Source organism: Candidatus Epulonipiscium viviparus, assembly GCF_000171335.1.
In the GTDB taxonomy this organism is placed as follows: domain Bacteria; phylum Bacillota; class Clostridia; order Lachnospirales; family Cellulosilyticaceae; genus Epulonipiscioides; species Epulonipiscioides viviparus.
This window is the reverse complement of sequence record NZ_ABEQ01000005.3, coordinates 1-57,671: the sequence shown is the minus strand read 5'-3', so window position 1 is coordinate 57,671 and position 57,671 is coordinate 1. Positions and strand designations below refer to the sequence as shown.

Sequence of the window (57,671 nt, the reverse complement as noted above, 5' to 3'; positions counted from 1 at the left end):
ACAACAACCCCATTTTATTCATTAACGAAAATTATCTATCCTTTCCCCCTAGAGATTTCATGGTACAATCAAGCCCCACCTATCCTCCTAGCATATATGGAACTACATTGATCGCCGCGTTGCAACTACCCAACTGCTTAATTCTATTGCAGCAAGGAGATGGCAGATGTATCATATTTTATGAAGATGGAACTGCAGATCAGCCGATTCCTTCGGACGTTCGATGCACCAAAAACATTACGACATCTATCTGCGACCCCGATGCTGCCGCTAGCATGCAATTCACAGTGATTAATCTAAAAGAAAAAAATATTGCCGCTTGTTTTTTGGGAACCGACGGTGTTGAAGATACATATCCTAACACATTTTACACAGAAAGTTTTAATTATATGAAAGGAGTTCACACGTTTTATAAACATGTTTGTGTTCAAATAATCGAAAAAACATATAATTTTAACAAATATTTCAAAAAACAACTAACTATTTTTAGCAAAAACGGATTATTTAGTTCCACAGGAAGCGGCGATGATATTTCTGTATCTGGAATAGTAGATTTACAAAAAATTTCTGCCTTGGCCGATCAATTCAAAACTGATGTTGCTATTTATAAATTAGAAGAAGAGTTACTCCACAAAGAAAACCAATTATATAATAAAGATAAAGAATATGATATTTTAAAGAAAAAGKTTGAAACGGCACAATCCGAACGGTTAAATTTTTTGCAAGATCTGTCCATTTTTATACCCTCTGTCGAACAACTTAATCATCTATCTTTATTAACTCAAAACCTCGCTACTGCCGAACAAAATTTTTCAGAATACAAATATAAATATAACGAATTATTAATAGAATACAGAAATTTAGAACAACAACTTATCAAATTGTTCTAATTTTCTATACCTTTTGCAAGTTTATAAAATATAAATTTCATTTTATATATTTTTTTATTTTTTTAAAATATAAATTCACTATTGACAATTATTCTTTAGCATGATATTATATTTTCAAATAACAGCAAAGGCGCTGCGAGCTATTTTGAGCTCACAGCGTCTTTTTTTTGTTTCCGAATGCATAGTTTGCGTATTTTTAATCATATTAAGTATAGACACATTACAATGTCGTAATGCAATTTGCAAACTATTTAATATCAATCATTTATTTTGATAATAAGGAGAGAAAACAATGAAAAATATTCCCGAGCTTTTTGGTTCAAAAGTGTTTAACGATAAAATAATGCAGGCTAGATTACCAAAAACAATCTATAAAGCGATCAACGAAACTGTTCAAAACGGCAAACCTCTCGAACTTAGTGTTGCTAATGTTGTTGCAAACGCAATGAAAGATTGGGCCACAGAACTTGGAGCAACTCACTTTACTCACTGGTTTCAGCCTATGACAGGTATTACTGCGGAAAAACACGATAGTTTTATTTCTCCAGATGGCAAAGGACAAATTATAATGGAATTTTCTGGCAAAGAACTAGTAAAAGGYGAGCCTGATGCATCCAGTTTTCCATCTGGTGGGCTTCGTGCCACTTTTGAAGCGCGCGGCTATACTATTTGGGACGTTTCTAGCTATGCATTTATCAAGGATGACACTCTTTGTATTCCAACTGCTTTTTGCTCATACAGCGGCGAAGCTCTAGACAAAAAGACTCCACTACTCCGTTCAATGGAGGCAGTTGATAAAGCTGCGACAAAATTTTTAAATATAATTGGCAAATCGGATGTTACCAAGGTTACCACCACTGTTGGTCCCGAGCAAGAATATTTCCTCATCGACAAAGAGATGTTCCTAAAAAGACCCGACTTAATATATACTGGTCGAACACTTTATGGCGCACGCCCTTCAAAAGGCCAGGAGCTTGATGATCACTATTTTGGTACTCTCAAATCTCGTGTTAGTGACTTTATGAAAGACTTCGATTCCGAGTTATGGATGCTYGGCATTCTCTCAAAAACTAAACACAATGAAGTTGCACCTGCTCAACACGAGCTCGCTCCTATATTTTCAACTACTAATATCGCAACGGATCACAATCAGCTGACTATGGAAATCGCCAAGAAAGTTGCAAACCGACACGGACTAACTTGCCTATTACACGAAAAACCATTCGCAGGAGTCAACGGCTCTGGTAAACACAACAACTGGTCTATGTCTACAAACACAGGCGAAAATCTTCTAGAACCTGGCAAAAATCCTTCTGAAAATACTCAATTTTTACTATTCTTAGCSGCAGTTGTTCAGGCYGTCGATGAGTATCAGGATCTYCTTAGAGTTAGTGTTGCTAGCGCGGCAAACGACCACAGATTGGGTGCTCACGAAGCTCCTCCTGCAATAGTTAGTATGTTTCTCGGCGATGAACTAAGCTCTATTATAGATAGTATCGTCACTGATACTGCATATACCAACCATGGCAGCTCAAAAATGGTCACTGCAGTAAGTGTTCTCCCTGATTTYAACAAAGAYACTACTGAYAGAAATCGTACTTCTCCGTTTGCGTTCACTGGAAACAAGTTTGAATTTAGAATGCTTGGCTCTGCGTTTTCTATTTCTGGACCAAACATTATTCTTAACACCATCGTTGCGGAAGTGCTAAATGAATTYTCCRAAAAACTCGAAGGTGCCAAAGATCTTGCAGCTGCCGAAGCCGCACTCATCAAAGATACTTTCACCAAACATCAACGCATTATCTTTAATGGCAACAACTACTCCGAAGAATGGGTCGAAGAAGCCAAAAAACGCGGTCTACTCAACTTAAAAACCACTGTTGATGCTCTTCCAACATTTATTTCACCTAAGAGCGTTGAGTTATTCACCAAAAATCATGTGTTCTCAGAAGCAGAATTGCATTCAAGATATGAAATTTTRTTAGAAGAGTATAGCAAGGTTATAAACATCGAAGCCCTCACCGCATCTGACATTGCTAAACAGTTGATACTTCCTGCATGTATGGCGTACCAAAAACAAGTGGTTGATCTCTTAAACGCTAAGCAATCTGCTGGAATACGCGCTATCACCGAGCAAACCATTGCAACTGATCTGGACGAATTATCCTATGATCTATTCGAGGAAATCAAAAAGCTCGACATAACTATCTTAGAAGCACACACCATAGCCGATACTCTTGCAAATGCGCAGTTCTATCGCGACAAAGTGCTTGCTGCTATGACTTCGGTGCGCACCATTGTTGATACGTTAGAGCTTAAAGTTGCGTCATCATACTGGCCGCTTCCGACTTATGGTGAATTATTATATAGCGTAAATTAATTTAAATTTTTTGTAACATTTAACTCACAACTTCATATATATATAAATGTAAACACTCACAAAGGCGTGTAGTTTTTCCTATTCGGAATGACTATACGCCTCTTTTTTTGCTAGAAAGGAGAATTGGTTATGGATGCTTTTGGAATTTGGTTTTTAATTGGAGCTGCATTAGTATTCTTCATGCAAGCGGGCTTCGCAATGGTAGAGACAGGCTTTACCCGAGCCAAAAACACCGGAAATATCATCATGAAAAATTTAATGGACTTCTGTCTCGGAACTATGGCTTTTGCATTTTTAGGATATGGACTTATGATGAGCGAAAACTATTTATTTGGAGTTATCGGTATTCCAGATTTGGACATTTTCTTCGATTATGCCAATTTTGAATGGTCCAGCTTTGTTTTTAATGTAGTCTTTTGCGCAACCACTGCAACCATCGTCTCCGGCGCTATGGCAGAGCGTACAAAGTTTAGTTCATATTTAATTTATAGCCTCATTTTAAGCTTGCTAGTATATCCAATCGAAGCTGGCTGGGTTTGGAATTCTCAAGGATGGCTATATCAAATRGGCTTTGTCGACTTCGCAGGTTCTGCTGTTATACATACCGTTGGYGGAATTTCTTCTTTAATAGGAATCAAATTTTTAGGAGCTCGAATCGGAAAATATGTAAAGGATCCTGCAACAGGCAATATCGTCGCAAAAGCTATTCCTGGMCACAACCTAACCATCGGAGCTTTGGGCTGCTTTATTTTATGGTTTGGCTGGTATGGATTTAATGGCGCAGCAGCTACTTCTATCGATGGAATCGGCGGCTTGGGCTCTATCTTTTTAACCACCACTATTGCTCCTGCCGCTGCGTCTTTATCAACTATGGCATACACTTGGATTAAGAACGGTAAACCCGATGTTTCGATGACGCTTAATGGTTCGTTGGCAGGATTAGTTGCAGTTACAGCTGGATGCGCTAGTTTCGATGCATTTGGCGCATTGATCGTTGGCCTAGTTGCTGGTATATTGGTTGTTGTAAGTATCGAGTTTATTGATATCAAACTTAAATTGGACGATCCAGTTGGTGCGGTTTCTGTTCATGGCGTAAACGGCATCTGGGGAACTTTAGCAGTAGGATTATTTGCCGTTGATGGCGGGCTTGTATATGGCGGAGGCACAGACTTATTACTCACTCAATTTGTTGGTATCGGATCAATCATTTTGTATACAGCAATTGTGATGACTATATTCTTCGCATTAATCGATCGATTCCATGGGCTTCGTGTATCTGCAGAAGAAGAAACTATCGGCTTAGACCTAAGCGAACACGCACTTGCTAGCAGCTACGCCGGATTTGCTATGACTTCGCTAGATATCGTTCCTACATTAATTTCAACCAAAGTAGAAACCGAGATTGTGCCTATTAATAAGGCGATACCTGTTGTTGACAACTCAAATCCTGGTGCACCAATCACCAAAGTTACCGTGATCACCAATCAGGCAAAATTTTATCAACTCAAGACTTCTCTCGAAGCAATTGGCATTACCGGAATGACTGTAATTCAGGTTTTAGGCTTTGGTATCCAAAAGGGTCAACCAGAGTATTATAGAGGTAACCCTATCGAGGCAACTCTTCTACCTAAGGTTAAAATCGAAATCGTCGTTTGCAAAATCCCTACCGAAACTGTTGTTGCTACTATTAAAACAGCATTATATACCGGACATATCGGTGATGGTAAGATTTTTGTACACGCAGTAGAGAATGTTCACAGAATTAGCACTGGTGAAGAAGGCTACGATGCGTTGCAAGATTAATATGTATGCCCCTCCTATTTATTAAGAGGGGATTTTTTTATTTTATGCTTACTTTGCTCTAAAAAAATATGGCATTTCGCGTTTATGCTGAGTTCTTGTATTCGCCGCTTCGATAATTTCTTGAGCCCTAGCGTTGGTTTTGCCAGTTTTGATATATTCTTCTATCTCATTATATGTTACACCCATTTCTTTCTCGTCTGTTTGGCCTTCCCATAACCCTGCAGATGGCGCTTTTGTTAATATGACGTTTGGCACTCCCAACTCTTTCCCAAATTCTAGCACCTCTTTAACTGTTAGGTCCGATAATGGATTAATGTCGTATGCCCCATCGCCCCATTTTGTAAAATATCCCATAACCATTTCGCTTAAATTGTCTGTCCCCACCACAAGGTAGTTCTTAGTTTGTGCTAGTGTATACAATGTGATCATTCGAAGTCGAGGCTTTATATTTGCTAACGCTATATCTCTTAACTCAAAGTCCACTTGGCTCGAAATAGATTTTTTCATCTGCTCGTAGCTATCTTTAAGCTCTACCACAAACAGTTCAACGCCAAATGCCTCTGCCACCATTTTTGCATGTTCTACATCTGCTGGATTTGAACTACACGGCATACTAACTCCCAATACTTTATCCGCACCTAACGCTTTTACACACAAAGCCGTTGTGACTGCAGAATCTTTTCCTCCGCTTATTCCTATCACAACTCCTGCTGCACCTGCCATTTTTACATAATCTCTAATAAACTCTAATCTTTGCTCTAAATGAAAATCCATCGTCTCATTCCTTTCAATATTTTATAACGCATGCTTTTCTATCTCACTCATTATTTCTTCTGGAGAGCATACAAAGTTTCCATACGCTTTCATTTCGTCTGTAGCGTGATCCATTACATAGCTTGTTTCTGCTAACTGCAACATTTCTATGTCATTATTATAATCACCAAATGCCATGACTTCGCTTGATTTTATGTTTAGCTTTTTCATAAGCATCTTCAAGCCTGCCCCCTTGTTTACTCCCATYGGTATAGCRTCAATCCAAAATTTTCCTGTAGCCACGAACATTGCTCTATCATTAAATCTTTTGTTTAATTCGTTACACACTTCGATCACTCTTCCATCTGTTACCCAAATAGATACCGAAACTATATCCTTTTCAATATCTTCAAATCGGTCTATATCTTTCATTGCAGTACAATAGTGTGCAACCTTTTCTCTGACTGTTACTATTTGCGGCAATAAATATGATTCGTATCTGCTATTGATAATCGGAAATACATTGTCTTGATCCAAAAATTCCATAACTTCTATCAACGTATCTTTTTGCAAAGTTTTAGTAAAAAGTTCTTTCCCTTTATAATTTACTACACCGCCATTCTCGGCTATAATCGCAATGTCGTTAATGAACGGAACAAACAAATGCTCTATTGCACTATAAGAACGGCCACTTGCCGGGACAAATAATATACCCTTTTTGATTAATTTAGTAATAATTTCATCTGCCCTTTCTGGCATTGTTTTGSTTAAYCCCAACAAAGTCCCATCAATATCAGTTGCTATTAATTTTATCATAAATCCTCCCTCRGCATMAAAAATGGCGTACTCATTAAACAYACACTGCTTTTCTTCAGCATTGCAATTTATTCAAGTACACCTCATTGTGTAAAATAATTATCTCTTAAGATCTTTAAACGCTTCTACCATGGCCAAAATATTTTCAGGAGGTACATCAAAAGCTAGTGCGTGAGTCGGTGCCATAATYAGTCCACCACCTGGCATCAGCACTTTTGCTATTTTGTCCACTTCTCCTCTAACTTCGTCCGGGCTCACGTAAGGCAATACTTGCTGAGTCGATATTCCTCCCCAAAATGCCAGTTTATTTCCATATTTTTCTTTAACTTCTTTGATATCATACACTTCTGGCTGAAATGTTTGGTAGCAATCTAACCCGATTTCTATCAGATCATCAAACAATTCATGGCAGTCGCCACACGAATGCTGAAGTACAAATAACCCCTTATCTTTTACTCTTTTATAGAGCTTTGCCATTTGTGGTTTTATATAAGTTCTCCAGTGCGCAAGACCCATTATCAATCCTCTTTGCTGCCCCCAATCATCACCAAAATATATTCCATCAAAATCATACTCGAGGGCAATATCAACTAAATGACAGTAGTAGTCGCCAATTTYATTAAAGAACTTCAATGTCTCTTCTGGAGACGAAACCATTCCACAAAGAACTTCTTCCATTCCCGCAATAGACCACGCACGCTCAAACATCAAAAAYCCAAAGCCATACATCAAAAATCTGTCGTCCTTCACTTTGTCTTTTGTCATTTCTTCGCACTCTTTACGAAGTCTCGCTTCATCACATTTAGGAAACACATAGTCATTATCTCCCATATCTTTTATCTGATACACATCTGGCAACCCGATATCTTTGTCTGCACCATTTCTATTCCATTCTACACCAAATTCATCCTTAAAATATCCTGGCTTTTCTGGCATTTCTGTTGGCCAGCCCCAATATTGCTTATAGTATAAAAACTCTCCCATTTTATGTTCTATCTCAGGATCTTTTGTATACTCAATCAGCTGCTCTAGCGCCTGTTCTGTAAAATCTAAATGATACGGAATAACTTCTGTTTCTATATGATTCAATGCATTAATCACAACTTCTCTTCTTGTCATAGTAGATATCCTTCCTGCACATATGATAATTACATCCATATTTTATCAAATTGCTTTACGTTCTTCAAGCAGTTTTCCAAATTTATTTAAAAATATCAAACAAACTTGCAATTCTCCTTTGCATATCGATTTGCCGTTCCGCATATAATAATATCACTCTACAACCAAATAGGACAGTTCGTGACCATCCTGTCTCTAAACAAAACTAGGACGAAGCACCCAACGTGCTTTAATTTTGATGCGTACAATTAGGTGCGCTTTTTTTATTATTTGGAGGTAATACATGAAACTAGAAAACGAAATTATGGAGCGCTACTCTGTTATAGAAAGTAAAAACAAACGCGAAATTGTACTCCTTCGCGGCCGCGGATGCAGCTGGAGGAAATGCCGATTCTGCGACTATCATCTCGACAGCTCCCCTAACCAAGAAGATAACGACTACTGCAACAAAGCTCAGCTCAGCAAAGTTACTGGCATCTACTCAAAATTAGAGGTCATCAACTCTGGCAGCTTTGTAGATTTATCCGATAMCACTCTCGGTCTCATACAAAAAATTTGCGTCGACCGAAATATAAAAGAAGTCCATTTTGAATGCCACTGGAATCATCGCAACAGCGTCCAAGCTCTCAAAGAACGTTTCCGCAATCTCGGCATCAATGTCAAGGTTAAGATTGGCATCGAAACATTCGATCTGCTTTTTCGCGAGAGCTATTTAGCCAAAGGCATAGACGAAGCCGACCCCAAARCAATTGCGCAATACTTCGACGAATGCTGTCTACTTCAAGGCATCCCTGCTCAAACCGCACCATCTATGATCGCAGATATAGAAACTGGCCTTAAATATTTTGAAAGAGTATGCATCAACATTATGCAAGCCAACGCTACACCCATTAAGCCCGACCCTCGAGTTGTTAAAATATTCCAAAACGAAGTTCTGCCACTATATATCGATAACGATCGCGTTGATATTTTAATGGAGAACACCGCATTTGGTGTAGGCGGAGTTACCACCAATCCCGTATCCTAATCTCTTGCCATTATTTTTAATACGAAAGGAGTTGCAATAATGCAAAACGAAATTGTTTTAGTTATAACACTTATATTAATTTATTCTGGAATCGTTATATTTTATAGGTTTTTAGGAAAAACGGGATTATATATGTGGACCGTTATCGCTACAATTGCCGCCAATATTGAGGTTCTAATCTTGGTCAATGCCTTTGGAATGGAGCAAACTTTAGGCAACGTACTTTTTGCATCTACATTTTTGGTAACCGATATTCTTTCCGAGCTTGAAGATAGACAAAGTGCGAATAGAGCGGTGCATTTCGGAATCATTGCAAGCATATCTTTTATATTGATCTCTCAATCTTGGTTTTTGTACATACCAAATTCTAGCGACTGGGCAATGCCATATCTACATGCGATATTTTCTAATACTCCACGACTTATGCTTGTTGGAATTGCGGTCTACGCGATTGCTCAACTTTTCGATGTGTGGCTATACCATCTTATTTGGAACAAAACAAGCAAAATCTTTGGCAACTCCAAAAAGGGGCTTTGGATTCGTAACAATTGCTCCACATTACTTTCTCAGCTTTTAAACACAGCTTTATTTACATTCGGCGCATTTGCTGGTGTATACGATTTTTCTACTTTGCTTAACATTCTTGTTTCATCATATGTAATATTTATAGCAACCAGCTTGTTAGATACTCCTGCTATATACATAGCGCGAAAGCTTAAAACCAAATAGGCAATAGTTTCTGCTGCAGCTTTTACGATAATTGCTTCTGCTGCAGCAAATAGCATTTTTTAGAGTGTACTATACTGTTCATCTATATACTCAATTGATTCTGATATAACTTTAGCTTCTAATATATCTTCTTCTATTATATGGTTTGTCTTTTTTGATATATCAGTGTAATCAGTATTTTCTGCGTCACGCCTTGCCATTTCGGATATTAGTCTCGCTTTCATTAATTCTGTATATTCTTCAATTTCTTTTAATTTACTTACTTCTAATATATCTGCGTCTTTTGTATTATCCCTCCATACTTTTTCGTCACAGTCAGTTTCTGTATATTCTATTTCTTTTGAAAAGATCTGCCGTATTATAGCTTTTATCTCTTTCCACTTACATGCAATCTTACCTCCGTTTGTTACTTCTTTATATGTTTTAACATTCATATTTTTAAATTCCTATATCTATATAAATTGCTTGTTTATCTCTTCTATTATTGGCACAACTTCTTCTTCCAATGCATCAAACTCTGCTATTAAAGCTATATAAATAGGTTTCTCCTCCCCTATGTTAATAGTACTCATCGCCACAACATATCCAGAGTTCTTTGTTTTCATTATTTCTGTATAGCACGAAAAACCTTTTCCGTTTGTTTCTATTGTYGACACTTCTTCTTCAAATTCCTCGTATATTCCGTGTAAGCCAGCTCCTCCAAACTGTTTAGATGCTCGCAGTGTATATTCCTTATTGTCCAAGTCAAAGTTAATTTGAGCTGTGACTTGTGCTATAATCGAATATTTAACATTTGACGCATCTTCCGGCGCTTTTATTGCTATTCCTAGCATTTCAAATTCGTTTGCACTTTCTACGTTTACAATTGGATTTATCATGTCTATTTGTTTTTCTATAACAGAGCTTTGCGCACATCCCGTTAATGCAATCATTACCATTGCCATTGCTGCAATAATTTTTTTCATTCTTTGCCTCCTTCACACATTTGTATATCTTTTATTATTGCCTTATATATCTATATCGAAACATTTTTAAAATATTTTTTAAGATATTTGTTATTATAATATTCTGGGYTGCGCAAATTGTTACACCTTAAATTCTACAATTTTTGTATTTTCAATAATAMTTTTCCGCGGTGTCAGCTTTTGTTACAAACTTCCACAAATCCATACACATATCATTTATATCTTTTGTTGCTTCCCATCCCAATATTTYTTTTGCTTTTGCAACATCAGCGAACGACGTCGCTACATCTCCTTCTCGTCGCGGACAGATTTTATAYTCAATCTTTTTACCAGATGCCTTTTCGAATGCGGCAATCACCTCTAATACGCTCGTACCATTTCCAGTACCCAAGTTTATTGCTTCTACRCCTCTGTTAGCCAGTACATACTCTAGCGCCTTGATATGCCCTCTTGCCAAATCCATAATATGCACATAGTCTCTTACTCCCGTTCCATCTGCAGTATCATAATCTCCGCCAAACACACTCAGGTGGTCCAACTTCTCTGTCGCCACTAACGCTATATACGGCAATAAATTACTAGGAGCACCATTTGGATTTTCGCCCAAGATTGCAGACTCGTGCGCACCTATCGGATTAAAATATCTCAGCGATACTACACTCCACGCATCGTCTGAAGCATATAAATCTTGTAGTATGTTTTCGATTATTATTTTTGTTGTTCCATATGGATTTGTCGCACATAACGGCATTGCCTCAACCAACGGCGAAGTGTTATTGATTCCATAGACTGTTGCAGAAGAAGAAAAAATTATATTCTTTACATTATTTTTTTTCATAATTTGCAACAAGTTTATCGTCCCYGTAATATTATTGTTATAATATAATAGYGGCATTCTAACAGATTCTCCTACTGCTTTTAAATTTGCAAAATGAACGACGCCCTCTATTACATGTTTATCAAATATTTTGTTTACATCTTCATAATTTAGTAAATCTAAATTATAAAACTCTGGTCTAACCCCCGTAATCTTCTCTATGCCATCTAACACCTCCACTTTAGAATTGCATAGGTTATCTAAAATTACAACTTCGTATCCTTCTTGGATAAGCAACACAGTTGTATGACTCCCTACATATCCCGTTCCACCTGTTACTAAAATTTTCATATTTATGTCCTCCCAAAACAAAATATTAATTGTTAACTTTTTATTATTTTAGCACAATATATAGCAATTATATTATTTTTCCATTGACTAATTTTTCAAATTATTATATAATGATCACATATTTGTAACTTGTATTTTTAAATCGTATGCCATATTTTCTAAATAAACATCTTAAAAGGAGCGATAATTTATGGGATTTTTTGACTTTTTAAAGTTTAATGAAAATAAATTTTTAACAAAAATAAACTCATATTCAGCTATCCAGAATAAAACATGGGCAGAATCCGAGTATGCTGATATTTCTTATGCCACTGATGCCTTTGATGAAATAGACTTTATATTAAAACATGCACCAAAGACATTTACACCAACACAATTAAATGATCTTATTGCGAAATATAAAATCGACAAGTATCAATCTCTTTATAAGGAAGACAAAGAAAAGCTCAAAGACTATAGAAGTAAAAATAAACTTCTATTTGAAAGCATCACTGTTGCTGATTATAAAGATGCGGAAACAACACTCAATAATATGGATAATGCATTGATATGTAGACTTCTCAAATTTGTAAACCGCAATAACAAAATTTTCGACATAGACAGTCCTCAAGTTGATTCCAGCGATTTAATTATTGTTGCATATCTAGATGAAATCCAAGAAACGGTTGGCGTTTTGCTTGCTTCTAATCCAAAATCAGAAATTCACAAAATTAAGGCACTATACATCACCGAAGATAACAGAGGCTACGGCTTTGGCAGATACGTCCTCGATAGTTTTCTCACTTCTACCAAAATTYCCCAATACCATTGCGATATGCCTCGGCTTTTAGATAGCTATTTACGCAACAGAGCGATTCCAAGTAAAGATGGTTTTATATACACCAACGACCCAGAATCTGTGAATACCTTTTATGAAAATCTCAAAGTTGAGTGTTCTGAAAACAACAAAACTATCCCATCATTAAAAGATTTTTTTGAATAGCACGATTTTTCTACTGCACTGGCTTTCGCTGGAGCAGTATTTTTTTTACGGTAAAAATATATCACCGAAGACAACAAAAGCTATCCCGTCATTAAAAGATTTTTTTGAATAGCACGATTTTTCTACTGCACTGGCTTTCGCTGGAGCAGTATTTTTTTTACGGTAAAAATATATCACCGAAGACAACAAAAGCTATCCCGTCATTAAAAGATTTTTTTGAATAGCACGATTTTTCTACTGCACTGGCTTTCGCTGGAGCAGTATTTTTTTTATRGTAAAATGTCACTAATGCATTTGTATAATTTTGGTTACTTTTCTTGTTGGCAAAATCTATCAATTAGTATATTATTAACGTAGTAATGAGCATACATTTTTTTACATTTCATATTGTTGAAGGGAGATGTTTTATGAAATTTGCAATGCAATTAGCTATTCTCGCAGTCGCAGCTTTTACTGCCGTTCCCGTTCTAGCTGTTTCTCAAAGTGATATYGACAACCACTCATTCGGAAAAGTTTCGTTCGAAGATGACGATAAGCAAACTCTTAAAATTACCACCARCTCTCCTCCTTGGGGATTTAGCGAATATTCTATAGAAGAGTTTATGCCAACCGATGGYAAAAATGCTCTTAAARCTCGATACGAAGCCGRCAGCTCCTCCATAATTCGAATCGCACCAGCAGATGGCGGCACCTGGGATTTTAGCGACAGCCGAATGGTTCTTGCATTCGATTTTACCAACACCAATGATCATGCCCAGAGAATCACCACTATATTTAGACATTCCGGCGGCACTACTGCATATATGAATGAAGTACCCGCAAACACCACCAACACCATGTATTGCATATTGGATCAAGATAAAATCCAACTCGGTGCCGACGTATTGCCAAGCCCGGTAGCCGGTGTAAACGGAATAGTTCTTAGCAACGGCTGGGGCAATATGAATTTTGATAAATCTACMGTTACTGCRATCGATTTGTCCTGGAGCCTTGGTGGCGATGTTGGATACTACACATTCGACAACTTTAGAATAGTAGAAAATCCTCTCCTCGATGTCTCAACAGCATACGCAGGAATCATCGATAAGTACGGGCAATACGCTCCCAAAACTTGGCCTAACAAAATTTTTAGCGATGAACAATTAAAAGAAGCACAGGCAGCCGAAGAAGCTCAAGTTGCTATCTGGAAAGCCGAACAGGAAGCGCGAACAGACCGCACCATTTATGGCGGCTACAAAAATGAAGCTTTGCGACAAGAAGCCACCGGCCATTTCTATACTACAAAAATCAATGATATTTGGACTCTAATAGAYCCAGAAGGATATCCATTTTTTTCCACAGGCTTTGGCATCGTTCGCAAAAACGGCAAAGACACTTGGGTAGATGGTCGCGAATATATGTTTCAAGAACTTCCAGCCAAGAACGGCGAATTTGCTGATCACTACGGCAGAGCCAGCGGACTTCAACCTCCTTTTGGCAAAAAAWCTGGCACCAGCTTCTCCTTTTACTCTATGAATCTTGAAAAAAAATATGGCGATGACTGGCTTCAAGACTGGGGCAAGATGGCCACCGATCGCTTCGAAGCTTGGGGTATCACTTCCCTCGGCGCTTGGGCAGAACCAGATTTATTTTTTGGTAAGGGCAGCATACATAAAACTCCATATACAGCATTTACCTGGACCACTGTTGCAAGCGGCAAGCATGTTCGACTATATGATTCGGTTCCCGATGCCTTCGACCCAGAATTCGAAAAATCCACCATTGCCGCAATCAARGATCARGCYGTTCGCTATGGCATACACGAGGACCCATAYTGCTTYGGCGTTTATGTTGACAACGAATATAAGTGGGGCAACAACATGTCAAACAACGCTTTAGTCAAAGCAATATTCGATGACGATGTTGCATCTGAAAAAAGCTATGCCAAGCGCCATTTTGTTGCAGTACTCGAAGACAAATACGGCTCCATCTCTGCACTAAATTCGGCATGGGGCAGCAACCTCTCATCTTTTGCAGAGCTTGGAAAACCATATACTGGAAAAATCTCAGCCGAGGATGCATCTATGGTTGTTAGCCAATTAGCAGATCAGTATTACAAAACTGTTGATAGCGTTATAGCGGAGCTGCTCCCAGGCACAATGTACCTCGGCTCCAGAAATACCGAGTGGGGCACTCCTATAGAAGTAATTCACTCTGCAATTAAGTATGTSGATGTTCTAAGTTTCAATAACTACAACGTAGATGTACATCGTGAAAACTTTAAATTCGAAGAATATGATATGCCAATGATCATCGGCGAATTTGGATTTGGCGCCAGCGACGCAGGACACTTTAGCGCAACCGGGACATCATTACCTTCGCAACAAGCAAGGGGCGATGCATATATAAATTACGTCGAGTCTGCACTCAAGAGCGGAAAATTTGTTGGTACACACTGGTTTCAATACTACGACGAACCGATTCTTGGCCGTTCTTGGGATGGYGAAAATTTCAATGCAGGATTTATAGATGTAACCGACCAGCCTTATCCCGAGCTAGTTGATGCGGCGCGATATATATACGACACAATGTACGAAACAATGTTTAACCATATTCCTATGACCAATATTCACAACACACAATCTAGCATCGCGTTGGCAGCTGGCGAAACTGCAACCATCGAAACCCTCACAACTCCCGCAAATCTAAACGAAGACGTAAGCTATTATAGCASCAACTTATACGTCGCAACCGTTGATGAAAACGGAGTTGTTACCGCAGTCGGCGATGGAGATGCCACGATAGTTACCAAGAATGCCAACGATTTATTTGTCGTTACCTCTACAAACGTAGTTGTCGGTGACGGCGCCGCACCTGCTTCTGTGAGATTCACTGCAAARGAGCTAACGATGATTCCCGGAACAACACTCAACCTTAAGGATCAGCTCAAATTGGATAATGCTACCAATCTCAAGTGGAAAACTTCCAAAAAGGCCATTGCCACAGTTGACGAAAACGGCATTCTAACAGCACATGCTCCTGGGCGCATTAACGTTGTTGTAGAAGATAAAAACAGCTTTGCMACCGATTCRATCAGCATCGTAGTTCAATCTAAATAAAAATACACATTATTGACATTATTGAAGGGAGATAATTTTATGAAATTAGCAATGCAACTAGCTATTCTAGCAGTTACMGCTTTTACTGCCATTCCCACTTTGGCTGTTTCGCAACGAGATATCGATAACCACTCATTCGGAGCCGTTTCATTTGAAAATGATGATAAGCAAACGTTTAAATTTTCCACCAGCTCTCCTCCTTGGGGATTTAGCGAATATTCTATAGAAGAATTTATGCCAACCGATGGAGATAACGCACTTAAAGTTCGATACGAAGCCGGCAGTTCATCGCTGATCCGAATCGCGCCATCCAACGGTGGCACTTGGGACTTTAGCGACAACCGAATGGTCCTTGCATTTGACGTCACAAATACCAACGAATACACACAAAGACTCAATACCGTTTTTAGATATCAAGGCGGGACCACTGCATATGTAAATGTCATTCCTCCAAATACTACCAAAACTATGTATTGCGTATTGGACCAAGACAAGATTCAGCTCGGTGCCGATGCGCTACCAAGTCCGATAGCAGAAGACGGCATAATCCCGGGTCCTGGCTGGGGCAACGTCAATTTTGATAAATCTAAAATTACCGGAATTGACTTATCTTGGAGTGTTGGTGGCGATGTCGGATACTACACATTCGACAACTTTAGAATAGTAGAAAATCCTCTTCTCGATGTCTCAACAGCATACGCGGGAATAGTTGATAAGTACGGGCAATACGCTCTTAAAACTTGGCCTAACAAAATTTTTAGCGATGCACAACTCAAAGAAGCGCAGGCAGCCGAAGAAGCTCAAGTTGCTATTTGGAAAGCTGAGCAAGAAGCGCGAACAGACCGCACTATTTATGGCGGCTACAAAAACGAAGCTTTGCGACAAGAAGCCACCGGCCATTTCTACACCACAAAAATCAACGACATTTGGACTCTAATAGATCCAGAGGGCTACCCATTTTTCTCAACCGGGTTTGGCATTGTTCGCAAAAACGGAATGGACACTTGGATCGATGGTCGCAACTATATGTTCCAGGAACTTCCAGCCAAGAACGGCGAATTTGCTGATCACTACGGCAAAGCCAGCGGAATGCAAGCTCCTTTTGGTCAAAAATATGGCACCAGCTTCTCTTTCTACTCTATGAATCTTGAAAAAAAATATGGCAGCGACTGGCTTCAAGACTGGGGCGACATGGCCATCGATCGATTCGAAGCTTGGGGCCTTACTTCTTTGGGAGCTTGGGCAGAACCCGATTTATTTTTCGGCAAGGGTGATACACATAAAACTCCATACGCAGCATTCACCTGGACCACCGTTTCGAGCGGCAAACACGTGAGGCTTCATGATACAATTCCCGATGCCTTCGATCCAGAATTCGAAAAATCCACCGTTGCCGCAATCAAGGATCAGGCCGTTCGCTACGGTATACACGAAGATCCATACTGCTTTGGCGTTTATGTTGACAACGAATATCCGTGGGGCACAAATATGACCAATAATAATCTAGTCAAAGCAATATTCGATGACGATGTTGCATCTGAAAAAAGCTATGCCAAGCGCCATTTCGTTGCCGTACTCGAAGATAAATATGGCTCCATCTCTGCACTAAACTCAGCCTGGGGTAGCAATCTCTCATCTTTTGCAGAGCTTGGAAAACCATATACTGGAAAAATCGCAGCCGAGGACGCATCTATGGTGGTTAGCCAGCTGTCAGACCAATATTACAAAGTCGTTGACAGCGTTGTCACAGAGCTCCTTCCAGGCACAATGTACCTCGGCTCCCGAAATACCGAGTGGGGCACTCCTATAGAAGTAATTCACTCTGCCATCAAGTATGTGGATATCCTGAGTTTCAACAACTACAATCCAGATGTGCAGCGCGAAAGTTTTAAATTCGAAGAATACGATATGCCAATGATCATCGGTGAGTTTTGCTTTAGTGCAACAGACGCTGGACACTTTAGCCCAACAACTATGGCCGTATCGTCGCAACAAGACAGAGCAGATGCCTATATAAATTACGTTGAGTCCGCACTCAAAAGCGGAAAATTTGTTGGAGTTCATTGGTTTCAATACTACGACGAGCCTATTCTTGGACGCTCTTGGGACGGGGAAAATTTCAATTTGGGATTTGTTGATGTAACAGATCAGCCTTATATGGAGCTAGTCGATGCGTCTAGATATGTCTACGACACGATGTACGACACGATGTTCACCCAAATTCCGATGACCAACATCCAAAACGAGCAAACCAGCATCGATTTGAGAGTCGGCCAAACTGCAACAATCGAAACCGCCACAACTCCTGCAAACCTAAACGAAGACGTAAGCTATTATAGTACCAACTTATACGTCGCAACCGTTGATGAAAACGGAGTTGTTACCGCAGTCGGCGATGGAGATGCCACAATAGTTACCAAGAATGCCAACGATTTATTCGTCGTTACCTCTACAAACGTAGTCGTTGGTGACGGCACCGAGCCCGCTTCCATACGCTTTGCCGATAACGCAAAAGAACTAACGCTAGCAGCTGGGTCAACGCTGGACCTTAAGAATCAGCTCAAATTGGACGGCGTCAATGCAGCCAACATCACATGGAAAACTTCCAAAAAGGCAATTGCCACCATTGAGAACGGCGTCGTTACTGCACATGCTCCTGGACGCATCAACATCGTTGCCGAGGAGAAAAACGGCTTTGCAACAGATTCGATCAGCATAGTAGTTCAATAATTTCAATATTTATCAAATTAGGAGGATATCATGAAACTAGCACAAAAATTAGCAATTATAGCATTGGGAGCATTTACTTTAATGCCCGTTTTAGCCGAGGGCGTTGCCAACAAGGATGCCAACGTAACTGCCGAAGAAATAGCAAACCACTCTTTTCAGCCTATATCTTTTGAGAACCTCACTGCTGAAAATGTAAAAATTTCGGCCGGCAACAAAGTTGATTATACTATAGAGCCATTCCATGCGACAGACGGTGAAAACGCACTAAAGGTACGGTTTACTGACGGTGGCAATGCGTCGATTACTATCGCTCCAGCAAATGGCAAATCCTGGGATTTTAGTGATAACAGAATGGTGTTGGCATTCGATATTACCAACCCAAACGACAGAACGCATCGACTCACCACAACCATCAAATATGCTGGTGGCTCCAAAGCATATATGAACTCAATTTCGCCACAATCTACTCACACCGTGTATTGCGTATTGGACGAAAGCCTGAGACAACAAGGGGCAGACGCATTGCCTAGCCCTATCGGATTTGACGGAATTATTCCCGGAGAAGGTTGGGGGGCTATGAACAACCCTTCAGAGATCACAGGAATAACTCTTGCCTGGAGCGTTAACGGGCCGGTTGGCTACTATTCATTTGACAACTTTAGAGTTGTAGAAAATCCTCTCTATAATATAGAAGAAACTTATGCAAATATCGTCGACAAATATGGCCAATACGCGCCAAAAGACTGGGCTAACAAGATTTTTAGCGATGAGCAATTAAAAGACGCACAAGCTGAAGAAGAAGCGCAAGTTGCAATTTGGAAAGCCGAGCAAGAAGCGCGAACAGACAGAACCGTTTATGGCGGCTACAAAAACGAAGCATTGCGCCAGGAAGCTACCGGTCATTTTTACCCTACCAAAATTGATGGAGCGTGGACTTTAATAGACCCAGAAGGCTATCCTTACTTTGCCACAGGATTTGGAATCGTTCGCAAAAACGGAATGGACACTTGGGTTCAGGGTCGCGAATACATGTTCGAAGAACTTCCAGAGCGCAACGGCGAGTTTAAGGAACACTTTGGCAGAGCCAGCGGAATGCAACCTCCTCATGGTCAAAAGAGCGGCACTTCTTTTTCGTTTTACTCTATGAATCTCGAAAAGAAATATGGCAACGACTGGCTTACGGATTGGGGCAAAATGGCAACCGATCGATTTAAAGCTTGGGGGATCACTTCTATCGGCGCCTGGGCAGAGCCATCACTATTTTTTGGCAAGGGCGATCAGCACAAAACCCCTTATACTGCATTCACTTGGACTACGGTAAATAGTGGAAAACATGTTCGATTATACGATACCGTTCCAGATGCATTCGATCCAGAATTTGAAAAATCCACCATTGCTGCAATCAAGGACCAAGCCGTTCGCTTTGGCATACACAAGGACCCTTATTGCTTCGGCGTCTATGTTGATAACGAATATAAGTGGGGCAACAATATGGCAAACAATCCTCTAGTCGATGCGATTTTTGATGATGACATCGCCAATGAAAAGGCCTATGCTAAGCGCCACTTTATGACTGTTTTCGAAGACAAATACGAAACCATCGAAGCGCTCAACAAATCATGGGGCACAAACTTCGCATCGTTTGAGGAGTTCGGCAAACCGTATAAGGGTGACATTCCTGCCGCCGACGCATCAATGGTTGTTAGCGTACTTTCTGATCGATATTACGCCGTTGTAGATAAGGTCGTTACCGAGCTCCTTCCCGGAACTATGTACCTAGGATCTCGAAACACCGAGTGGGGCACTCCTATAGAGGTAATAAAGTCGGCAATCAATTACGTCGATATTCTTAGCTTTAATAACTACAACATAGATATTCAGCGCGAAAATTTTAAATTCGAAGAGTACGACATGCCAATGATCATCGGAGAGTTCTGTTTTTCTGCAACTGATATGGGTCCATTTAGCCCAACAACAATGGCAGTGGTCGACCAACAAGCCAGAGCAGATGCGTATACAAACTATGTGGAGTCTGCGTTAAAAAGTGGCAAATTCGTTGGAGTACATTGGTTTCAATATTATGATGAGCCAATTTTGGGACGTTCTTGGGATGGTGAAAACTTCAATTTAGGTTTTGTAGACGTAACCGATCAACCTTATATGGAGCTTGTGAACGCATCTCGCGAATTGTACGATACTATGTATGAAACCAAATTTAGCCATGTGCCTATGACCAACATCAAAAACGTTCAAACTCAGGTAACGCTCGACGTTGGCTCTTCTATTGCGCTCGATACTATTACATCTCCTCGCAACTTGAACGCAGACGTGAGCTACTTTAGCACAAATAAATACGTCGCCACAGTGGATGACGCTGGCGTTGTTACTGCAGTTGGCGATGGTACTGCAACCATAATTACAAAAAATGCCAATGATCTATTCGTCACCACTTCTACAAACGTCACCGTCGGCGATACACAAAATTTAGATTCCGTGAGATTTGCTGATACCGCAAAAGAGATTGTACTTCAAACTGGCACTGCCATCGACTTAAAAGAATATCTATCGCTAGAAGGACTTTCCGCTTCCGATTTATCTTGGAAATCTTCTAAGAAGGCCATAGCAACAGTTTCAAATGGCATAGTTTCTGCTCACAACGGCGGCCGCGTTAATATYGTTGTCAAAGATAAAAATGGCTTTGCAACAGACTCGGTTAACATTACCGTTCGATAAAATACAAAGAAGCCAATAGTTGTTCACGCTACTGGCTTTTTTTGATGCTATTCTACTGTTACTGATTTTGCAAGATTTCTGGGTTTATCGATATCCAAATCGCGGCTCAGTGCGGCATAGTATGCCATCAATTGGCACGGAACTATTGTAACTAGCGGTGATAAAATCGGGTTTACATCTTCTATCACAATTTGATCCCCCACTGCGCTCAACGATTTTAACGCAATAATGATCGYCTTTGCTCCTCTCGATTTCACTTCTTTTATGTTGGATCTCGTATTTAGGTTGATGTTTTCTTGCGAGATTATCGCAACGACAGGAGTGTCATCTTCGATTAAGGCTATAGTTCCGTGTTTTAATTCTCCCGCCGCAAAGCCTTCCGTTTGTATATACGAAACCTCTTTTAGCTTGAGCGCGGCTTCCACTGCAACATAATAGTCGATATTTCTTCCTATATAAAAGCAATTGCGTTTGGTTAGATAGTTCTCTGCCAACTCTTTGTATGCCGCCTTATTGTTAGTTATTATTTCTAATGCATTTACCACGATGGAAATATCAGCTTTTATCGATTCAGCATCTACTCCTGCCTCTTTCGCTGCAAGTATCGCCATTACTGCAATTTGTGCGGTATATGCCTTTGTCGATGCAACCGCTATTTCTACTCCCGCATATAGTAATAGCGTATTGTCCGCTTCTCTTGAGAGTGTCGACCCCTTTACATTGGTTATAGTAAGTGATCTATAGCCTAATTTTTTGATCTTCACTAGTACTGCTCTACTATCTGCAGTTTCTCCCGATTGCGATAAAAAAATAAATAATGGCTTTTTGCTTAAAATTGGCGTGTTATATACAAACTCTGATGCTATATGAACTTCTGCTGGTATTTTGGCTATTTGCTCGAACAGTTGTTTTCCTACAAGCCCTGCGTTCATACTTGTACCTGCAGCAATGATGTAGATTCTGTCAGTTTCATTCAGTACATCCGTGATTTTTGGGTCTATGCTATACCCCGCCTCATCAAAATATTCTTGTACTATTCTTCTTAATACAAACGGTTGCTCATCTATTTCTTTTAGCATATAGTGAGAATATATTCCTTTTTCCATATCTGCAGCATCGAGGGTTTCTGTATATGGCGAACGYTCTACTTTTATTCCCAGCATTGTATAGATGGCCACTTCTGTAGCTGTTAAAACAACAAATTCGCCATCGTTTAATTCAATMAACTTRTTTGTATATTTTATTACACTCATAGCATCCGAGCCTATCATGTTAAAGTCATCTTCTACGCCTAGCAAAAGCGGAGACTTGTTTTTTGCAGCATACATTCGGTCCGGCATGTCTCCATCAATTATTCCCAAAGCATACGACCCCTTTAGCAAACTCATTACGTGGCGTATCGCAACTTCTACCGCCTCTCCTTCTTCAACAAACTTTTCGATTAACGCTACTATTATTTCTGTATCTGTGTCCGAAACAAATTTGTAATCACTTAAATATGTTGCTCGTAATTCTGACTCATTTTCTATTACACCATTATGAACTATTGTAAATCGTCCGTTATTACTCTGATGAGGATGCGCATTTATTTGGCTAGGTTTTCCATGAGTTGCCCATCTAGTATGACCTATGCCCATTTTGGCATCAAATTCCAGATCTACTAAAGTTCTCAAATGCGCCACTCTTCCTTCATCTTTATATACCAGCACTTCTTCTGATGCTAAGCAAATTCCTGCCGAATCATAGCCTCTATACTCAAGCTTACTTAGCCCRTCMAGTAAAACTTCGGCAACATTATTTTTATATCCTTGTCCTATATAACCAACTATTCCACACATATTCTTCCTCCATTTTATTTAAATTTTGTCTATTCTATAACATATTCTTAAATAACTAACATTGTGACAACAAATTTTTCAAGTGCTTGCTTAATAATTGTATAAAAAAGTACACTAGTTAATATACTATAAATATAACTTTAACGGGGGGTTTAGATATGGACATAGAATTAATATTACCAAGCCTAACTACAATATTTGTTTTACTCATCGTAGGATTCGTTTGCGGAAAATTCGGTTTTTCTGATACAGATTTCACAAAAAAACTCACTTCATTGCTCTTAAAAACTATTTTACCCGTCAATATCTTTTTCGCTATTGTACAACCATTTGACCAAAATAAACTAGTAAATTGTATATTTATTTTATTTTTATCATTTGGCGTGTATATTTGTGCACATATATTGGCAATTATAATTACAAAAGTTCTTCGCATCTCAGACTCAGAAAAAGGCCTTTGGAAATTTGCTATGGTGTTTCCCAATTGCGCATTTATAGGTTTCCCAATATTGGATGCCGTAATCGGGTCTGATGGTATTTTTTATGGCGGCATTGCTAATATTGCCTATAATGTTTATGCTTTTACAGTCGGAATCTTTATGATCAATAGTTCCAACAAAGGCAAGCACAAAATCAAATTTAAGGAAATATACCTAAACCCTGTTAATATCGCAACTGCTATTGGCTTGGTATGCTTTATATCTAGCGTTGGTGTTCCTAATGTCATTGCCGAACCTCTTATGGTATACGGAAGCCTTATGACCCCCCTTTCGATGTTTATTCTTGGAGCCACTCTTTCTAGAATGAACATTAGAGAATCATTATTAAATTTTCGAGCATATGCTATAAATTTCTTTAGATTAATTTTTGTTCCTGTTATTATCTCTAGCATAATTATTATTTTACCGATAGATCAAGTTTTAAAAGAAGTTCTTGTAGTTCTTGCGGCAATGCCGGCAGCTACCATGACTTTGTTATTTGCAGAACAATACGATTGCGATGTAAAACTTGCTGCTAGTATTGTATTTATAAGCAATATTTTATGCATGATCACTATTCCAGTTTTGCTTGTAGTTTTATTTTAAAAATGTTATACTTAAGGCTTAGTAAAAATTAGGTAATTAAAAGGGTATTAGAAAAATATTATATAATAAAGGGAGAACAACGATGATTACAAACCAAGTATTACAAAATATAGTAGATGGATTAAAAATGATTACCAGACGTGATATATGTATTTTAGATGCTGAGGCCAAAGTAGTTGCCACAACAGGAGAAAGCCTTTTGGGCGAATATAAAGAAGAAGTTAGTGCCTTTATTGTTTCTGCAGCTGACAGTCAAGAGATGCTTGGTTCTTTTTATGTAAAAGTATTCGATGAATATATTGTCGAATATATTGTTGCAGTAAAAGGAGGCGATGATGAAGCATACAAACTTGGCAAAATGACTGCGTTTCAAATCAAAAACTTGCTTATCGCATATAAAGAACGCTTCGATAAAGATAATTTTATTAAAAACCTTTTGCTAGACAATTTGTTGCTAGTTGATATTTATAACAGGGCTAAAAAACTGCACGTCGAAAACTCTGTACCCAGAGTAGTATATCTAATAGAAAATGTTGATGTTGGAGAAGTTAGTATCACAGAAACAGTTAGAAGTCTTTTTCCGGATAAGAATCTAGACTTTGTCACTGCCGTTGATGATAAAAGCATCATTTTGGTTAAAGCTCTTGAATCTAAAAACGAAGAAGAAGTCCAAGAACACGCTGATATTATATATAACACACTATTATCAGAAGCTTTAATTCAAGTTGCTATTGGTGTGGGGACTGTTGTATACGACCTRAAAGATGTTTCCAATTCTTACAAAGAAGCTGCCATGTCCTTAGAAGTTGGAAAAATTTTCAATTACGAAGCAAAAATTTCTACCTATTCAAAACTTGGTGTTGGGCGAATCATCTACCAACTACCTGTCACTTTGTGCCGCATGTTTATCGACGAAGTATTAAAAGGCAAAAAGATCACACACTTCGACGAAGAAACTCTCTCAACAGTAAACAAATTTTTTGAAAACTCTTTAAATGTTTCCGAAACCTCCAGACAGTTATATATTCACAGAAATACTTTGGTATATAGATTAGATAAACTTCTTAAAATGACCGGTCTTGATCTTCGTGAGTTTGACGATGCTATTGTTTTCAAAATCACTATAATGGTTAGTCAATATATGGACTATATGGAAAAGCAAAGTATGCCTAAAATATAAACCATAAGATTGGAGAAACAAATGATAGAATTAGCACAAGTTTCTAAAATTTATTCTAACGGAGCGATCGGTCTCAAGACCACTTCGCTTCACATCAAGAAAGGAGAATTTGTATTTGTTACTGGAAATAGCGGTTCTGGCAAATCATCATTTCTTAAATTGATACTTAAAGAAATAGAACCATCAACTGGCATCATTACTGTTAATGGCCGTAATATAGAAAATTTGATACATCGTCAGATCCCCTATTATAGACGACAAATCGGTGTCGTTTTTCAAGATTTTAGATTACTTTATAACAAAACAGTATTTGACAACGTAGCATTTGCTATGCGGGTTATTGGTGCAAAGAAAAAGCATATCAAATATCAGGTACCTATGGCCCTAGCATTAGTGGGGCTATCCAAAAAAGCCAACTGCTACCCCAACGAACTATCCGGAGGAGAGCAGCAGCGCACAGCCATCGCAAGAGCTATCGTTAATAATAACCCTATATTAATAGCAGACGAACCTACCGGAAATCTCGACCCCTCTACTGCGTGGGACATTATGAAACTGCTCTTGGATATAAATAGCAGAGGCGTCACAGTATTAGTCGCATCGCACGAGAGTGACATAGTGACTACATTTAAAAAACGCGTACTAGAGCTTCAAAACGGCGAGATTATAAGCGATCAAAATAATGGTGGATATGGCCAGGAGGAAGAATATGTTTAGTTATCTTCTGGGCGAAGGCATCAAAGGACTATTTAAAAATAAAATGATGACCTTTGCCTCTATTACTACTATAGTTTTATCACTTTTAACTCTAGGAATTTCATATTCTATAGCAATTAACCTTGAATATTTGGTATTACAAATAGAAGACCAGATAGGAATAAGCGTCTATCTAGATGATGCATTTAACAATCAAAATATCCTAGAATTACAAGAAACTATAAAAAATTTAAAATATGTAAAAACAGTAGACTTTATCTCAAAAGATATGGCGCTTAAAACTTTTGCAGGAGACGATTCTTTGCTATATGAAGAATTTAAAGACGACAATCCGCTTCCTGCATCTTTCGAAATTAAATCTACTAATGTGGATTTTCAAAGAGTTGTTGTATCACAATTAGAGCAATTGGGCTTGGACGCCACGTATTTTGTAACTGAAACTCAGGCATTCCTGTCGCTTAATTCTTATATACAACGCTTTTCATTAATATTTATTAGTATACTTATAATTATATCGCTCTTGCTAATTACCAACACAATTAGATTAGCTGTTTTTGTTCATAAAAAAGAGATAGAAATCAAGAAATTTTTGGGAGCAACAGATAATTTCATTCGGATCCCCTTTGTAATAGAAGGAATTTTGATAGGACTTATCGGCGCAACCATTCCTAGTTTTTGTATATACTATATTTACAGATTTGCAGCAGATAAATTAACTTTGGCACTTTCTGACATTATTAATGGTCTTGTTCTCCAAGATCTTAATTTGGTTATGGCTTGGCTTTTACCTGTTTATTTTGCATTAGCAATTAGCATCAGTGTGATAGGAAGCATTATTGCTATTAGCAAACATCTGAAGGTGTAGCCTATGAAAAGACATTTATTATTCATCGGTCTTTTTATATTTGGACTGGAGTCTTTTTTGTTTGCTACAACATCGGACACACCTGCGACCAAAAATTCTGACTCTACCGAAAACACCGCTAATGCTTCAGACGTTAAAGTAGATTCTAGCGTTGATAACACTGCTCCAGCCACTGATAACGCTACATCATCTGATAATAATTCTACAGACGTTAAAGTAGATTCTAGCACCGAAAATGCTCCTAAACAAACTCATTCTGGACCTACTGCAGAACAGCTAAAAGCTCGAGAAGAAGAAAAACGCAAATTTGAAGAGCACCAAAAGCAAGTAGCAGCAGAACTTAAAATTAAGAAATTAGAATTAGAAAGTAACCAAGATGATATAGAAAAAACTCAACAAGTTATCGATATCAACTTGCAACAACAAGATTTGATAAATGCCGAAATCGATCAATTAGATTTGCAGATCATAACTTTGGAAGAAGAAATCAAGTTATTAGATGAAGAAAGCAGACTCAAAAAACTTGATATTGAAATCACTAAAACCGAACTTGCTCAAGCCGAAMTAGATAAGCAACTACATTACGAAGCAACCAAAAACCGCATGGTGCGAATGTATAAAAATAATCGATATGGCTATATTTATCTCCTATTCTCATCATCGAGTTTAATAGAACTTTTAAATAGAAGCTATTATATCAGCATTATTGCCGATATAGATCGCACTGTACTTGCAGAACTCAAGGAAAAACAAAACCTTGTTGCAGCCAAAAAGCTGCAGTTGGATTCTGAATACGAAGCATTGGAGCTGCTTAAAGATTCTGAGTTGAATAAGATCGCAGATCTTTCTACTACAATGGGTTCCAAGATGACCAAAATTGCTCAACTCGAAGAAAGCCAATCATCTCTCGAAGAYCAGCTTGGCGCATTAGAAATTATAAGCACCGAACTTACAGAAGAGATACAGTCTCTGATAGCCCAAAGCCAGCTTGCATTTAACGGAGCTCTGTTTGTCTGGCCTGTTCCTGGTTGGACTCGCATCAGCTCTGACTATAACCCAAGGCAAAATCCTATATTGAATATACCCGAGTTTCACCAAGGCATTGACATTCCAGCTGCATATGGATCTCCAGTCGTTGCAGCAGCTGACGGAGTGGTTATAATCGCTGGTTGGGTAAATGGATTTGGCTATACGGTTATGATAGATCACGGYGATGGACTAACTACGCTTTATGGACACAACTCTACTTTGAATGTAAATGTTGGGGACTACGTATATGCAGGTCAAAAAATCGCCGGCATCGGTAGTACTGGATACTCAACCGGAAATCATTCTCATTTTGAGGTCCGAGTTCATGGTCAACACACCAATCCTTGGCCATATTTAGGAGGAAAACGCTAACGAAAATCCGATCCCAATCGATACAATTTGCCTAGAATCTACTTTAAGGTACTAATAAAACGAAAAAACTTTTAACTTTTAGCTCAGGTATTTAAAGGACTCCACTCACTTTAAGTACCTTATTTTTTACTTTAGGATTGTCAAGCATTTTTTTATGTGCTAGTATAGTTTGTGTAAGCGGCAGACAACAAATCGACAGCAACACCAGCAAGTCGATATCGAGTCTATAAATAAATGCAACTTAGTCTTTTCACATAATATCCGCTACAACGCACTACATATTACTTATCTACGTAACGCACTACTACTACACTTTACATTTAGCTATACTATATAATAAAGCCTTTGCATCGCTACAACACCAGTAAGTCTTTGCAACTGCAGCTCTACTATATAACAAAGCCTTTGTATCGCTGTATCCACAGTAAGTCTTTGCGACTGCGACTCTACTATATAATAAAGCCTTTGCATTGCTACAACACCAGTAAGTCTTTGCAACTATAGCTCTACTATATGATAAAGCTTTTGCATCGCTATATCCACAGTAAGTCTTTGCAACTGCTACTCTACTATATAATAAAGTCTTTGCATCGCTACAACACCAGTAAGTCTTTGCAACTGCTACTCTACTATATAATAAAGTCTTTGCATCGCTACACCATCAGTAAGTCTTTGCAACTGCAACTCTACTATTATATAATAAGGCCTTTGCATCGCTACACCATCAGTAAGTCTTTGCAACTTTACCTCTACTATATAATAAAGCTTTTGCATCGCTACAACACCAGTAAGTCTTTGTAACTGCTACTCTACTATTATATAATAAGGCCTTTGCATCGCTACACCATCAGTAAGTCTTTGCAACTGCTACTTTACTATATAATAAAGCTTTTGCATCGCTACAACATCAGTAAGTCTTTGCAACTGCTACTCTACTATATAATAAAGCTTTTGCATCGCTACACCATCAGTAAGTCTTTGCAACTGCTACTTTACTATATAATAAAGCTTTTGCATCGCTACAACACCAGTCAGTCTTTGTAACTGCAACTCTACTATATAATAGGGCCTTTGCATCGCTACACCATCAGTAAGTCTTTGCAACTGCTACTATTATATAATAAGGCCTTTGCATCGCTACAACACCAGTCAGTCTTTGTAACTGCTACTTTACTATATAATAAAGCTTTTGCATCGCTACAACACCAGTCAGTCTTTGTAACTGCTACTCTACTATTATATAATAAGGCCTTTGCATCGATACAACACCAGTCAGTCTTTGTAACTGCTACTTTACTATTATATAATAAGGCCTTTGCATCGCTACAACATCAGTAAGTCTTTGCAACTGCTACTATTATATAATAAGGCCTTTGCATCGCTACAACACCAGTAAGTCTTTGTAACTGCTACTCTACTATATAATAGGGCCTTTGCATCGCTACACCATCAGTAAGTCTTTGCAACTGCTACTATTATATAATAAGGCCTTTGCATCGCTACAACACCAGTAAGTCTTTGCAACTGCTACTCTACTATTATATAATAAGGCTTTTGCATCGCTACACCATCAGTAAGTCTTTGCAACTGCTACTCTACTATATAATAGGGCATTTGCATCGCTACAACATCAGTAAATTTTTGTAACTACTACTAAAATAATAAAATAATAACTAATAAAAGGAGATGAATTATCATGAAAAAGAACATAGGTTTTCTAGCTTTATTAGAGAGATTTAATACTAGTCGCGCTAAAACATATAGGTATTTTAATACTAAGCTGAGTGCGGAGTATCCAAGCAACGATTTTACAGAATTATTCAATAATGAGTTATCTAACAATCCCGCAAATACGGGAGCGGCTGAGCTTTTCTTAGCATCTGCTTTCCTACCAGAATTTATATCTAAAATCAAGGTTAAAAAGAATCCATATATAGAGAAGGTTGTGAATTGTCAATTATTGGAATACCAAACAGCAATGAATACACCTGCAGCAACAGAGCCAAAATCGGTTTCATTGGACGAACAAGAAGCTATTTTTGAAAGTAGTGTACTTGATCTCTTAAATAACAATAATCTAACAATCCAATTTAGTAAAATTACTATCGATGTCAAAAAAATTGAACCAACTGATACCATTATAAGTATTATTAATAATAGTGAAAAAAATAGAATAACTCAAGATACTATCAAAAAATCAAGTACCATAGATACGATCAAAGAGGCTTTATTACTTAACGATGATACAGGAGATGCGATCAAAGAGACTTTATTACTTAATGATGATACAGGAGATGCGATCAAAGAGACTTTATTACTTAATGACGATACAGGAGATGCGATCAAAGAGACTTTATTACTTAATGATGATACAGGAGATGCGATCAAAGAGACTTTATTACTTAATGATGATACGGGAGATGCGATCAAGAGWCTKYAYTAYTTAATGACGATACAGGAGATGCGATCAAAGAGTCTGCACTATTTAATGACGATACAGGAGATGCGATCAAAGAGTCTGCATTATTTAATGACGATACAGGAGATGCGATCAAAGAGTCTGCATCATTTAATGACGATACGGGAGATAAGATTAAAGAGACAAATAAGAGTACCAAACAACTTCCTGTGCTAAGAGATATCGCACAAGCCATACTTCAAAACGAAATTGAACAAGCTCGTCTTGAACAATTTGAAAAAGATATGGACAAGCATACAAATGTTTTGGAGTCCGAAGAGAAAGTCACAACAAAAGGCAAATTATTCCATCTAGGCGAAAAGTTAGCTAGCCTCACGCATCGCGAAAAATTGCGATCTCAGGAGACTTCAAAGTTTCGATTGCGAATCGGAGGTCCGCACATACAGCGTAAAAACAAGATACGAGAACCATCTATTTTCTCTAATCTAGTTTATCTAGAAGACTATCGCGGTTGGCGCAAAACCAATGCATATATATAGAATGCTACATATTACTGATCCCTAATTTTAAAGTATGCGACGAAAACCAAGCATACACGTTGAGAAATTCCACTTATTATAAGTGAGGTAGTACACGAGACATATATAATAGAAATAGATACGGCAATAGATAAAATAATAAAATAATAGATGCCAAATGCATACTCGAGCTATTAGACCTATTTATTTCTAAAGTATGTATAAAACAACCCCTAAACTTAATAAACATTATAATATGATAGGTAAGTTTGAGGAGTGAATTAAAATGCTAACAGTAGGTGATTATGTTCTTAGACAATCTTATTCAAAAGATATCTTATTCAAAATCGACTACATTACTCGACAACATGTTGCAGTCCTTAAGGGCGTGACATATAGAATACTTGCAGATGCTGATATTAGAGATCTAGTACCAGCCAGCGGACTACGTAGTATACCTAATGAGCGTGACACTATGGATTTAATTGATGCCAATGTATCTAAAGTTCAAGAGGAACATAAGCAGTTAGATACAACACGAATGCGAAAAATAGGCAAAGTTTTGCACATCGACGGTGATGCCTTTTATCTAAATGTCTGCCTAAATTATTATGAGACTTTAGGAATAACAGCAGTAGGTGAGAACGTTGCAGAAACCGTCCAGCCTCGAAAAGTCAAAGAACTAATCGAGAAACATAATCCTGACATTTTGGTTCTGACGGGTCATGACTCTTTGCAAAAGGGGGGAAAAACAAATGAGCTAGAAAATTACAAAAACTCGAAATATTATATCGAGTCAACAAAAGAAGCCAGAAAGATACGACCCACCAGTGATCAATTAGTTATCTTCGCAGGTGCTTGCCAATCCTATTTTGAGGAATTATTATTAGCTGGAGCTGATTTTGCAGCTTCACCAAATCGAGTATTAATCCATGCACTAGATCCTGTATTTATTGTCGAACGAATTGCATATTGTCCTTTTTATAAGGTATTAGATGTAACAGAGGCAATTAAATATACAATTACACAGGGTGGTGTGGGTGGGTATGAAGTCCTAGGCAAAAGCCGCGACGGCGGCCCCATATTTACATAATAAATAACAAGGAGCGTGATATTATAAGCAATTTTACCTTACCCAAACAATTCAACAATTTTATAGATAGGAGGAGGATACCATTGAGATTATAAACCARTTACCCAMACAATTTTATAAATAGGAGGAGGATACCATTGAGATTATAAACCARTTACCCACACAATTTTATAAATAGGAGGAGGATACCATTGAGATTATAAGCCAATTACCCAAACAATTTTATAGATATAAGGAGGATACCAACGRGATTATAAGCTACTTACCCAAACAATTTTATAGATAGGAGGATAATAATAATGAGATTATAAGCTACTTGCCCAAACAATCCAAGCAATTTTATAGATAAGAGATAGATAGGAGGTTTGCTTATAAGATAGAGCCGAATCCACAAGATTATTACCTAAACTTTTATTGGGCATAAAAATTGTTAATGTGAATATATATGTATTAGCACAATTTTGTTAAATACAAGCATACAATTTTTAAATTTTGAGGAGGAAAACAAATGGCGGTGGATTTAATAAAAAAATGGATGGATATCACACAAGATACCCACAGCGCTAATTCACAAACAGTTAAAGAGAAAGACTTAATAGTGCCTGACGGTAAATCAGATGTGCATAAAATCCTTTTGTTAGATGGCAAAATCAGGATTGATCAAATCGATATACAAGCCAATCGAATTGTATATCAGGGTCAAGTTGACGTCACCATTCTTTATGTTCCAGAGGGAGAGGACGCTTCAATTGTAAAAATGAGTGGAACCATTCCTCTTGAAGATTTTATGATTGTCGAAGGCTTAGAACCTAGCGACCGTGTCGATTTTCATTTCGATATAGAAAACATACACTTCAATCTACTAAATGAACGTAAAATCAACGTTAAAGTGATTATCGCTCTTGATGCAGTTATGACTAGCACGAAGGAAGTTTCTATAGTAGAAGACATTAAAACAGACGACAACGTACAAAAAAAGGCTAAAGAGGTAAACATAATTACAATGATGCCTTATAAAGAGGAGAAAAGAATTATTAAAGAAAATCTTCAAATTCCTCAAAACAAGCCTGTACTTGGTGAAATACTAAAGCAAACAGCCGATATTATAGAAGAGCAGATTAAAAGAACTGACGACGAGATAGAATTTAGTTGCAAAATAGAAGTCTCTACATTATATAAATCAGCCGAAGACGAGAAGACTCTAGAAGTAGTTACCCATAAAATTCCTGTTAACGATGTAAAGATAGATTTGGCTCGTGATGAAAACGAAGCCTATATTACCTGTGAGCTAGATATCGTTCCGACATACGATCCACAAATCAGTCCAGACTACGATGGCGAAGACAGAATGATTGAAACAGAATATATTTTGACTGCCAAGTATACGACTTATAATAATGAAAAGACTGAGATTATTGATGACATATATTGTCCTGGCAAAAAGGTCAATATTAGTAGCAACAACGAGACATATCAAAATCTAATTTTTAAAGACATCACCATTGCTTCCAAAAAAGTAAATTTAAATGCCGAAGGTTTAAGCCCAGAAAATAACAAAATATTCACAACCGAAATGAAAGTTAAGGTAGAAGACAAAGTATTGGACGGGAGCACATTAACAATCGAAGGATTTGTTGAAATTTTAATAACCTATATAAGCGAAAATGGAGTCAACAAAATTGGTGTCTTCGAAGACGCTATCCCTTTTGAAATTAGCACTCCAACTGCAGTTAGCACAGGAACTTACACAATCAATGTACTTCCAAGAGCCACTGATATTAATGTTGCTAATTTCAGTAAAGACAACATTACCCTCGAGTATAATCTAGAATTTAACATCGAAATGTATGATACAAACACCTTAAGAATCATTGATGAAATTGTATTTGAAGATATGACCAAAGAAGAACTTTCTGACTATCCTAGTATTATCGTCTATAACGTTAAACCTGGCGAAAATATGTGGGAAATTGCTAAGAGATTTAATACTACTGTTGAAGAAGTAGCACAGATTAATGAGTTCGAAAAAGACACAAAATTAAAAGGCGGAGAAAAAGTCATTTTAATCAAGAAAGCCAAATTTTGATTTTAAATAAGCAGCAAGTGGTAGACTGATTTATCATCTGCTCAACAGCTACTTCTTGCTACTTCTATTTAGCTTAAATACCTTAATATATCAGCACAATCAATTCTACCCAATCTATATCGCTCACTATTGTTTGATGGTGCCGATAGCACTGCATAATCAATATTCAACTTTCCCAAAACTTTAATGGTATCTTCATTATATCTACCACAAGGATAACTTACTATATTCACAAACTTACTAATAATATCTTGTAAGATTATCTTATTTAGACTTAATTCTTGATACTGCATTTCTTCTGAAAGTTTGTCAAAATTGTATGGGTGCGTATGAGTATGCAAAGCTATTTGATGTCCGTTTTTCGAAATCATTCTTATATCTTGGAGACTAAACCACAAATCTAAATTATCGGGGTCGAGATCGGAATTTAAAATTAATAAATCCATCACTTCATCATAATCTTCCTTTAGTATTTGATCTCTAAAATATCGAAATTTCCTGTCGTCATAGGTATAAAAACTATACTCTTGTAAGTATTCTTCAAAATTCAGTTCAGTACATATTCTATTATAAGTATCAACCCATTTCGTTTTAGTAATTGCGTCAAAAAATTTTACATAGAAATCATTCACATCTTTAAAATAATTATTTCTAAAATGACGATACAATTCCAATTTATCTCTTCCACTCAATATTGCTTTTGTGTTTATCGCATAAAGCCCTTTTAAGTTATGGCGCTCCAAAACTGGAAGCGCTATTTTTATTTGTTCTTTTAGCCCATCATCAAACGAAAGAAATACCTCGTTACTGCTCAGTCTGTTAGTTTCATATTTATTGAACCATTCATCAACAGAAATTATTTTATATTTTGAGGTAGTAATAATCTTTTCTAAATCCTGTTCAGACAGGCTTCCCTGGCATTTTAAATATGTGATATCATCATGAAAATAATGAAACATTATAGAAGCAATCATATTTTCTTCCTCCCGTCAAACCTTATTTGGCATAATTGTATCATATGCAGCAATCCAGGACAATAGTCAATAACTGGCAACMAAAAAGACTTACCATCGCTGATAAGCCTCAATATCTCATTTATGCTGCTACTTCTTTTGTCTCCTCACTCATATTATCATAAACGTCATCTTTGATAGCGTCATTTTGCTTTGCTACAATTATAGTACATACGGCATCGCCAGTGATATTTACAGCGGTGCGAGTCATATCTAATATACGGTCAATACCCATTATGATTCCTATTGCCTCTACTGGCAATCCAACAGATGCGAATACCATAGAAAGAGTAATCAAACCAACACCTGGCACGCCAGCCGTACCGATAGACGCCATAGTCGCGGTAAATATAACAGTCACATAATCCATTACAGAAAGGTCGATTCCAAACGCCTGTGCCGCAAATACAACCGCTACRCCTTGCATAATCGCTGTTCCATCCATATTTATTGTTGCGCCAAGAGGAATTGTGAAAGAAGAAATTTTCTTAGATACTCCCATCTTTTTGCTTAATGTATCAATTGATAGAGGAATTGTCGCATTTGATGTTGCTGTCGAAAATGCAAATCCCATAACCGGAAAAAACTTTTTCAAAAATTTAGTTGGACTTTTCTTCGCAAAGATCTTTAGCATAATCATATACACTATAAAGCACTGAACTCCAAGCGCCAACAATACTCCTAACATGTACTTAATCATTGGCAAAAATCCATCAAACCCAATYTCACTAAATGTCTTTGCAACCAAGCAGAAAACCCCAATAGGAGCTGCTTTCATAACCATAAGAGTCATACTCATCATAATCTGATTCCACTGATTAAAGCTATTGGAAATATTTCTAACGCTATCTCCTAATTTTGCTAAGATTATTCCGACCAATACTGCAAAGAAAATAATCTGCAACATATTTCCTTCTGCTAATGATCCTATAGGATTCTTGGGAACAATATTCAAAAAGGTATCCACAACACTAGTAGCTTCCGCCGCTGTTGCCGTAGACATTTTGATAGATTCCATATCTAATCCAACTCCTGGATTAATCAACTCTCCTATAGAAAGCGCAATTGTGATCGCGACGGCTGTGGTAATAAGATAAAACCCCAGGGTCTTAATCCCCACTTTACCCAATGTGTTTGTATCTCCAATTGCCATCGTTCCACAAATTAACGAACAAAATACTAATGGAACAACCAACATTTGCATCGCTCTTATAAATCCATTCCCCAATAAGTAAAATACTCCATTCACTAAAACATCATCTCTAATAAAACTTGCAGGCACAAAATAGAAAAATATAACCCCAACCAGCATTCCTGCGATTAAACTTATAAAAATTTGTGTCGACAAGCTCATTTTTGCTGCTAATTTCTTCATGAATCCCCCTCCAATTTTATTACAAGGAGTAGACTAATTTCATTGCCCAAATCTCCTTATTTTAAATAATCTTCAAGACCTTCTTGCCACGATCCAATGCTATAATTTTTTACTTTTTCTAACATAAAGTTTTCGAGTATTTTATAGCTTTTTTCATCCGCATCAACAGCAGTTATGTGACTGCTAGATTTAAGAATCCTAGCGATTTCTACGGCAATCTCATATTTGCTAGGTGCTCCGGTATTAACGGCATGGTAGATCCCATAGTCCTTGGAGTTAATTACGCTCACGATCAGCTTTGCTAGATCTTTTGGACTTGTAGGTTGAATAAATTGATTTTTAGGCGCATCAATAGACTTATTTTCTTTACATGCATCTATAACATCTTGAATAAATCCTCCATAAGTTAACCCTCGTCTAATAATGATATACTTAGATTTAAAATCTCTAACATATCTCTCCCCTGCCATTTTTGATAGCCCATATATAGTATTAGGGGTTGGTAGATCAAATTCCGTGTATGGAGTCTCTTTATCATTTCCAAAAACTTCGCAACTTGACAAATGGATCAACTTAGCATCTATATCATGCGCGGCCAAACTAATATTTTTCGCTGCAACAGCATTCACTTTATAGATTTTGTCCACATCAAGTGTTTCTTTTGCATTAGCACAATTGATAATGATTTCTGGTCGATTCATTCGAGCATATTTATATACGTCAGATATATTTGTTATATCAACCTCATTCACATCTGTATCAAGTAATTCAATTTCTCTAACATCTAGTAACTTTAACAATTCTTTTCCCACTTTACTTGTGGAACCTATAAGCCAAACTTTTTTCATATTCTAACTCCTTTCGCAATATTTTGTATATATTATATGTCATTTTATTAATTTTTACAATATACTTTATTAATCTTCAAGTTTTTTTTAAATACACAACATTTATTTTAATTTTCTTTTAATTTTATTGTATCAAATATTACAACTCGATAATATATTTTCAAAAATATCGCAACATTAAATAAATTAAATTTCGAATCACTTTATTTTTTATATACTTTTCTGTATACAAAATCTCAAAACGACTTTATTATTTTCAGATCTTGCAATGTTATAACTATTTTTCTAAAATCATTACTGTTTGACCCATTAAAATTGCAAGTATTATCCATATAAATTGCACTTAAATTATTCAACTAAAGTATTACTTTAATCAGCACGACCTTGCATAATTTTTCATTCCCAGTTARACTGATAAAAATTTTAATTTACTTAAAGGAGAATATTTATGAAATTTACAGATGGATATTGGTCTACCAAACCCGGAATCACTAGCAATGATACAGTACAAATTCGAGAAATAAAGATAGATAAAAATCAAGTTCGTTTATATGTTGTCAATTATACATTCAATCAACGCGCAATGGATGGCCCTGTTCTCACAATATTTATTTCTTCTCCTATGCCAAACATATTGCGCACACAGGTCTATCACTTTATGGGCAGTAACGAAAAAGAACCTCAGTTTGAGCTCGAAAATCAAGCCTGCGATATAGACGTCCTCGACACAGAAGACCGCCTTATTATTTCTTCTGCAGATACCAAGATGGTAATCACCAAAAATCCTGCCACCATCAGTTATTATTACCAAGATCGCCTTCTAACAAAGGTCGGCAATCGCTTTGGCAAAACCATTTTAGGCTGCCTAAACACCCCTGACGGAACGTTTATGAGGGGTCAATTGGACATAGATTTAGACGAATATGTTTATGGAATGGGAGAACGTTTTATTCCATTTGTTCGCAATGGGCARGTAATTGATATCTGGAACGAAGATGGTGGCACGGGATCTGAGATTTCCTACAAAAATATTCCTTTCTATCTCACCAACAAAGGCTACGGTGTATTTGTAAATTCTACAGACAAAGTATCTTTTGAAGTATGTTCTGARGCCGTTACCAAAGTTCAGTTTTCTGTGCCCGGTGAAAAACTCGACTTTATGCTAATAGGCGCTGCTGATATGAAAGGGGTTTTAGAAAATTACACTTCACTTTCTGGCAAACCTGGACTTCCACCTGCATGGAGTTTTGGACTGTGGCTAACATCTTCGTTTACAACATCCTACGATGAGAAAACTGTTTTGGGATTCGTTGATGGCATGAAAGAGCGCAACATTCCTTTGCATGTATTTCACTTTGACTGCTACTGGATGAAAGAAAATGAATGGTGTAGCTTCGAGTGGGATCCTGCTACCTTCGGCAATATTGACAGCTTCTTAAAAACTCTTAGAAAAGATTATCAGCTCAAAATTTGCGTCTGGATTAATCCATATATTGCKCAAAAGTCTCCTCTATTTGCCGAGGCTAAGCAACACGGCTTTCTGCTTCTAAAACCCAACGGCAACGTGTGGCAAACCGACAAATGGCAAGCCGGCATGGGTATTGTCGATTTCACAAATCCCGCCGCATATAAATGGTACCAAACTAAATTACGCACTCTCTTAGATCAGGGCGTGGATACTTTCAAGACCGACTTTGGCGAACGCATTCCCACTGATGTAATCTATCACGATACTAGCAACGCGACTCAGATGCATAACTTTTACACATATCTTTATAACAAATGCGTCTACGAATTGCTACAAGAAGTTCGCGGCRAAAACGATGCTTGTCTATTTGCTCGCAGCGCCACTGCCGGCGGACAAAAATTTCCCGTACACTGGGGCGGTGACTGCTCTTCCTCGTTCATATCCATGAGCGAATCAATCCGAGGTGGTTTATCTCTATGCTTGAGCGGATTTGGATTTTGGAGTCACGACATCTCTGGATTTGAGGGCACTGCGCCAGCTGAAGTTTACAAACGTTGGGTTGCATTTGGATTATTGTCAACCCACTCTCGACTACACGGCGCAAAATCCTATCGAGTGCCATGGCTATTCGGAGAGGAAGCCGTCGAAGTTCTTAGATTTTTCACCAATCTCAAATGTACTTTGATGCCATATATTTTTGATGCAGCTGTCTATGCTCACGACGTTGGCATTCCAGTAATGAGAGCAATGATCCTGGAGTTCACAGATGATTTAAATTGCACACACCTAGATCGCCAATATATGTTAGGCAACAGCATTTTAGTTGCACCTGTCTTTACCAACAGCGGCGATGTAAACTACTACCTACCAAAAGGCAAGTGGACGCATATTTTATCCAATGACATAATCGAGTCTCAAGGCAGTTGGCAATACGAAAACCACAACTTTATGTCTCTTCCTCTACTTGCAAAAGAAAACTCCATCATTGCCTTTGGCAACAACGATCAACAGCCTGATTACGACTATGCCACCGGGCTAACATTACACATTTTTGAGCTCTCCGAAGAAGCATCTACAACAATATACAATACAGACGGTCAATGTATATTCACAGCTGCAGCACTAAACTCTAACAACACCGTTACCATAACCTTCACCGGAGTTGCCACAAATCTAAAAATACTTCTCCGCAATGTTTTTGCCATCCACAACCTCAGAGGCGCCATTGCGATTTCCACCAACCTGGGTATAGAATTATCCGTGCCTGACCTGCAAACTGTTTCATACAATATGTAAAATATCATTCTCCACGATTTTAGAGAACGCTATTTGTACTCTAAAATCGGAGAAAATTTTACTTCAAACTCTACTTTAACTTCATTTTTTTTGAATGCAATAACCATTGTAAATACTAGCTTTCTAACTTCAAGTTCTACTTTAACCTCTACTTTAACCTCTACTTTAACTCATTCTACCACCGCTGTCTCTGCAGATGTATAATCTTCAAATTTATCTATCATCTCAGATACAGTTGCTTATATTTTAGCATGCGCATCTACTTCTATTTTCACAGACACCAATTTCTCTACTTTAACTCATGCTGTTACCGCCATTTCCGCAGATGCATAATCTTCAAATTTATCTACCACCTCAGATACAGTTGCTTGTACTTTAGCATGCTCATCTACTTCTATTTTCACAGACACCAATTTCTCTACTTTAACTTATGCAACCATCGCTATTTCTGCAGATGCATAATCTTCGATTTTATCTATCACCTCAGATACAGTTGCTCATATTTTAGCATGTTCATCTACCTCAATTTTCGCAGATGCTAAGTTCTCTACTTTAACTTATGCTATCGCTGCTATCTCTGCAGATGCATAATCTCCAAATTTATCTACCATCTTAGATACAGTTGCTCATATTTTAACATGCGCATCTACTTCTATTTCCGCAGATGCATAATCTTCAAATTTATCTAGTACCTCAGATATAGTTGCTTATATTTTAGCATGCTCATCTACTTCATTTTTCGCAGATGCATAATCTTCGATTTTATCTATCACCTCAGATACAGTTGCTCATATTTTAGCATGTTCATCTACCTCAATTTTCGCAGATGCTAAGTTCTCTACTTTAACTTATGCTATCTCTGCTATCTCTGCAGATGTATAATCTTCAAATTTATCTATCACCTTAGATACCGTTGCTTATATTTTAGCATGCGCATCTACTTCTATTTTCGCAGACACCAATTTCTCTACTTTAACTTATGCAACCATCGCTATTTCTGCAGATGCATAATCCTCAAATTTATCTATCGCCTCAGATACAGTTGCTCATATTTTAGCATGTTCATCTACCTCAATTTTCGCAGATGCTAAGTTCTCTACTTTAACTTATGCTATCTCTGCTATCTCTGCAGATGCATAATCCTCAAATTTATCTATCACCTCAGATACAGTTGCTCGTATTTTAGAATGTTCATCTATCTCAATTTTCGCAGATACTAATTCCTCTATTTTAACTCATGCATCGCAGCTATTTAGACATCCATTTCCGCAGATGCATAATCTCTAAATTTATCTATCGCCTCAGATACAGTTGCTTATATTTTAGCATGCTCATCTACTTCTATTTTCACAGACACCAATTTCTCTACTTTAACTTATGCTATCGTCGCTATCTCTGCAGATGTATAATCTTCAAATTTATCTATCACCTTAGATACCGTTGCTTATATTTTAGCATGCTCATCTACTTCTATTTTCTCAGACACCAATTCCTCTACTTTAACTCATGCTACCACCGCTGTCTCTGCAGATGCATAATCTCCAAATTTATCTAGTACCTCAGATATAGTTGCTTATATTTTAGCATGCTCATCTACTTCATTTTTCGCAGATGCTAAGTTCTCTACTTTAACTTATGCTATCGCTGCTATCTCTGCAGATGTATAATCTTCAAATTTATCTAGCACCTCAGATACAGTTGCTTATATTTTAGCATGCCCATCTACTTCTATTTTCACAGATACAAATTTCTCTACTTTAACTTATGCTATCACCGCTATCTCTGCAGATGCATAATCTCCAAATTTATCTACCATCTTAGATACAGTTGCTCATATTTTAACATGCGCATCTACTTCTATTTCCGCAGATGCATAATCTTCAAATTTATCTAGTACCTCAGATATAGTTGCTTATATTTTAGCATGCTCATCTACTTCATTTTTCGCAGATGCATAATCTTCGATTTTATCTATCACCTCAGATACAGTTGCTCATATTTTAGCATGTTCATCTACCTCAATTTTCGCAGATGCTAAGTTCTCTACTTTAACTTATGCTATCTCTGCTATCTCTGCAGATGTATAATCTTCAAATTTATCTATCACCTTAGATACCGTTGCTTATATTTTAGCATGCTCATCTACTTCTATTTTCACAGATACAAATTTCTCTAACTCATGCTATCGCTGCTATTTCTGCACCTGAAAACTGTTTCATACAATATGTAATATATCATTCTCCATGATTTTAGAGAACGCTATTTATACTCTGAAATCGAAGAAAATCCTGCTTCAAGTTCTACTTTAACTTCAATTTTTTGAATGCAATAACCATTGTAAATACTAGCTTTCTAACTTCAAGTTCTACTTTAACTCATGCATCGCAGCTATTTAGACAGCCATTTCTACAGATGCATAATCCTCAAATTTATCTATCACCTCAGATACAGTTGCTCGTATTTTAGAATGTTCATCTATCTCAATTTTCGCAGATGCATAATCTTCAAATTTATCTACCATCTTAGATACAGTTGCTCATATTTTAACATGCGCATCTACCTCAATTTTCACAGATGCATAATCTTCGATTTTATCTATCACCTCAAATACAGTTGCTCTTATTTTAGCATGCTCATCTACTTCTATTTTCGCAGACACCAATTTCTCTACTTTAACTTATGCAACCATCGCTATTTCTGCAGATGTATAATCTTCAAATTTATCTATCACCTTAGATACCGTTGCTTATATTTTAGCATGCTCATCTACTTCTATTTTCACAGACACCAATTTCTCTACTTTAACTCATGCTGTTACCGCCATTTCCGCAGATGCATAATCTTCAAATTTATCTATCACCTCAGATACCGTTGCTCATGTTTTAGCATGCTCATCTACTTCTATTTCCGCAGATGTATAATCTTCAAATTTATCTAGTACCTCAGATATAGTTGCTTGTATTTTAGCATGCTCATCTACTTCTATTTTCACAGATGCTAAGTTCTCTACTTTAACTTATGCTTATGCTATCGCAGCTATTTAGACAGCCATTTCTACAGATGCATAATCTCCAAATTTATCTATCATCTCAGATACAGTTGCTTATATTTTAGCATGCGCATCTACCTCAATTTTCGCAGATGCTAAGTTCTCTACTTTAACTTATGCTATCACCGCTATCTCTGCAGATGCATAATCCTCAAATTTATCTATCACCTCAGATACAGTTGCTTGTACTTTAGCATGCTCATCTACTTCTATTTTCACAGACACCAATTTCTCTACTTTAACTCATGCTGTTACCGCCATTTCCGCAGATGCTAAGTCCTCTACTTTAACTTATGCTATCGCAGCTATTTAGACAACCATTTCTACAGATGTATAATCTTCAAATTTATCTATCACCTCAGATACAGTTGCTTGTACTTTAGCATGCTCATCTACTTCATTTTTCACAGACACCAATTTCTCTACTTTAACTTATGCAACCATCGCTATTTCTGCAGATGCATAATCTTCAAATTTATCTACCATCTTAGATACAGTTGCTTATATTTTAGCATGCTCATCTACTTCTGTTTTCACAGACACCAATTTCTCTACTTTAACTCATGCTGTTACCGCCATTTCCGCAGATGCATAATCTCCAAATTTATCTATCACCTCAGATACAGTTGCTCGTATTTTAGCATGTTCATCTATCTCAATTTTCGCAGATACATAATCCTCAAATTTATCTATCACCTCAGATACAGTTGCTCTTATTTTAGCATGCTCATCTACTTCTATTTTCGCAGATGTATAATCTTCAAATTTATCTATCACCTCAGATACAGTTGCTCTTATTTTAGCATGTTCATCTATCTCAATTTTCGCAGATGCATAATCCTCAAATTTATCTATCACCTCAAATACAGTTGCTCGTATTTTAGCATGTTCATCTATCTCAATTTTCGCAGATGCATAATCCTCAAATTTATCTATCACCTCAGATACAGTTGCTCTTATTTTAGCATGCTCATCTACTTCTATTTCCGCAGATGCATAATCCTCAAATTTATCTATCACCTCAAATACAGTTGCTCTTATTTTAGCATGTTCATCTATCTCAATTTTCGCAGATACATAATCCTCAAATTTATCTATCACCTCAGATACAGTTGCTCTTATTTTAGCATGCTCATCTACTTCTATTTTCGCAGATGCATAATCTCCAAATTTATCTATCACCTCAAATACAGTTGCTCGTATTTTAGCATGTTCATCTATCTCAATTTTCGCAGATACATAATCCTCAAATTTATCTATCACCTCAGATACAGTTGCTCGTATTTTAGCATGCTCATCTACTTCTATTTTCGCAGATGCATAATCTCCAAATTTATCTATCACCTCAGATACAGTTGCTCGTATTTTAGCATGTTCATCTATCTCAATTTTCGCAGATACATAATCCTCAAATTTATCTATCACCTCAGATACAGTTACTCATATTTTAGCATGCTCATCTACTTCTATTTCCGCAGATGCATAATCCTCAAATTTATCTATCACCTCTTCATCTTTTATATTTACTTTATCCGCGGCTTGTCCTTCTAGCTACGCAATTATCGCTACGGTTTCTTTTATAGCCAGTGCTTTTGACCCCGTAGCTTTTTTATAATCTTATTTATTTACATTTTCTACCAACGCATTGCGTGTGAGCGAGAGCAACTTTGAATATTTTTTTGCCAATCTCAGCGAATAACCTGCCCAATTTACATCGTAGCTTCTATTTTTTTTTACTTGTTTGGTCATATCTAATGCTCCTTCATTTTTCTATTATATCAATTAGATATTTTCCAATACGCCTTAAAAATATTCACTTTATACTTATTTTTCTTCATTAAATTTTTTCGCTTCTCGTTTTTTTTTAAGTTTATTCATGTTTTCGTAATAAACATTCATTTGTGCAGCTTTCGAAAGTTTATTTAATACTTGTTCATAATTTGAATAATATTTGTTTTGCATTTCCAAATATCCTTTTGTAAGATCCATTCCAAATATAAATCGTGTACTGTATTTTTCTAACAAATTTATGTATTTCGGAGCGCCCATGCAACTCGCATCTGTTGTCCAAAATGATATGTCAAAATAGAGGTTTTTATTTTCTAACAACAGTCTCTCTACCTCTTCCGCATCTGGCATCGCCTTGTTTTCAAAATCATATGCTATATGCGCCCACACAAATGTCGTCTGCTCACATTCTCGTACTGCGGCTAGAAAGTCTTTACTATATATGGGATTGCTATGGACCAATACAAATCCGTCATACTTTGCGGCCAACTTGAATATCGCTATCGGTATCGGATCGCTATATTTTACTCCTGCTAATCGCTTTTTTTGTGCCCCCGCATGCCCTATCAGTATTTCACCAAATCCATAAAATCCTTTCTCCATACAAGCAACAGCATACTCTAGGTCTCCCTCTACAAAATCAAAATCACAAGCTAACGGTACTATCAGTTCTTTATATTTTGAATACCATTCCCAAACTTTTTCGTCAACTCCTACTCTTCCCATTCCATTATGCCCAAACAAAACAATTTTTTTGATATCCAGTTCTGCAGCGGAGGATTTCAGCTCCTCCAAGTCTGCTGCAGCGCCAGAACAATGTCTATGACAATCTATTTTTCGCATATCCTTATATAAATACATCCATTAGGATTGCAATCATGCATAGTATTGATACATATAGCATCCATCTAGATGTCTTTTTCTCCAATCTATTCAATTCCAATCTTTGCGTTTCTGCCAGTTCAAATACACAAGCGTTCACCGCTTCGAGCTGGGCCACTGTCGCGGCTGCCACTTCCGCTGTAATCTTATCTTCCATCTGCGCCACTTTATCAGACTGTAGATTCAATTTACTCTTGATGTTAGTCATTGCGCTTACTTGCTCTAACAAAGTTTCAACTTGTTCTGATAGCCTATCTTCCATTGAAGTCTGTGCATCTTCCATCGCTACTTGTGTAGTTGCCACGCTCGAAATTTGCTCCGCCAAGTTGTTTTCCATCTCAGCCTGCTTTGAAAATATCGATGCGATCTTAACTATTATACCGTCTGTCATTTCAGATTGAGCCACAAATAAATCTGATACTTTTTTGGCAAAGCTTTCAAAGAGAGTCCCCTGAATTTCTGTAGCATTCTCAACTTTTTCTGATAACGTATCTGTCATTATTGCTTGGGCAGATGCCACACTCGCAACTTTCTCTGATAACGTATCTGTCATTATTGCTTGAGCAGATGCCACGTCCGCAACTTTCTCGGATAACGTATCTGTCATTATTGCTTGGGCAGATGCCACACCCGCAACTTTTTCTGATAACGTATCTGTCATTATTGCCTGAGCAGATGCCACACTCGCAACTTTCTCGGATAACGTATCTGTCATTATTGCTTGAGCAGATGCCACGTCCGCAACTTTCTCTGATAACGTATCTGTCATTATTGCTTGAGCAGATGCCACACTCGCAACTTTCTCGGATAACGTATCTGTCATTATTGCTTGAGCAGATGCCACGTCCGCAACTTTTTCTGATAACGTATCTGTCATTATTGCCTGAGCAGATGCCACACTCGCAACTTTCTCGGATAACGTATCTGTCATTATTGCTTGAGCAGATGCCACGTCCGCAACTTTCTCTGATAACGTATCTGTCATTATTGCTTGAGCAGATGCCACGCCCGCAACTTTTTCTGATAACGTATCTGTCATTATTGCTTGAGCAGATGCCACGTCCGCAACTTTCTCGGATAACGTATCTGTCATTATTGCCTGAGCAGATGCCACACTCGCAACTTTCTCGGATAACGTATCTGTCATTATTGCTTGAGCAGATGCCACGCCCGCAACTTTTTCTGATAACGTATCTGTCATTATTGCTTGAGCAGATGCCACACTCGCAACTTTCTCGGATAACGTATCTGTCATTATCGCTTGAGCAGATGCCACGCCCGCAACTTTCTCGGATAACGTATCTGTCATTATTGCTTGGGCAGATGCCACGCCCGCAACTTTCTCGGATAACGTATCTGTCATTATCGCTTGAGCAGATGCCACGCCCGCAACTTTTTCTGATAACGTATCTGTCATTATTGCTTGGGCAGATGCCATGCTCGCAACTTTTTCGGCCAACTTATCTGTCATTATCGCCTGGGCAGATGCCACGCCCGCAACTTTCTCTGATAACGTATCTGTCATTATCGCTTGAGCAGATGCCACGCCCGCAACTTTTTCTGATAACGTATCTGTCATTATCGCCTGGGCAGATGCAGCTGCAGAAACTTTCTCCATCAAAATTTCTTCCATTTCCATTTGTGCTAATATCACAGATGATACTTGGTCTTCTATCGCAGCTTGTGTTACATTTACTTCTTGAAATTGGCTCGCTATAATATCTTTGAGCGCCGCTGTTTTAATCGCAACACTTTCTTTAATTTCTCTTTGAATTTTGGATAGCGCTTCAAATTCTTTGCTTATATTTTCTTTCACCTGTTCTTCAAAATCCGTCGCCAGTGTATTATATTCTGCAGAAATTGATTCGAGAATAGCAATAATAGCTTCATCGTTTTCTATCGCAGTTGCCAAGTTGGCCTGATTTATTTGTGTGATTTCTGTTAACTCCACCGTCGCATCTGCGTTGGCCACAATACTTTGAGTTGCCTCTTCGATCTTTTGTAAATAATCTAAATAAATATCCCCAGATTGTTTTTTCTTTTTTAAATTTTTATCGATATCTTTAATGACAGTACCAAACTCTTCTTGAATATTAAATAATACACTTCGAACCGCTTGTGCTTCCATAAACTAATCCCCCATTTCATAATTTTTACTTTCTACTGTATCAATATATTCCGCTTTATCCACTTTTTTACCTATTTTATCTACTTTATCCATTATACATCATATTTTGAAATATTGCAAATTTATATAGCATTTTTACAAAAAAAAGTCTAAAAATAAACATTTATTTTTGTTGATATTACATTTATTTTCCATTCCTTCATATTTTTGGATATTTTCCTTATTTATTTGAATAAAAATCGATGCAATGGCAACTAATAATACTATTATTTTTACCACAAAGGAGAATATCATGAACTCAAAAAAAATTATGACCGCCCAAGAAGCAATTGATCATCTAAAGCCTCTAAGCTGGGCCATATTAGATGCCGATGTTAAACTTTCATTATTAAAGCTTGTACGAGCCAATGTTGATCCGCATTTAGATCAATTGGCGCAATCAGATACCAAAGCCAAGAAATGGGACGTCAATAATCCAGCGCTACTCGGTCTTGGATATCAAGCCACAGTGGTTCCAATTATCGGCCAACTCAATGCGATAATCGATTTGTATGAGTCTATCATACAGGGCAAAATGATGCATGCATTATCAGTTACACACTTGGTCGGCAAGGATCGTCATGATTTGCTTGTTTATCCCAACAAAAAATTAGACAAGCTTCTTTACTCTGATCGCCAAGACTATCTTCGCGTTAAAGGCAATGTCAAGCAAGTCAATCCTCTCACTAAAAACGGCGGCATYGTTGCTGTCCTCGGTGCTGGCAACTATTCTTCCGCAGTAGAGATGGTAAAAGCGCTATTTCTCGAAAATTGTGCCGTAGTCCATAAGCCACATCCTATCAACGCCGAAACCGATCTCATATGGGCCCAGATCTTTGCTCCGCTAGTTGAAATTGGTGCGCTCAGCTTCTGCGACTGTAATGCGGGAGAAGAATTGACGACGCATCCTCTGGTAAATACCGTATACTTTACCGGCTCCTCCGCAACTGCAAATCTTATCGCATCCGAAACCTCYGCGAATCTCATTTCTGAATGCGGTGGCAACAATCCATTCTTTATTGTTCCTTCKGATCGYACCTGGACTAAAAAAGAGATCGAGCATCAGGCGCTAACTATTATTACTATGGCAAAATTTAATGGCGGAGCTGTTTGCGGAAGGCCCCAAACTATTGTAACATCAAAAAATTGGAAGCAACGAGATGAGTTTCTTACTGCACTCAAAKCGGCGATCAAGTCRGGTACGGCAGCTACACCAAGCTACTATCCAAACAGCTCCACCACCTTTGCTAACTTTCAGAAAGCCTATCCCRACGCGGAGGTTATTGTCAATGATGATGCAAAGACAGATCGCGCTGCAGATATGCTATTTATCGAGGATGTTGAGAAGCAGGGATTTGCCACATCTCACGAAGCATTTTGCCTTATATTAGATGAAGTTGCTCTTGATACCCCCGCTTCTGCAAGAGAATTTATGTTAGAAGCCGTTGAATTTGCCAATAATGATCTGCTCGGAACGTTGGCCTGCGCCATTATTATCGACGATCAAACATTAGCAAATCATCGAAGCGCTATACAAAAATCGATCAACGACTTACAATATGGAGCAATTGGAGTTAACACTATGCCACCATTTATCTTTCTGAATCCATATTTAACATGGGGCGGATGCGAAGAGGGCAAAGAATTGGTTTCTGGACATGGCAACTTTGGCAATCTGCTCTGCTATGAAAACGTTGAAAAATCATTTTCGTTTAGCAAATTTATGTCTCCAGGACATATGAGCGAAGTCAATAAAAAAGCGTGGCTCAAACTTTCTAAAGCCTACGCAAAGTATACTGCAAATCCCACTATAGCGAGACTGGTTCCTATGTTTATTGCCATGCTGCAAAACAATCTCAAAAAGAAAGATTTCTAAATTATTATGTCGGATGGGTAAGTTGCTATTAGCCTACCCATTTTTTGTATTCTGCTTCTGTTGCAAGCACATAGTGAGTGCCATCTACCAATCGCTTCTCACCTACATTGTAGTCTATTCCGCTCGTATCGTAGTCAAACGACTTCGCTCTCTTGTTGCGTTCTATTCTAGGATTTGGCGACGGTATTGCTGTTAACAAAGATTGAGTGTACGGATGAATTGGATTTGCAAAGATCTCTTCCTTGCTTCCCATCTCTACAATATGCCCCAGATGCAATACCCCTATCACATCCGAAATATATTTTACCATCGACAAATCATGTGCAATAAACAGAAATGCGGTGTTCGTCTCTTCTTGTATCTTCTTCATTAGGTTTACCACTTGCGCTTGAATCGAAACGTCTAATGCGGATATAGCTTCGTCTGCTATTATCAGATCTGGCTCCATTATTAGAGCACGAGCAATGCCTATACGCTGCCGTTGCCCTCCCGAAAATTGATGCGGATACCTGTTTGCATGATCTGCGCATAGACCCACCTTTTCTAATATCGCATATACTTTTTCATCGCGTTCTGCGGTAGACTCATACAATTTATGAATCTCTAATCCCTCCGCAATTATGTCTAATACTTTTTTTCGCGGATTTAAACAAGCCATCGGGTCTTGAAAGATCATCTGCATCTTGGTTCTCACTAGCTTATTTTGCTCTAAAGTCAGCTTCCCCGAAATATTTTGACCGTTAAATATCAGCTCTCCGCCAGTTGGATCATAGAGCCTAATGATACTTCTACCTATTGTCGATTTTCCGCTTCCAGATTCTCCCACTAATCCAAAAGTTTGCCCTTTTTTGATTTCAAACGTTACGCCATCGACTGCCCTTACTGTAAATTTTCGATTGATTCTAAAATATTGCTTAAGGTCTTTAACTTCTAATATAGTCATCTCCTATGCCTCCTTCAACATCTTAGTAATTTTGTTTTTTAACTCTGCTGGCATCTCGACCGCGGGCGCATTTGGATGCTGCAACCACGAGGCCACTTTATGCGTTTCCGACCCCGCAACATCAAACATCGGCGGCTCCAATCTATAATCGATATTCAACGCAAATTGATTTCTCGGCGCAAACGCATCTCCTACCACTTCTTTGGCCAAATTTGGTGGCGATCCCGGAATCGTATACAACGTGGCATCGTCGGTATCTAAATCTGGCATCGCGGATAGCAACCCCCAGGTATACGGATGCTTCGGGGTATAGAATATCTCTTCTAYCGTTCCTGTTTCTACAATTTTTCCTGCATACATCACGTTTACGTAGTCTGCCACCTTTGCAACAACGCCAAGGTCATGCGTAATATATATTACCGACAGATCTTTCTTCTTCTGGATATCTTTTATCAGCTCCAAAATTTTTGCCTGAATTGTAACGTCTAGTGCCGTGGTTGGCTCGTCGCATATCAACACATACGGATCACACGATAGCGCTATTGCTATTACCACCCTCTGCCGCATTCCACCCGACAGCTGATGCGGATAACTTTTCATTCGCTTCCTGGCTTCTGTTATTCCCACCARCTCCAGCAACTCTAGCGCCTTATTATATGCCGCGTCCTTATCCATATTATAATTATATAGCATCGGCTCCATTACTTGCATTCCAATCGTCATCGTTGGATTTAGCGATGTCATCGGATCCTGAAAAACCATTGCRATCTTTCGCCCTCTAATATCTCTTTGCAATTCTTCTTTGGAAAGCTGAACGATATCGACCGTTTTGCCCTCTACTTTTCCTACTTCTGGACTATAGTCATCTTCCCACGTATAGCGGATAGTTCCCTGATCTATTCTTCCATTTCCAGCCAAAATTCCCATAATAGCTTTTGTTGCAACAGATTTTCCGCTTCCAGATTCACCCACAATGGCAATTGTCTCTCCTTTATTTAAGTCTAAATTTACTCCTCTTATTGCCTTCACTCTGCCATTATCAGTTTCAAACGATATGTGTAAATCGCGTATTTCCAATATTTTCATAGTTTATGCCTCCTTCATCGTAGGGTCAAATGCGTCGCGAAGCCCATCTGCAAGCAAATTGAAGCTAAGCATTAGTACTGCCAAAACCAATACTGGAATTACCACCATATATGGCGTGATCAAAATTGTTTTAAATCCATCGTTTATCAATGTTCCAAGCGATGCTTGTGGTTGCGGAATACCTAGGCCCACAAACGCTAGAAATGCCTCATAAAATATTGCATTGGGAATAGAAAACATCGACATAATAATTAGCTGTCCAAAGATGTTAGGCAAGATATCTTTAAAGATGATAAATATRTTCGACGCTCCCAAAGTTTTTGACGCCAAAACAAATTCCTCTTCCTTAATTTTTAGCACCTGMGCCCTCGTTATGCGTGCCATTCCTATCCAACCAGTTAGCATCAACGCCAAAATAATCGTAAACAACGATGCTTGCATAATCACTAGAAGCAGCGTCAAAATTACCAGCGACGGAATCGAACTTATCACTTCTTGAATTCGCTGCATTACTGTATCAACTTTGCCACCAAAATAGCCACTTACCAATCCGTATATCATTCCAAAGCAGATGTCTATTATTACCGCAGTTAGGGCAACGAATAACGAAATTCGAGTTCCGCTCCACACGCGCACAAACAAATCTCGCCCTAGTACATCTGTTCCAAATATATGCGTCGAATTTGGAGGCGTCGACTGAATAGAAGTATCGATGATATCAAATTCAAATGGCGATACTATTGGAGCGATCATAGCAAATAGGGCAATAATTATTATGCAGATGCCACCAACCACCGCTCCTTTATTCTTTAGCAAACGTTTAAAAAAGTCTTTATACCCCGAGTTTACAGCCAGCACTTCCTCAGCGACAGCCGCATCCACTTTTGCGGCAAATTCAAAGTCATTTTCTAAAAATTCCATAGCCTACTCTCCCTTCGCGATTCTTATTCTTGGATCAATTATTCCATACAAAATATCTATGATCAACATCAGCACCACATATAGAATGCTATACAAAAATGCTACCGCCAAAACCACGTTGTGATCGTTTACGGTAATTCCTTTTACTAGCAACGAGCCAAGACCCGGTATCGAAAATATCTGCTCCAGCACCATCGACCCCGTCATCAAATTTACCAGAATCGGTCCCAAAATTGTAATTACCGGTATCAGTGCATTACGAATAGCATGCTTTTTGATGATCAACTTACTATCCAACCCTTTCGCTTCTGCTAACGCGATATAGTCACTCGATAACACCGCAATCATTTCGGAGCGAGTAAATCTTCCTACATTGGCAATAACTCCAAACGACAAGGCAATCACGGGTAAAATCGACGACACAATAATATTATCTGAGTCAAACAAAACCGGAAAGACCGGAATCTGTACTCCAAATATAAGTAATAATAACAGCGCAACCACAAACGACGGTACGCTCACCCCAAGCACCGAAAACAATGTCGCTATCGTATCTCCGGCAGTATTTTTATGCTTTGCTGCATAGATTCCTAATGCAATACCGACTATCGTTCCCAATATTACCGCTGCAATTCCTATTCCAAAGGATATCGGGATCCTCGGCAATATCAAATTCGCTACTGGCTGATTTCTAGATATCCCAAATGAAGTTCCAAAATCTCCCATCATCATATTTTTAATGTACGTAAAAAATTGTATAATCAATGGCTGGTCCAAACCATACTTAGCGTAGAGTTGCGCTTTCTGAGCTTCCGATAGCTTTTCATCGTTAAACGGAGTTCCTGGCATTAGTTTTAACATCAAAAATAATATTGCCACAATCACCAACAGCGTCAACAAAGAAATAAGTACTCTCTTGCCCAAATATTTTACAGTTGACTTACTCATAATCATCCCCCTTACCAAAAAAGGAGCTACATCAGCTCCCGGTGTTTTTTACTCTGCGATATCTAAATTTTTGTAAATATACGGAACGCCCACTGCCTGAGTTCGTAGCCCCGTCACTTTAGGATTTAGTAACGCTGCAGCTCCCGTCTGAAATACCGGAATAACTGGTGCGCTCTCCAGTAAAATTGCCTCCGCATCTTTTAGCAGTTCCCATCTTTGCTCCGGAGTCGGTGCATCTGCGGCCGCTTGCATCGTTGCATCAAAATCTGGATTCGAATAATCTCCATAGTTATATGCGTTGCCCGAAAGTAACAAATTTAGATAAGTGGTGGGATCATCATAGTCTGGTCCCCATCTAGTCAACGCAACCTCAAACTCTCTATCTTTTTGCARCTCGATGCGATTTTCCTTTGGCTGTACATTCATCTTAACTTCCAAACCTGGCAGTGCTGCTTGTAGGCTAGCTTGGAGATACTCTGCAGCAGATTTTGCGGGGTCTGCATTGTCGTATAGCAACGTAATTTCTATAGTGTCCGTRCCAGCTTCGGCCAATGCCTTGTCAAAATATTCTTGCGCCAGCGCCTCGTTTGGCACCAAATATTCGTCTGTGCTCTCACGAAACATTACGCCATCTGGCCCCGGAGCCATCGCATGAGGTACAAATCCATTTACAGGCATCGACCCATCTTTTAGCACATTGTCAGTGAGATCTTCCTTATCTATTGCRTATGCAAGRGCCATCTGTAGGTTTCCATCTTCAAATGGTTCAGAGTTTTCATTCACTTGCAAATACCACAAATACGCATCTACGATTTCCAAAAATTCGTCGGTATCCTTRTATTTGTCAATCAGAGTACTACTAAGTCTTGTGTAATCSACRGTACCAGCTTCGAATGCTGTTACGCCAGTTGATACTTCTGGAGTGATTCTAAAAACTAGGTTATCGATTTTTACGGCATCTGCRTCATAATATGTGGGATTTTTAACCAGCTCAATTTTGGTATCTTTTTCCCAATTTTCCAGTAAAAACGCGCCATTTGACAAGATGCTATCAGGCGTAAATCCATATGCATCTCCCTGGKCAACAAAGAATTCTTCGTTTAGAGGATAGAACACCGGAAAYGCCATTAAGCTTAAAAAGTACGGCGTYTTCTTTGACARCTTAACCTCCAATGTCGCATCGTCGATCGCTTTCACTCCCAGCGTCTCCACATCTGCGCCCTCGTACAAAATCTTATCTGCATTCAATATGCACGCACCATCCATAGTAAATAAATACGCATACTCCGCATCTGGATTTGCAATAGTYTGTTTCCAGGCAAACTCAAAATCATGGGCAGTCACTGGTGCTTCGTTCGACCAGATCGCATCTGGCTTCATAGTAAATGTGTAGGTTAGCCCATCATCGCTCACGGTATAGGCATCTGCTATTGCGGGGATCAGCTTATCGTTTTTATCCGTAGTCATAAGCCCCTCTATCATTGTGTGCATTACCTCGAACGACATCCCGTCTGTCGCATAAGTTGAGTTTAACGATATGATGTCATTTTCTTTTGCCAGCGTTACAGTTTTGCCGTCTGCTTTATCGTCTGCGCTTCCGCAAGCGGTTAGCATTAACATTGTCATCATCAAAGCCGAAACCATTTTCTTCATTTATTTTCCTTCCTTTCTCTATTCCATTATTTCTAAATCCTTGTAGATATATGGCACACCCACTGCCTGAGTTCGCAAGCCCGTCACCTCAGGATTMAGCAATACCGCCGCACCCGTCTGAAATACCGGAATAACTGGTGCGGTCTCTAGCAAAATTGCCTCCGCATCTTTTAGCAGCTCCCATCGTTGCTCTGGAGTTGATGCGTCTACAGCAGCTTGCATCGTTGCGTCATAGTCTGGGTTTGAATATTTTCCATGATTTTGTGCATTGTCAGAAAGTAGCAGATTTAGATAGGTGGTTGGGTCATCATAGTCTGGTCCCCATCTAGTCAACGAAACCTCGAACTCTCCATCTCTTTGCAACTCGATGCGATTTTCCTTTGGCTGTACATTCATCTTAACTTCCAAACCTGGCAGTGTTGCTTGTAGGCTAGCTTGGAGATACTCTGCRGCAGATTTTGCGGGGTCTGCATTTTCGTATAGCAATGTAATTTCGATAGTATCAGTGCCAGCTTCRGCCAAYGCCTTRTCAAAATATTCTTGCGCCAGTGCTTCATCAAAAACTAAATACTCGTCTGTRCTATCACGAAACATTACGCCATCTGGCCCCGGAGCCATCGCATGGGGCACAAATCCATTTACAGGCATCGACCCATCTTTTAGTACATTGCTAGTGAGATCTTCCTTGTCTACTGCGTATGCCAAAGCCATTTGTAGATTTTCGTTTTGGAATGCTTCAGATTTTTCATTAATTTGTAGATACCATAAATACGCATCTACGATTTCCAAAAATTCATCTGTGTCCTTGTATTTGTCAATCAGAGTACTACTAAGTCTTGTGTAATCGACAGTACCAGCTTCGAATGCTGTTACGCCAGTTGATACTTCTGGAGTGATTCTAAAAACTAGGTTATCGATTTTCACGGCATCTGCGTCATAATATGTGGGATTTTTAACCAGCTCAATTTTGGTATCTTTTTCCCAATTTTCCAGTAAAAACGCGCCATTTGACAAGATGCTATCAGGCGTAAATCCATATGCATCTCCCTGGGCAACAAAGAATTCTTCGTTTAGAGGATAGAACACCGGAAATGCCATTAAGCTTAAAAAGTACGGCGTYTTCTTTGACARCTTAACCTCCAATGTCGCATCGTCGATTGCTTTCACTCCCAGCGTCTCCACATCTGCGCCCTCGTACAAAATCTTATCTGCATTCAATATGCGCGCACCATCCATAGTGAATAGATACGCGTACTCTGCGTCTGGGCTCGCAATAGTTTGTTTCCAGGCAAACTCAAAATCATGGGCAGTYACTGGTGCTCCGTTYGACCACAYCGCRTCCGATCTGATTGTAAACGTGTAGGTTAGCCCATCATCGCTCACGGTGTAGGCATCTGCTATTGCGGGGATCAGCTTATCRTTTTTATCCGTAGTCATAAGCCCCTCTATCATTGTGTGCATTACCTCGAACGACATCCCGTCTGTCGCATAAGTTGAGTTTAACGATATGATGTCATTTTCTTTTGCCAGCGTTACAGTTTTGCCGTCTGCTTTATCGTCTGCACCTCCGCAAGCGGTTAGCATYAACATTGTCATCATCAAAGCCGAAACCATTTTCTTCATTTATTTTCYTTCCTTTCTCTATTCCATTATTTCTAARTCCTTGTARATATATGGCACACCCACTGCCTGAGTTCGCAAGCCCTTCACCTYAGGATTMAGCAATGCCGCCACTCCCGTCTGAAATACCGGAATAACTGGTGCTGTCTCTAGCAAAATTGCTTCCGCATCTTTTAGCAGCTCCCATCTTTGCTCTAGAGTCGGTGCATCTGCAGCAGCTTGCATCGTTGCGTCATAGTCTGGGTTCGAATAATCTCCATAGTTATATGCGTTTCCCGACAGCAACAAATTTAGATAAGTGGTGGGATCATCATAGGCTGGTCCCCATCTAGTCAAAGCAATT

42 protein-coding genes and 1 pseudogene (1 of these 43 running past the window's edge) are annotated in these 57,671 nt (G+C 38.3%); 20 read left to right on the top strand and 23 right to left on the bottom strand.

Going from position 1 to position 57,671, the window contains the following annotated elements; genetic code table 11:
- The 3 genes from EPU_RS01505 to EPU_RS14115 form a co-directional block, all read left to right on the top strand.
- On the top strand, positions 1-890 hold the 3' portion of the coding sequence (locus EPU_RS01505; protein WP_010166110.1) for a protein phosphatase 2C domain-containing protein. Its footprint begins 355 nt before the window's first position; the window shows 890 of its 1,245 coding nt (coding positions 356-1,245); its start codon lies beyond the left edge, outside the window; the stop codon is at positions 888-890.
- A 292-nt stretch (positions 891-1,182) separates the two neighbouring features.
- Positions 1,183-3,270 (top strand): glutamine synthetase III family protein, encoded by a 2,088-nt coding sequence (locus EPU_RS01500; RefSeq protein WP_029487786.1) that lies wholly within the window; start codon positions 1,183-1,185, stop codon positions 3,268-3,270.
- Positions 3,271-3,399: 129 nt separating this feature from the next.
- Entirely contained in the window at positions 3,400-5,073 is a 1,674-nt protein-coding gene (locus tag EPU_RS14115) for an ammonium transporter (RefSeq protein WP_010166106.1), read from the top strand.
- A 48-nt stretch (positions 5,074-5,121) separates the two neighbouring features.
- On the opposite strand, the gene nadE is transcribed toward EPU_RS14115, so the two are convergent.
- The 3 genes from nadE to EPU_RS01480 all read right to left on the bottom strand — a co-directional run bounded on the left by nadE (position 5,122) and on the right by EPU_RS01480 (position 7,761).
- Entirely contained in the window at positions 5,122-5,847 is a 726-nt protein-coding gene (gene nadE / locus EPU_RS01490) for an NAD(+) synthase (protein WP_010166104.1), read from the bottom strand.
- Between the two features lie 21 nt (positions 5,848-5,868).
- Positions 5,869-6,642, bottom strand: a complete 774-nt coding sequence (locus EPU_RS01485) for a Cof-type HAD-IIB family hydrolase (RefSeq protein WP_029487784.1) — start codon at positions 6,640-6,642, stop codon at positions 5,869-5,871.
- Between the two features lie 99 nt (positions 6,643-6,741).
- Positions 6,742-7,761, bottom strand: coding sequence for a uroporphyrinogen decarboxylase family protein (locus EPU_RS01480; protein ID WP_010166101.1), 1,020 nt, complete (start codon positions 7,759-7,761; stop codon positions 6,742-6,744).
- 283 nt (positions 7,762-8,044) lie between these two features.
- Here EPU_RS01480 and EPU_RS01475 point away from each other — a divergent pair, with 283 nt between their 5' ends.
- Together EPU_RS01475 and EPU_RS01470 are read left to right on the top strand one after the other, a co-directional pair.
- Entirely contained in the window at positions 8,045-8,788 is a 744-nt protein-coding gene (locus EPU_RS01475) for a radical SAM protein (RefSeq protein ID WP_010166100.1), read from the top strand.
- Between the two features lie 39 nt (positions 8,789-8,827).
- Complete coding sequence (locus EPU_RS01470) at positions 8,828-9,517, top strand: queuosine precursor transporter (protein ID WP_010166099.1); 690 nt, start codon at positions 8,828-8,830, stop codon at positions 9,515-9,517.
- A gap of 59 nt (positions 9,518-9,576) precedes the next feature.
- Here EPU_RS01470 and EPU_RS01465 read toward each other — a convergent pair whose 3' ends face one another.
- The 3 genes from EPU_RS01465 to galE all read right to left on the bottom strand — a co-directional run bounded on the left by EPU_RS01465 (position 9,577) and on the right by galE (position 11,650).
- The gene (locus tag EPU_RS01465) at positions 9,577-9,951 is read right to left on the bottom strand and encodes a hypothetical protein (protein WP_010166098.1); all 375 of its coding nucleotides are present in this window, start codon (positions 9,949-9,951) and stop codon (positions 9,577-9,579) included.
- Between the two features lie 18 nt (positions 9,952-9,969).
- Entirely contained in the window at positions 9,970-10,482 is a 513-nt protein-coding gene (locus tag EPU_RS12545; protein WP_010166097.1) for a putative periplasmic lipoprotein, read from the bottom strand.
- A 151-nt stretch (positions 10,483-10,633) separates the two neighbouring features.
- A complete protein-coding gene (galE, locus tag EPU_RS01455) occupies positions 10,634-11,650 on the bottom strand; it encodes a UDP-glucose 4-epimerase GalE (protein WP_029487783.1) in 1,017 nt (338 codons plus the stop codon).
- A 190-nt stretch (positions 11,651-11,840) separates the two neighbouring features.
- Here galE and EPU_RS01450 point away from each other — a divergent pair, with 190 nt between their 5' ends.
- From EPU_RS01450 to EPU_RS01435, 4 genes are all read left to right on the top strand, one after another.
- On the top strand, positions 11,841-12,632 hold the full coding sequence (locus tag EPU_RS01450; protein WP_010166095.1) for a hypothetical protein: 792 nt from the start codon (positions 11,841-11,843) through the stop codon (positions 12,630-12,632).
- A gap of 407 nt (positions 12,633-13,039) precedes the next feature.
- Complete coding sequence (locus EPU_RS01445; protein ID WP_029487782.1) at positions 13,040-15,730, top strand: Ig-like domain-containing protein; 2,691 nt, start codon at positions 13,040-13,042, stop codon at positions 15,728-15,730.
- A 39-nt stretch (positions 15,731-15,769) separates the two neighbouring features.
- Positions 15,770-18,460, top strand: a complete 2,691-nt coding sequence (locus tag EPU_RS01440; protein WP_010166088.1) for an Ig-like domain-containing protein — start codon at positions 15,770-15,772, stop codon at positions 18,458-18,460.
- Between the two features lie 30 nt (positions 18,461-18,490).
- Positions 18,491-21,193, top strand: coding sequence for an Ig-like domain-containing protein (locus EPU_RS01435; protein ID WP_029487781.1), 2,703 nt, complete (start codon positions 18,491-18,493; stop codon positions 21,191-21,193).
- 47 nt (positions 21,194-21,240) lie between these two features.
- Here the strand turns inward: EPU_RS01435 and glmS are convergent, their stop codons facing one another.
- On the bottom strand, positions 21,241-23,031 hold the full coding sequence (gene glmS, locus EPU_RS01430; RefSeq protein ID WP_029487780.1) for a glutamine--fructose-6-phosphate transaminase (isomerizing): 1,791 nt from the start codon (positions 23,029-23,031) through the stop codon (positions 21,241-21,243).
- A gap of 158 nt (positions 23,032-23,189) precedes the next feature.
- Between glmS and EPU_RS01425 the strand changes: the two genes are divergently transcribed.
- The 9 genes from EPU_RS01425 (at position 23,190) to EPU_RS01380 (ending at position 34,395) form a co-directional block, all read left to right on the top strand.
- Positions 23,190-24,116, top strand: a complete 927-nt coding sequence (locus tag EPU_RS01425) for an AEC family transporter (RefSeq protein WP_010166084.1) — start codon at positions 23,190-23,192, stop codon at positions 24,114-24,116.
- A gap of 82 nt (positions 24,117-24,198) precedes the next feature.
- Positions 24,199-25,296 (top strand): PucR family transcriptional regulator, encoded by a 1,098-nt coding sequence (locus tag EPU_RS01420; protein ID WP_010166083.1) that lies wholly within the window; start codon positions 24,199-24,201, stop codon positions 25,294-25,296.
- A gap of 21 nt (positions 25,297-25,317) precedes the next feature.
- The gene (ftsE, locus tag EPU_RS01415) at positions 25,318-26,013 is read left to right on the top strand and encodes a cell division ATP-binding protein FtsE (RefSeq protein WP_010166082.1); all 696 of its coding nucleotides are present in this window, start codon (positions 25,318-25,320) and stop codon (positions 26,011-26,013) included.
- Positions 26,006-26,878, top strand: coding sequence for a permease-like cell division protein FtsX (ftsX, locus tag EPU_RS01410; protein ID WP_010166081.1), 873 nt, complete (start codon positions 26,006-26,008; stop codon positions 26,876-26,878). The genes ftsE and ftsX overlap by 8 nt, the downstream gene beginning before the upstream one ends.
- 3 nt (positions 26,879-26,881) lie before the next feature.
- Positions 26,882-28,279, top strand: a complete 1,398-nt coding sequence (locus EPU_RS12540; protein ID WP_052296438.1) for a murein hydrolase activator EnvC family protein — start codon at positions 26,882-26,884, stop codon at positions 28,277-28,279.
- A gap of 1,696 nt (positions 28,280-29,975) precedes the next feature.
- The gene (locus EPU_RS01395; RefSeq protein ID WP_029487779.1) at positions 29,976-30,914 is read left to right on the top strand and encodes a hypothetical protein; all 939 of its coding nucleotides are present in this window, start codon (positions 29,976-29,978) and stop codon (positions 30,912-30,914) included.
- Positions 30,908-31,237, top strand: coding sequence for a hypothetical protein (locus tag EPU_RS01390; RefSeq protein ID WP_010166077.1), 330 nt, complete (start codon positions 30,908-30,910; stop codon positions 31,235-31,237). The genes EPU_RS01395 and EPU_RS01390 overlap by 7 nt, the downstream gene beginning before the upstream one ends.
- 265 nt (positions 31,238-31,502) lie before the next feature.
- Positions 31,503-32,309 (top strand): sporulation peptidase YabG, encoded by an 807-nt coding sequence (gene yabG / locus EPU_RS01385; RefSeq protein WP_010166076.1) that lies wholly within the window; start codon positions 31,503-31,505, stop codon positions 32,307-32,309.
- Positions 32,310-32,817: 508 nt separating this feature from the next.
- Entirely contained in the window at positions 32,818-34,395 is a 1,578-nt protein-coding gene (locus tag EPU_RS01380; protein WP_010166075.1) for a DUF3794 and LysM peptidoglycan-binding domain-containing protein, read from the top strand.
- 68 nt (positions 34,396-34,463) lie between these two features.
- Here EPU_RS01380 and EPU_RS01375 read toward each other — a convergent pair whose 3' ends face one another.
- The 3 genes from EPU_RS01375 to EPU_RS01365 form a co-directional block, all read right to left on the bottom strand.
- Positions 34,464-35,369, bottom strand: coding sequence for a polysaccharide deacetylase family protein (locus EPU_RS01375; protein WP_010166074.1), 906 nt, complete (start codon positions 35,367-35,369; stop codon positions 34,464-34,466).
- A 121-nt stretch (positions 35,370-35,490) separates the two neighbouring features.
- Entirely contained in the window at positions 35,491-36,783 is a 1,293-nt protein-coding gene (locus EPU_RS01370) for a dicarboxylate/amino acid:cation symporter (RefSeq protein ID WP_029487778.1), read from the bottom strand.
- A gap of 56 nt (positions 36,784-36,839) precedes the next feature.
- On the bottom strand, positions 36,840-37,631 hold the full coding sequence (locus EPU_RS01365) for an SDR family oxidoreductase (protein ID WP_010166072.1): 792 nt from the start codon (positions 37,629-37,631) through the stop codon (positions 36,840-36,842).
- Between the two features lie 448 nt (positions 37,632-38,079).
- Between EPU_RS01365 and yicI the strand changes: the two genes are divergently transcribed.
- A complete protein-coding gene (yicI, locus tag EPU_RS01360) occupies positions 38,080-40,395 on the top strand; it encodes an alpha-xylosidase (protein ID WP_029487776.1) in 2,316 nt (771 codons plus the stop codon).
- A gap of 2,392 nt (positions 40,396-42,787) precedes the next feature.
- On the opposite strand, the gene EPU_RS14260 is transcribed toward yicI, so the two are convergent.
- The 6 genes from EPU_RS14260 to EPU_RS01310 form a co-directional block, all read right to left on the bottom strand.
- Positions 42,788-42,916, bottom strand: coding sequence for a hypothetical protein (locus EPU_RS14260; RefSeq protein WP_010166068.1), 129 nt, complete (start codon positions 42,914-42,916; stop codon positions 42,788-42,790).
- A gap of 15 nt (positions 42,917-42,931) precedes the next feature.
- Complete coding sequence (locus EPU_RS14255; RefSeq protein WP_010166066.1) at positions 42,932-43,054, bottom strand: hypothetical protein; 123 nt, start codon at positions 43,052-43,054, stop codon at positions 42,932-42,934.
- 951 nt (positions 43,055-44,005) lie between these two features.
- The gene (locus EPU_RS01325) at positions 44,006-44,869 is read right to left on the bottom strand and encodes a hypothetical protein (protein WP_010166060.1); all 864 of its coding nucleotides are present in this window, start codon (positions 44,867-44,869) and stop codon (positions 44,006-44,008) included.
- Positions 44,870-45,061: 192 nt separating this feature from the next.
- Complete coding sequence (locus EPU_RS14250) at positions 45,062-45,193, bottom strand: hypothetical protein (protein ID WP_010166058.1); 132 nt, start codon at positions 45,191-45,193, stop codon at positions 45,062-45,064.
- Positions 45,194-45,268: 75 nt separating this feature from the next.
- Entirely contained in the window at positions 45,269-46,075 is an 807-nt protein-coding gene (locus EPU_RS01315; RefSeq protein WP_156778377.1) for an amidohydrolase family protein, read from the bottom strand.
- A 4-nt stretch (positions 46,076-46,079) separates the two neighbouring features.
- Complete coding sequence (locus EPU_RS01310; protein ID WP_010166054.1) at positions 46,080-48,242, bottom strand: RNA-binding protein; 2,163 nt, start codon at positions 48,240-48,242, stop codon at positions 46,080-46,082.
- 292 nt (positions 48,243-48,534) lie between these two features.
- On the opposite strand from EPU_RS01310, the gene EPU_RS01295 reads away from it, so the two are divergent.
- Positions 48,535-50,157, top strand: a complete 1,623-nt coding sequence (locus EPU_RS01295) for an aldehyde dehydrogenase family protein (RefSeq protein WP_083792523.1) — start codon at positions 48,535-48,537, stop codon at positions 50,155-50,157.
- A gap of 28 nt (positions 50,158-50,185) precedes the next feature.
- Here EPU_RS01295 and EPU_RS01290 read toward each other — a convergent pair whose 3' ends face one another.
- From EPU_RS01290 to EPU_RS13830, 7 genes and pseudogenes are all read right to left on the bottom strand, one after another.
- Complete coding sequence (locus tag EPU_RS01290) at positions 50,186-51,100, bottom strand: ABC transporter ATP-binding protein (RefSeq protein WP_010166046.1); 915 nt, start codon at positions 51,098-51,100, stop codon at positions 50,186-50,188.
- A 3-nt stretch (positions 51,101-51,103) separates the two neighbouring features.
- Positions 51,104-52,186 (bottom strand): ABC transporter ATP-binding protein, encoded by a 1,083-nt coding sequence (locus EPU_RS01285; RefSeq protein ID WP_029487774.1) that lies wholly within the window; start codon positions 52,184-52,186, stop codon positions 51,104-51,106.
- A 3-nt stretch (positions 52,187-52,189) separates the two neighbouring features.
- Positions 52,190-53,107, bottom strand: a complete 918-nt coding sequence (locus EPU_RS01280) for an ABC transporter permease (protein WP_029487773.1) — start codon at positions 53,105-53,107, stop codon at positions 52,190-52,192.
- A gap of 3 nt (positions 53,108-53,110) precedes the next feature.
- Positions 53,111-54,055 carry an ABC transporter permease gene (locus tag EPU_RS01275; protein ID WP_010166040.1) on the bottom strand — a complete coding sequence of 315 codons (945 nt, stop codon included), beginning with the start codon at positions 54,053-54,055 and terminating at the stop codon, positions 53,111-53,113.
- 48 nt (positions 54,056-54,103) lie between these two features.
- On the bottom strand, positions 54,104-55,708 hold the full coding sequence (locus tag EPU_RS01270) for a peptide ABC transporter substrate-binding protein (protein ID WP_029487772.1): 1,605 nt from the start codon (positions 55,706-55,708) through the stop codon (positions 54,104-54,106).
- A gap of 18 nt (positions 55,709-55,726) precedes the next feature.
- Complete coding sequence (locus tag EPU_RS01265; protein WP_029487771.1) at positions 55,727-57,331, bottom strand: peptide ABC transporter substrate-binding protein; 1,605 nt, start codon at positions 57,329-57,331, stop codon at positions 55,727-55,729.
- A gap of 18 nt (positions 57,332-57,349) precedes the next feature.
- Positions 57,350-57,671: pseudogene (locus tag EPU_RS13830) on the bottom strand (ABC transporter substrate-binding protein); the annotation flags it as partial.

Bases quoted from the DNA above. Each gene is read 5' to 3' on its own strand.
- nadE (WP_010166104.1), bottom strand. From the start codon at position 5,847: ATGGATTTTCATTTAGAGCAAAGATTAGAGTTTATTAGAGATTATGTA.
- EPU_RS01470 (WP_010166099.1), top strand. From the start codon at position 8,828: ATGCAAAACGAAATTGTTTTAGTTATAACACTTATATTAATTTATTCT.
- EPU_RS01465 (WP_010166098.1), bottom strand. From the start codon at position 9,951: ATGAATGTTAAAACATATAAAGAAGTAACAAACGGAGGTAAGATTGCA.
- EPU_RS01425 (WP_010166084.1), top strand. From the start codon at position 23,190: ATGGACATAGAATTAATATTACCAAGCCTAACTACAATATTTGTTTTA.
- ftsE (WP_010166082.1), top strand. From the start codon at position 25,318: ATGATAGAATTAGCACAAGTTTCTAAAATTTATTCTAACGGAGCGATC.
- ftsX (WP_010166081.1), top strand. From the start codon at position 26,006: ATGTTTAGTTATCTTCTGGGCGAAGGCATCAAAGGACTATTTAAAAAT.
- yabG (WP_010166076.1), top strand. From the start codon at position 31,503: ATGCTAACAGTAGGTGATTATGTTCTTAGACAATCTTATTCAAAAGAT.
- EPU_RS01380 (WP_010166075.1), top strand. From the start codon at position 32,818: ATGGCGGTGGATTTAATAAAAAAATGGATGGATATCACACAAGATACC.
- EPU_RS01375 (WP_010166074.1), bottom strand. From the start codon at position 35,369: ATGATTGCTTCTATAATGTTTCATTATTTTCATGATGATATCACATAT.
- EPU_RS01365 (WP_010166072.1), bottom strand. From the start codon at position 37,631: ATGAAAAAAGTTTGGCTTATAGGTTCCACAAGTAAAGTGGGAAAAGAA.
- EPU_RS14260 (WP_010166068.1), bottom strand. From the start codon at position 42,916: ATGGTAGATAAATTTGAAGATTATGCATCTGCGAAAATTGAGATAGAT.
- EPU_RS14250 (WP_010166058.1), bottom strand. From the start codon at position 45,193: ATGACCAAACAAGTAAAAAAAAATAGAAGCTACGATGTAAATTGGGCA.
- EPU_RS01315 (WP_156778377.1), bottom strand. From the start codon at position 46,075: ATGCGAAAAATAGATTGTCATAGACATTGTTCTGGCGCTGCAGCAGAC.
- EPU_RS01310 (WP_010166054.1), bottom strand. From the start codon at position 48,242: ATGGAAGCACAAGCGGTTCGAAGTGTATTATTTAATATTCAAGAAGAG.
- EPU_RS01290 (WP_010166046.1), bottom strand. From the start codon at position 51,100: ATGACTATATTAGAAGTTAAAGACCTTAAGCAATATTTTAGAATCAAT.
- EPU_RS01275 (WP_010166040.1), bottom strand. From the start codon at position 54,055: ATGAGTAAGTCAACTGTAAAATATTTGGGCAAGAGAGTACTTATTTCT.